The following is a 57,671-nucleotide window of genomic DNA, read 5'->3' as shown; positions in this document are numbered from 1 at the left end:
CGGAGATGCTAGAAAACTATTGAATGTGTTTGAGCTAATTGTAGAATCGGAAGACGAAGGATTGGTAATTACGAACGATTTAGTACTAAAAAAAGTACAAAGAAACGTTGTTAGGTACGATAAAACAGGAGAACAGCATTACGATATTATTTCGGCATTTATAAAATCCATTCGTGGTTCCGACCCTAACGGAGCAGTTTACTGGTTGGCTAGAATGATTGAAGGTGGAGAAGATGTTAAATTTATAGCACGAAGAATGCTAATTTCTGCATCGGAAGATATTGGAAATGCCAATCCTACAGCATTGATTATGGCAAACAATACGTTTCAGGCAGTAACTACCATTGGTTACCCAGAAGCACGAATTTTACTAAGCCAGTGTGCTATTTACCTGGCAAATTCTGCCAAAAGTAATGCTAGTTACGAAGCTATAAATCAGGCAATCAGAACAGTAAAACAAACGGGAGATTTATCAGTCCCTTTGCATTTAAGAAATGCTCCTACCAAACTGATGAAAGATTTAAACTACGGAAAAGAATACAAATACGCTCATGCCTATCAAGGCAATTTTGTAGAGCAAGAGTTTTTACCAGACTCTTTGGTAGGAACATCTTTTTATCAACCAGGAGTAAATGCAAGAGAGAATGAGTTTAGAAAAATAATGAAAGACCGTTGGGGAGATAAGTATGATTAACTTAGAGCACATACAAGTTGTAGCCTATACAGCAGATAAAAAACAGGAGTGGAATGCGTTTGTAGCAGCCTCTAAAAATGGTACGTTTTTGTTTGATAGAAATTTTATGGACTACCACTCTCACCGATTTACAGATGCATCGGTACTAATTTATCATCAACAAAAATTGGTTGCTTTGTTTCCTGCAAATTGCTGCGATCAAAAAATATACTCTCATCAAGGGCTGAGTTATGGAGGGATGATTTTGTCAAAAAAAGAAAAATACTCATTGGGAATGCAAATTTTTCAAGCTTTACTAAAACACTATTGGCAAGCAGGTTTTCAACATTTAGAACTAAAAGAAATTCCGAGTATTTATCACAAATATCCTAGTGATGAGGTTTTGCATTGGCTATTTTTATGCAAAGCAAAATTGTTTAGAAGAGACAGTCTTTCTGTAATCAATTTACAGCATCCTTTGTTTTTTTCTAGAGATAGAAAAGCAGGAGTAAAAAGAGGAGTCAAGCATAAATTAGAGGTAAAAGAAGTGACTGCTTTTGATGCTTTTTGGAATCAAATCTTAATTCCAAACTTGCAACAAAAACATCAAGCAAAGCCAGTTCATACTTTAGAAGAAATCAACTTGTTAAAAAGTAGATTTCCACACACAATAAGACAGTTTAATGTGTATTACAAAGGGCAAATTGTGGCAGGAACAACAATTTTTGAAACCCATAAAGTAGCACATTCTCAATACATTTCAGGAAATGCTGACAAGAATGAATTAGGAAGCTTAGATTTTTTACACGATTATTTGGTAAAAAAAGTGTTTAAAAACAAAGACTATTTTGATTTTGGTATTAGCAACGAAGCACATGGAACTAAAGTAAATACAGGATTAATGTACTGGAAAGAAAGTTTTGGTGCCAGAACAGTAACACAAGATTTTTATTCCGTTGAAACAGAAAATTACCAACTATTAAATCAGGTTTTGCTATGATAAAATTTTTGGATTTACAGAAAATCAACCAACGTTTTCAGGAAGAATTCAAACAAAACTTTGATGTTTTTTTAGAGACAGGCTGGTACATTAATGGAAATCAAGTAAATCAATTTGAAAAAGAATTTGCCAAGTATTGTGGTACGGATTTTTGCGTAGGGGTAGGCAATGGCTTTGATGCACTAAAATTGATATTAAAAGCCTATATAGAATTAGGAAAACTTGAGCTAGGAGACGAGATTATTGTACCTGCCAATACGTATATTGCTACAGTATTGGCTATTAGCGAGGTAGGATTGGTTCCTGTTTTGATAGAACCTACAATACAGTGTTTTACAATAGACCCAAAACAAATAGCAGTTAAAATTACCCACAAAACCAAAGCAATATTAGTGGTACATTTGTACGGGCAGGTGGCAAACATGAAGGAAATTGCTAAACTAGCAAAACAATACAATTTATGGGTTTTTGAAGATGCTGCACAAGCACATGGAGCGGAATATTCTCGTCAACAAAAAGTAGGGAGTTTATCCGATGCTGCTGCGTTTAGTTTTTATCCTGGAAAAAATTTGGGAGCTTTAGGAGATGGAGGATCAGTAACGACAAACAATGCCCAAGTAGCCACACTAATTAGAACTTTAGCAAATTACGGAGCTAGAGAAAAATACCATCATCACTACAAAGGTATTAACAGTCGTTTGGACGAACTGCAAGCGGGAATGTTACGTATCAAACTTAACTATTTGGATGCAGACAACGCTTACAGAAGGTACGTTGCCAATCGATATTTAACGGAAATAAGCAATCCAAAAATAAAATTGCCTTTTTACGACGGAAGCACCAATCATGTTTTTCATTTGTTTGTGGTTTTATGTCAGCAAAGAGATCAATTGCAAGCGGAATTGCAAAATCATCAAATTCAAACACTAATTCATTATCCTGTTCCAATCCATCAACAAAAGGCTTATAAAGAATGGAAAGAGCAAAAGTACCCTATCACCGAAAAAATACATCAACAAGCGTTAAGCTTACCTATAAGCCCTGTATTAACGGATGAAGAAATTACTAAAATTATCAATGTTTTAAATCAGTTTTAATTGAGACTTACGGACTTTAGACAGTTTACTTTTTTTAAAGTAATGAGCTTTAACTCGCTTGCAGTGTTTGTAAAAATGCTAGCAGGATTGGTCTCTATAAAAGTAATTTCTGTATGGTTAGGGCCATCGGCATTGGCTTTGCTGGGGAACTTTAAAAATGTAAAAAATGCAGTAAAGTCTTTTGCTACTTTGGGGGTACAAAGTGGTGTAGTTACCTATACGGCTGCTACAAAAAACAATAGCAAGCAAAGAGCAATTGTACTAAGCACTGCTTTTTATATGATTTTGTTTTCTAGTCTTTTTTTAGGAATTTTTTCCATACTGTTTTCTAAATCTATAGGTTGGTATTTGTTTAAAACCAATGATTATCAAATATGTATTTTGGCGTTTGGTTTGTTGCTGCCCTTGTATGCTTTTCAAGTATTTTCTATAGCGGTCATCAATGGTTTGCAAAAGTTTAAAGCACTGGTGCTGTTGTCTATAATAGCTTCGGTTTTTGCCTTGTTGCTAACAGTTGTGTTTATTGTGTATTACAAAACGTTGGGTGCACTTATGGCATTGGCAGTGGTAGAGTCTCTAATTGTATTTGTTTACCTTATTTATTTTGTGAAAAATAGGCTGCTTTTACCAGAATTAAAATGGTCTTTGGTTTCTAAAAGCTATGCTAAAAAATTAACTTCTTATTCGTTAATGACTTTTACAACGGCCTTAATTATTCCTTTCTCTATGTTGTTTTTGCGTAACAACCTCATCAACCATTATGGTTTAGTGCAGGCAGGTTTATGGGAAGCTGTAAATAGAATTTCAGATTATTATTTACTTATTTTAATTTCTGGAATAGGAATGTATTATCTGCCCAAGCTATCTAAAATTGATAACGATAGAGCATTCCGAAAAGAAATAGTAGGATACTTTAAAACATTTATGCCATTGTGTTTGCTTATGTTTTTAGTGATTTACGGTTGTAGAAGTTTGATTGTTGATATCGCCTTAAGCACAAGTTTTGCTAGCGTAAAAAACTTATTGATTTACCAATTGATAGGTGATTTTTTTAAAATTGCTTCCTACGCTTTTGCACAGCAGTTTTTGGCAAAAAGGCTAACGATTCCTTACATTGTTACCGAAGTTTTGTTTTTTGCGGTGTATTTGTTGTTTGCACAGCTATTTATAGTAGAATATGGTGTACAAGGAGTACTTTACGGCTATTGTCTGGCTTATGTAGCTTATTTTCTAATGATGTTATTTTGTTTTAGGAAAGCATTAAACATTAGCTTTTAGTGAACTGAAATTTTATACAAAACCTGAATCAACAAAAGCTTGTATCTAATCAAATAGGTTATGTTAAACGATTTTATAGCCCACCTACTTTCTTTGTAAATTCGTGGTAATAAGGCTATATACTCAGACTTTTTTGTGTTTAGTTTGTACGCTTTTTTAAAAATTAAATACAGAGTAATATGTAGTTGTTTTGTATGGTGATTGTTGTAAAAAAAAGCGTTTTCTAAGGAGTTTTCTAAATGTCGTTTTTGTACCAAAACTTTGTTAACAAAGGCAATGGGATGCTTTTTACTAACCCTTAGCCAATAGTCTAAATCCTCAAAGTACAAATCTTCATCGTAGCCTTTCAGTTGGTTAAAAATGGTTTTGTTGTACAAGGCACTTACACTACAAATCACATCCGATTTTTTTAAGAGGTGTTGGTAAAAATGATCCGAAATAGCGTTTTCTATTTTTTCAACTCTTTGTGAATTAAAGTAAGTGTTCAGTTTTTCTCCTGTGGCATTAATAATGTCTGCGTTTCCAAATACAAAACCGTAATTAGGGTTTGTTTGGTATTTTTCTACTAAACTCTCAATACAATTAGGAAGCAGTACATCGTCTGCAGCAAAATCCATAAAATAAGTCCCTTTTGCTTTTTTTAGAGCATGATTTACCGAGGCATTCAATCCTAAATTGATGGGGTTTTCTATGTAAACAATTTCAGGGTGATTGGCAATCCATGTTTTGATGATTTTTCTAGAATCATCATTGCTAAAATCATCTACCACAATTAGCTCTACCCGAGCGTAAGTTTGAGCTTTTACAGACTCTAAAGCAGTAATTACATAGTCTTGATGATTGTAGCAAGAACAGATTACGGTAACCCAAGGAAAAAAATGCATCAAAAATATTTTTGTATAAAATAAAGCATTTTATTTTACTTGTGGCAAAGATGCAATCCATGTATCTTTATTTTTTTTAACAATTTTTGTGTGATGAAAAACATAGAACTTATAGAAATTCCTAAGATATCAGATCCTAGAGGGAACTTAGCGGTAATAGAAAAAGACATTCTTCCTTTTAAGATTCAGAGAGTTTATTATTTGTTTGATGTGCCTTCGGATTCCTATCGTGGAGGTCATGCACACAAAGAGCTGTATCAATTTTTAATTCCGTTAGCTGGCAGTTTTGATGTGGTATTAAAAGACGGAATTACAGAAGAGAAAATAATGCTAAACAAACCCACCAAAGGATTGTTAATAAAACCAGGTGTTTGGAGAGAGTTGGCAAACTTTTCTAGTGGAAGTGTCTGTTTGGTATTGGCATCCGAGGTTTATTTTGAGGCAGATTATATCAGAGACTATCAAGAGTTTTTAAGCTATGTTAAAAACAATTAGGGCTTTACAATTTTTAATACATCTTCGTAAAAATTTCCCCAATATTTCCACTTTTCATAGTTAGACAAACTTTCGTTGTGAAATACAGATACCAACGTGCCGTTCACTTGTTTTACCATATTGGTCAGGTGGTTTACACGCATCAATGCTTGTTTGGGACTTAACTGTAATTCAAAACGAAATGTTTTATCGGTAAAAGCATAAGGAATTACTTTTAGAGGAGTCTGAATCTCGAAATTTAAATCGTAAAAGTAAAAAGGGGTACATGTACTGGCTTTAAACCCTAAATGTTTAGGGTATCCCATGGTGTAGTCCTCCTCTATATTTAAATCAATTAGCTTGTGATAGGTTTCAGGTAGTTGATTTCTGCTGTAATGCTGACGACTTAGTTTGGTGGGTGTATTGATTATTTTTTCTAGACGGTTGGTCTCTTTCTTTAACAAATCGTCGTCTTCCATAGTAAAGTAAGAGTTTAGTAAACCTACTTTGGCATAATCTGCTATAGATTTTATCAACAAACTGTATTTTCTTTTGGTGAAAGAAATATTGTTGTCGTAAGTGGTATAGTTAGAAAGTAAAAAAAAGAAAATGGTTTGGATGTTGTATTTTTTTTGCAATCCTATAATCTTATCATATGTATCGTAAGGATCTTCTTTAAAACCAAGTAAGGTGATGGCTCGGGTCCAAAAAGGGAACAATTTCAACGTAAAAAAATCGTAAAAACTACCAAAAACAGTTCTGATAATTCCTTTTCGTTTATAAAGATAAGTCTGGCTGATATTAAAAGTAGAAATATATTGATATTGATTGGGTTGATGTTGGTAGTCGGGGTGGTCTTCTTTTAGCTTTTTTAACATTTTATAAGCCCAAACATCAATTAAAGGTTTGTCTAAAAAATTATGTTGATAAGCCAAGCTTTGTTCAGCAGGAAAACAGTCGTTTTCGTCTAAAACAGAAGGTAAATATTCCTCATATCTACTTAGTAAATAAAAGCTAGCAGCAAAAATATCAAAAGGCAATTTTGATTTTTTTCCAGTTCCAAAAAAACAGGGAGTACTTTCCCATTGCGAAATAGCTATTTCAGGATCGTGAATACCCTGTTCAGATAATAAACCATGGCTTTGAATAAAAAATTCATTTCCCAAAGGAGCTTTGGCATAACTCATTTTTAAGTTTTCAAAAGCAACAAATTCCTCTATTGTAGAAGTGAACTTGATGGGTATATTAAGAATACGAACAAAAATATGCTTAAAAATATAGCTTATTCTTGGTGTAATTTTGGGCGTATATATAAGTAATTCGTCTGACATGCGTTATAGAATTCCCTCGTCTGCAAAGCTAAAATACGTTTTTTGGGTGACTATTAAGTGATCTAAAACTTTAATATCTAAGGTAAGAGCTGCGGTTTTAATTTTTTGTGTGATATGCTTGTCTGCACTACTAGGCTGTAGTTTTTCGGAAGGATGATTGTGCCCTAAAATCATAGCTGTTGCCAACAATTCTAGGCTTTTTTTAAAAATAATGCGCAAATCAACTAAAGTGCCTGTAAGTCCTCCTTTGCTAATCAATTGTTTTTCTATTACCTTATTGCTGTTATTTAGGTGTAATACCCAAAACTCTTCGTGAGGCAAATCTCCTAATAAAGGTTGTAAAATTTCGTAAGCATCTTTGCTACAGCCTATTTTTGGAACAGCCAATGCTTTTTCTAACCGTCTGCGTTTTCCTAGCTCTAAGGCAGTAATAATGCTAATGGCTTTGGCTTCTCCAATTCCGTTAAACTGTTGCAAGTCGTTAAGACTAGCTTTGGCAAGTTGGTTTAAGTTATTGTTAAAATGCACTAGTATTTTTTTAGAAAGTTCTACGGCAGTTTCTTTTCTGTTTCCAGAACCAATTAAAATGGCAATCAACTCGGCATCAGACAGCGAGTTGCTTCCTTTTAAAGTCAATTTTTCTCTAGGACGGTCTTCTTCATTCCATTGTTTAATGGTCAGCATTTTTGCCTCCGATTTCATAGCGTTTTTATTTTGAGGTGAGTACAACTAAATATAATATATTTGTACCAAATATTTCAACATGAAAATCATCATTGCAGGAGCAGGAGAAATTGGTTATCACCTAGCTAAGTTGTTGTCCATGGAGGCACACGATATTTATGTGATTGATTTAAACTCTCAACGACTAAACCACATGAACACACATTTGGATGTGTTTACAAAAAAAGGAGATGCTGCCTCTATAGAAGTGCTAAAAGAAGTAGGAATTGGTGAAGCAGACTTGCTGGTGGCGGTAACAGAATTCCAGAATACCAACTTGACCATAGCAGGAATTGGAAAAAAATTAGGAGTCAAAAAAACCATTGCTCGTATAGCCAATACAGAATATCTAAAAACCAAAGAAATCAATTTTTCAGATGTAGGAATAGACTATATGATTTCTCCAGAAGAATTGGCTGCTAACGAGATTGAAATTCTAATTAAAGAAACAGCTTTTAACGATAAGTTTGAGTTTGAAAAAGGAGCTTTAAGTGTATTGGGGGCTAAACTCTCTCAAGATTCGCCAATATTAGGTTTAACGGTTCAAGAAATTAAAGAAAAGTATAAGTTTGAGTTTATTGTAATTGCCGTAAAACACGAAAACTCTAATGATATTGTAATTCCAAGAGGAAATACTGTTTTTGAAGAAAACGATCAGGTCTATTTTTCTATTCCAAGAGAAAGTATTGGTAAGATTAACTTGCTGGTAGACAAAACTATTGTAGGAGTAAAAGATGTAATGATTATTGGAGGAGGAAGAATAGGACAAAAAATAGCCAATCGATTTTGTAGTAAGAATTTAAGAGTAAAAATGATTGAACAAGACAGAGAAAAATGTTTTGACCTATCAGACTCTCTTAAAAACACGTTGGTTGTAAATGGTGATGGTAGAGATATTGAGCTATTAGAAGAAGAGTCTTTAGATACGATGGATGCTTTTGTAGCTGTCTCAGGGAGTTCGGAAACGAATATTATGACAAGTTTGGTAGCCAAATCAAAAGGAGTTAAAAAAACCATTGCTTTGGTAGAAAATATGAACTACATGGATATTTCTCAGAATATTGGAGTAGATACATTAATCAACAAAAAAGTATTGGCAGCTAGTGCTATTTTTAGGCATGTTCGTAAAGGAAAAGTATTGGCTTTGGCAAATTTGCACAATGTAGAAGCAGAGGTGTTAGAGTTCTTTGTACGAAGACATTCTGCTATTACAGAAAACAAAATTAAAGACCTAGAGTTGCCAGAAAACATTGTTCTTGGAGGTGTTGTAAGGCAAGGTGTTGCACATATGACCACAGGAGATTTTACCATTCAACCCGGAGATAGAGCTATTGTGTTGTGTTTACCAGAAGCAATTCCACAAGTAGAAAAACTATTCAATAGCTAGTATATGAAGGGAATAAACTTTAAAATTATTGCTAGCTTTTTGGGGTTAACATCCATGATGAATGGTTTTTTTATGTTAATTACAGAACCTATTTCTTGGTTTTATTCCAAAGAAGCCTGTTCAGGAATTTTATACGCTGGTTTAATTACCATTTCTATCGGTTTTTTGTTATGGTACAATAATAGGAATGCCGAAAAAAGAATACACAAAAGAGACGGATATTTGATTGTAACACTAGGTTGGTTAATGCTAACCTTAACAGGTACGCTGCCTTATTTGTTAACAGGTTCTATTCAATCTTTTCCTGATGCTATTTTCGAAACCATTTCGGGTTATTCTACTACAGGAGCCTCAATTTTAACCGATATAGAGTCTGTTTCCAAAGGCGTGTTGTTTTGGAGAAGTGCAACCCATTGGATTGGAGGAATGGGGATTATTGTACTTACGGTGGCTATTTTGCCACTTTTAGGAATTGGAGGGATGCAGTTGTTTGTAGCCGAAGCTCCAGGACCGTCAACAGATAAGTTGCATCCAAGAATTACACAAACTGCAAAACGTCTTTGGTTGATTTATTTCGGATATACCGTTTTAGAATTTTTACTGTTAAAAATGGCTGGAATGACCTGGTTTGATGCTATTAATCATGCGATGGCAACCTTAAGTACAGGAGGATTCTCTACAAAAAATGCCAGTATTGCCTACTGGAATAACAATCCTTTAATTCAGTACATTATTATAGTATTTATGTTTATTGCTGGAGCAAATTTTGTACTGAGTTACTTTGCTTTAAAAGGAAAAACTTCTAGAATTTATAAAGATGATGAGTTTAAATGGTACTTTATTATTGTAGCTTTAGTTACAGTTACAATTACAGTGTTAATCAACTGGTATCAAGATCCTAACTTACAAACTACAATAGATCATCCAAAACCTTACGGAAGTTTAGAAAGTGCTTTTAGGCACTCTGCTTTTCAAGTGCTAAGTGTTATTACAACAACAGGTTTTGTATCGGCAGATTTTACCATGTGGAACCACCTAGCAACTGCACTAATGTTCTCTTTGTTTTTTATAGGAGGTTCTGCTGGTTCAACAAGTGGGGGAGTAAAAATAGTTCGTCATGTTATTATGATTAAAAACTCTTTGCTAGAACTTAAAAAACAATTGCATCCTAAAGCGATTATTTCGGTACGATACAACGGAAGTAGGGTCTCTAGAGTGATTATTTTTAACATTCTTTCGTTTTTTGTAATCTATATGTTGATTTTTATTCTAAGTACCATTATTCTAGCGTTTTTAGGGTTAGATTTTCTTTCGGCTTTAGGAGCTGCTGCTTCTTGTTTAGGGAATATTGGTCCTGCATTAGGAACGTTAAGTCCTGTAGATAATTTTGCACATTTAAACGATGCAGCCAAGTTGTTCTGCTCCTTTTTAATGCTATTAGGAAGATTAGAACTTTTTACCGTATTGATTGTAATTACTCCGTATTTCTGGAAAACAAATTAGGGGGGGTCGTGCTTAATTTGTAACTTTTTAACAACAAATTAAGTAGTATGGAGCAGGAATTTACGTGTCCCTATTGTTGGGAAACAATTAGCATGTTTTTAGAGTTTTCTATTAGTGAAACCTATATACAAGATTGTGAAGTTTGTTGCAATCCAATAGAGGTAAAAACACAGTGGGATAAAGACGTTTTGATTTTTTTTGAAGCAAATCCCATAGGTCAATAAATTGCAAGTAAGTAGTTTTTTTACGACTTATTGTATACTCTAACAAAATACAAATCCAATGAAAAAAACAATACACAGAGCAGGTACAAGAGGGCATGCCAATCATGGATGGTTAGATAGCCATCACACTTTTAGTTTTGCTGGGTATCATGAACCTACAAGAATGAATTTTGGGGTATTGCGTGTTTTAAATGATGATAAAGTTGCAGGAGGAAAGGGGTTTGGAACCCATCCGCATGATAACATGGAAATTATTTCAATTCCTTTATCAGGTGATTTGGAACATAAAGACTCTATGGGAACTCATGGGGTGATTAAGGAAGGAGATATTCAGGTAATGAGTGCGGGTACGGGAGTATATCATAGCGAGTTTAATAAAAATGCTGATATTCCTGTGGAATTTCTTCAGATTTGGTTGTTCCCAAATAAAAAAGACGTAACACCAAGATACGATCAGCAGTCTATTAAAGAACTGGAAAAGCAAAACGAATTTTACCAAATTTTATCACCCAATGCAGAAGATGAGGGAGTGTGGATTCATCAAGATGCTTATTTCTCTATGGGAAAGTTTGATGGGACTACAACAGCTACATATCAGCTACAAAACAAAGAAAACGGACTGTATGTTTTTGTTCTGTATGGTGATTTAAGAGTGGATGATACAGAGTTAATAAGTAGAGATGGTTTGGGAATACAAGAGGCTGATGAGGTACATTTTGAATTTAAAACTAGTTCACATATTTTATTGATGGAAGTTCCTATGGTTTAATGAAAACAAAGGCTATTCCCTATAAAAGTAGAATAGCCTTTTGAACATAAAAAACTAAAATAATAAAATGATTACTTTTTCTCAATAATACTAATAGCGTATCCACCACCAACAGCAGAAGTAAGTTTTAAACTACTTTTATAGTTAACGGTTTTTTGAGTAATTTTATAAGATTGAGAATTGGTGTTGTAATGAGCATCTTTACCATCGGCATAAATGGTTGCGATGTATTTTTTTTCTTTGTCTAAAAAGTCTAATTTAATTTTAGAAGTTCTTTTTTCCATTCCGTTCACATTACCAACAAACCAATTGTTACTGTTTTTGTCTTTACGAGCAATGGTAACATAGCTTCCTGGTTCTGCTTCCAAATATTTGCTAGTACTCCAATCTACAGGCACTTCTTTTATAAACTGAAAAGCATCTAAAAAACGGTCGTAATTTTCGGGCAAGTCTGCGGCCATTTGTAAAGGGCTATACATGGTAACGTATAACGCTAATTGATTGGCAATAGTTGCGTTTACATGGCTATTGTTGTTAGGGTTTAGGTTGGCAATATTCATTTCAAAAATTCCTGGAGTGTAATCCATAGGACCACCAATTAAACGCGTAAATGGCAAAATAGTTACATGATTTGCATTGTTTCCTCCAAAAGATTGGTATTCAGTTCCTCTAGCAGATTCGTTCCCAATTAAATTAGGATATGTTCTACAAATCCCTGTAGGTCTTACAGCTTCATGAGCATTGATCATAATTTTATAATCAGCAGCTTTTTCTAAAGCATATTGATAGTGGTTTACCGTCCATTGGCTGTAATGATAATCACCTCTAGGTAAAATGTTTCCTACATATCCGCTTTTTACAGCATTGTATCCGTTGTCTTTCATAAATTGGTAGGCTTTGTCCATGTGTCGTTCGTAATTACGTGTAGACCCTGAAGTTTCGTGATGCATGATCATTTCCACTCCTTTAGATTTTGCATATTTGTGAATTTCTTGAACATCAAAGTCAGGATAAGGAGTTACAAAATCAAACACATAGTCTTTAGAGTTTCCAAACCAATCTTCCCAACCTTCATTCCAACCTTCGACTAAAACAGCATCAAAACCATGTTTGGCAGCGTAGTCTATGTATTTTTTTACATGAGGGGTGTTTGCAGCGTGTGTGCCATTTGGTTTTACTTTAGAGTAATCTGTTTTACCTAATTGAACTGAAGGAACATCGTTGGTATAAGACCAAGAACTTTTTCCAGTAATCATTTCCCACCAAACACCAATGTATTTTACAGGCTTAATCCATGATGTGTCTTCTATTTTGCAAGGTTCATTAAGATTTAGCGTTATGTTAGAGGCTAAAATATCTCTTGCATCATCGCTAGCAATAATTGTTCTCCACGGAGTGTTACACGGGGCTTGCAAATAACCTTTGTCACCATTCGCTCCAGGGGTTAACCAAGATTGAAATACCATATTTTTATCGTCCAAATTTAGGTGCATGCATGCATAATTTATCAATGCGGCTTCATGTAAATTGATGTATAATCCTTTGTCTGACTTCATCATTAAAGAAGTTTGCACTCCTGTTTTAGAAAAAGCTGTTTGTGACGTGTTTGCTGTGTAAGCTTTGTCAAATAAGCTTCTAATTTCGGATAACTTAGAGGTTGTATAATCATATTCTTGTGTGTCGTAATCTCCAGGAATCCAAAAGGCTGTATGGTCTCCTGTCATGGCAAACTCAGTTCGTTCTTCTTTAAGAGTGAAGTAGGTTAAGTTTTTTTGCTTAGGAAATTCGTAACGGAAGCCTAGTCCGTCATTAAACAATCTAAAACGAATAACTACAATTCTGTTAGAAAGGTTTTGAGTTAAGGTCACCTCAAGTTCATTGTAATGGTTTTTTATTTCCGAAGTTTCTCCCCAAACAGGTTTCCATGTTTCGTTAAAGGTAGATGTGGCTGTCTTGGTAATTTTAAAGTTGTCTAATAAAGATTGTTGGTCGTTCTTTAGCTCTAAACCAAGTTTGCTCTGTTTTACTACGTCTTGTTTCTTGTAGCTTAGTTGATAGGTAGGCGTTCCGTCTGATAGCAAACTAAAATTTAGACTAAATTCTCCGTTGGGAGATGAAATGCTTTGGGCTTGAGTTACCGAGGTAATACAAAGCCACATACTGATAATTAAAATAAGTTTTTTCATGATGTGATGTTTTAATGTATTGCTTTTGCAATGGTTTGTTTTCCGTTTACTAGAATGGTTAAATCTTGAGTGCCATCTACGGTAAATTGGTTGTTTTCTTGAGTGATATTTACGTGTACTATTTGGTTTCTAAAATTAATTTTAAAAGAATATCCTTTCCATTCTTTAGGGATTCTGGGTTCAAAAGAAAGCTGATTGTTTTTTATTCTCATTCCTCCAAAACCTTCTACAATGCTCATCCAGGTTCCTGCCATAGAGGTAATGTGTAATCCTTCGTGCACCTCTTTGTTGTAGTCGTCTAAATCCAAACGAGAAGTTCTTAAGTAAAACTGATAAGCTTGTTCTATTTGATTGAGTTTAGCTGCTAGAATGCTGTGGATGCATGGAGATAATGAACTTTCGTGAACTGTAAAAGGCTCGTAAAAATCGAAATGCTTTTTAATTTCTTCTAGAGAAAAATGATCTTCAAACACGTAAAATCCTTGAAGAACGTCCGCTTGTTTTATAAACGGAGATCTCAAAATTTTATCCCAAGACCAATGTTGATTAATAGGACGAATGTCAGGATCTAACTCATCAGCATACATAAATTCTTTGTCCAAAAAACCATCTTGTTGCAGGTATATTCCGTATTGTTGGCTAAAAGGAAAATACATATTGTCTGCTACTTTTTTCCAGTTGTTGAGTTCTTGCGTAGTAATTCCTGTAATTTTTTGAATTTTGTTGTACGCTTCAGTGTACTTTTCTTTTACAGTTTGAATGTTTTCCAAGGTGTAATAAATACACCATTGAGCCAAATAGTTTGTATACCAATTGTTGTTAATATTATTTTCGTATTCGTTAGGGCCTGTAACCCCTAACATAACATATTGATTTTTGTCTTTAGAAAAACTTACTCTTTGGTGCCAGTAACGGGCAATTCCAATTAACACCTCTAAGCCTTTTTCTGGAATGTAAGAATAATCTCCTGTGTAGCGTATGTAGTTTTTAATAGCAAAAGCAATGGCACCGTTTCTATGAATCTCTTCGAATGTAATTTCCCATTCGTTGTGACATTCTTCACCATTCATAGTTACCATGGGGTACAATGCTGCTCCGTTAGTAAATCCTAAGTTTTTTGCATTTTCTATCGCTTTTTGTAAATGATTGTACCTGTAGGTTAATAAATTTCTAGCAACCGTTTGGTTTTTTGTGGCCATATAAAAAGGCAAGCAATAAGCTTCGGTATCCCAATAAGTGCTTCCTCCATATTTTTCACCCGTAAAACCTTTTGGACCAATGTTTAACCTAGAATCTGCTCCTGAATAGGTTTGGTTTAATTGAAAAATATTAAAACGAATTCCTTGTTGCGCTTTTACATCTCCATCAATAGTAATGTCTGCAGATTTCCAAATTTCTTTCCAAGCGTTTTTTTGTAAGCTTAGTAATTTTGTAAAACCAATTTCAATTACTTGTGTTAGGGTTTCTTTTGCTGCGTGTATCAAATCATTTTTGTCATGATATAGATCTACCGTATAACCAGCAAATTTATGGATGCTAAATTCCAATCCCTCTCTTACTTGCTGGGTGTAAGTAGAAGAAGCTGAAGTGTTGTCTTTTCTGTTTTTTGGTTTGATTTCAATTTCTTGCTGGTCAATAAACAATCGAGACTCCATATAAGTGCATACATGAAACTCTGTTTTTAAAGTATGACTAGTGATAAAAGATTGTTTGTTGTTTTGGGTAATTTGAGTAATTTGCCAAAACTGATCATCCCAGTTAGAATCTTGATTGCTTATTCCTGCATCTAAATAAGGTTCGTAAGTTACGGTCATGTCCTTATCTAATGGAGTAACTGCATACGAAATCATTCCAGCTTCGTTGTGACTTAGGCTTAAAAAACGTTTTGTTGCTACCTTAATTTTGCAATCATTTTGTAAGATAACGGTAAATTCTCTAGAAAACCATCCTTCTTTCATATTAAGCTCTCTTCTAAACGAAAGAATTTCTCTACAAGTGTTTAAGTCTAAGGCCAAACCGTTAATAAATACTCTAATTCCAATCCAGTTGGGTGCGTTTAATACTTTTGCAAAATATTCAGGGTAACCGTTTTTCCACCAACCAACTTTAGTTTTGTCTGGGTAATAAACACCTGCTATGTAACTTCCCTGAAAACTTTGTCCACTGTAATCTTCTTCAAAATTGGCTCTTTGTCCCATCACTCCATTTCCTAGGCTACAAATACTTTCAAAAGCTTCTTGAGTTTTTGGATTAAAACCATTTTCTATAATGGACCATTCGTTTGCTATGTGATTGATTTGATTCATTTCTTTTCTATTTATAGATTAGGTTTTTTAAGTAAACATTTGGGATTTGTGTAAAATCACTAAAAATTTTGTTGGCTTTACTTAAAATTTTTGGGTCTCCAATGCCAATAGTTTTCATATGGGCAGCATTAGCGGCTTCTATTCCAGCTTCAGCATCTTCAAATACAAAACAATCAATCGGAGACACGTGCAATTTTTCTGCGGCTGTTAAAAATACTTCAGGATTAGGTTTGGGATTCGTAACCGATGCACCATCAATAATTACATGAAATTCATCAAAAAGATCTAGTTTTTTTAAAATGTATTTAGCATTCTTACTCGCAGAACCCAGGGCAATTAATTGTTTATGTGTTTTTAAAAAGTTTAAAACTCTTGGTACATCGGGCAAAATATCTGTTTCATCCATCTTGTTTATATAGTCTATATATATTTTGTTTTTATCGCTCATCATACGGTTAAATTTCGTTTCTGATAATTCTACATTTCCCCAGTTTAAAATTCTTTGCAGCGATTCTGCTCTACTAACTCCCTTTAATTGTTCGTTTTCAGTTTCCGTAAAGTCGATATTAATGGAATTGGCAAGCTCTTTCCATGCTAAATAATGGTACTTAGCGGTGTCTACAATGACTCCATCCAAATCGAATATAAATCCTTTGATCATCTTGTTGTTTTTTTAAACCAAACACAGATATACTGTCTTAGTTAAATGTTTTGTTGATTATGTATTTGTGGAGTTCTTGTTATTTTACAAACGATACGTCTTTAATACGTAGGGCTAAAATAGCTGCAATAACAAAAGACACACCTGCAGTTATAAGAGCATAAATTGCTTGATTTCCATACAGGTATTTTACGATAGGTCCACCAATAAGTGCATTGATGATTTGAGGAATGACAATAAAAAAGTTAAAAATCCCCATGTATACTCCCATTTTTTTTGGGTTGATAGCACCAGCAAGCATTGCATAAGGCATGCTAAGGATACTAGCCCAAGCAATTCCTACGGCAATCATACTGCCTATTAAAAAATATTTATCGGTAGCAAAAAAAATAGAGATCAAACCTAGTCCTCCTATAAATAACGAGATGGCATGTGTTTCTTTACGCCCTATTTTTTTAGAAAGGGAGGTTAAGAAAAAAGCAACTATAGCAGAGGTTAGGTTGTAAATACCAAAAATGATTCCTACCCAATCTCCAGCTTCGTTATATAGTGTTGAGTGTGTGTCGTTTGTGTTAAATATATGTTGTGCGATGGCAGGCGTAGTAAATACCCACATACCAAAGAGACCAAACCATGAAAAAAACTGAACTCCTGATAGTTGTTTCATGGTTTTGGGCATGTTTTTAAAATCTGTAGCAATAGATTGTAGTCCAAAAGCTTTGTGCTTGTTTTCTTTTAATTCGTTTTTATTAACAGTAAAAGAAGCTAACTCTTTTGGAGTATATTCTTTTGTAGTAAATACTGTAACGAGTACAGAAGCGATTAAGATGATAGCTCCTATAATAAAAGAAACAATAAGATTTTGAGGTATACCGCTACTGGTTACAGCAGTAAGTCCTAATCCTTTTGCCAAAACATAAGGTAACCACGAACCTATTACTGCACCAATACCTATTAATACAGTCTGAATACTAAATCCTAAAGTCTTTTGATGATCTCCCAAATTATCACCTACCAATGCTCTAAAAGGTTCCATGGCAACGTTAAACGATGCATCCATTATCATAAGCATACCTGCTCCTATCCAGAGTGGTGGTAAAAAAGCAATAAATAAATGGGCTTGTGGCATTAAGATTAGCCCAATTGAGGCTAGTAATGCACCTGCTAAAAAGTAAGGTCTTCTTCTTCCTAGTTTTGTCCAGGTTTTGTCGCTGTAGTACCCTACAATGGGTTGTACAATAAGCCCCATTAGCGGAGCAATAATCCAAAACCAAGATAATTGATGAATGTCTGCACCAAACGTTTGTAGAATTCTGCTAGCATTGGCATTTTGCAAAGCAAAACCCATTTGGATGCCCAAGAACCCAAAACTCATGTTCCATATTTCTGTAAAACGAAGTGTGCGTTTTTTCATTATCGCAATAGTATTTTATTGCCGATAAGTACGAAGACTCATCAAGACTTATTATTAATTTAGTTGAGAGATGTAAAAAAATAAGTCTCGATATTTCTACAAAAGTAGAGTTTTTTTTCAAAATTTCAAAAAAAGTTTATTTAGTTGTCTGTCTTTCAATCAAAGTTGCTTCCATGGTTTGTGTAACAAAGAATTCTGAGTTGGTGTTTTCTTCTATTTTGTCTATCAGTAATTTAGCAGATGCAACTCCCATTTCAAACGCATGTTGGCTAACAGTAGTCATGGCTGGAATAGAGTATTTTGATAAAACACCGTCTGTAAAAGCAATGATTGAAATGTCATCAGGAATTTTGTAATCCATGTTCATGGCTGTTTTCATTACAGTAATGGCAGAAAGTTCGTTTACAGCAAAAAAGGCATCAATATTTGGATGCTGATAAAGTAGTTTAATTATGTCTTGTTCCAATATTCTAACAACTTCATCTTTATCACCTCCTTGGTCTTGAATGCGGATTAACAAATTTGGGTCAAAAGGAATTTCATGATCTTCTAAGGCTTCTTTATAGCCATCCGTTCTAAGTTTTCCTACGGTAATATAGTCTTCTGTGGTTACAAGGGCTATTTTTTTACATCCGCTACCAACCAATTTGTTTACTGCTTTTTTTGCACCGGCTTTGTCATCAATAATTACTTTGTCGCAACCAACTTCATTGGTAACCCTATCGAACATAACAATAGGCATTCCTTGGTTAATGGTTTCTTTAAAGTGATGAAAGTCTTTGTTTAGTAGGGTTTCTTTGGCTACGGAGATGATAAAGCCATCTACACTTCCATTGGCTAAAGTTTCCATATTAATTACCTCGGTATCAAAAGTTTCATTAGAAAGACTTACCACAACACGGTATCCTTTTTTATTTGCTTCACTATCTATACCAGCAATTACATTAGAAAAGAAATAATGTGTTATTTCTGGAATGATAATTCCTATGGTTTTAGATTTGTTGTTTCTTAAATTAAGAGCAATGCTATTGGGTTTGTAATTGTAGAACTTGGCAAAAGCTTGGACTAAATTTTTAGTTTCCTCACTAATTTCATGGCTGTTTCTTAGCGATTTTGACACTGTAGAAATCGATAAATTAAGCTCTTTTGCAATTTGTTTAAGAGTGATTCTTTTTGACATATTTTTAGTTTTGAGGTGCTAAAATAAACATAATCATAAAAAAGCAATATCTGAATTATGAAATGGTTAAAAAACTTACTTTTATGTACTTTTTTATAAAACTTATTAACACGAAAACGTGATAGTTGATTTCCCAATTTGACATCACTTTTATTTTTAGCTACGTTTACGTCGAGATGTAAAAAAATAAGTTAATTACTAAACTTAAAAGTATGAAAAAAACGTTAATTATATTGTTTGTTACTATTCTAATTCCGATGGGAATGATGGCACAAAAAAGTGTTTCTGGAATGGTAAAAGATAAGGCAATGGATTTGCCTTTAGCAGGTGTTTCGGTTTTGGTACAAGGAACAACCAACGGAACCGTAACAGATTTTGAAGGAATGTTTACTTTAAAATTAGCAGAAAATAGCCCTAAGACAATTGAAGTCTCTTTTATAGGCTACAAAACACAAGTGCTAACAATTCCATCAAACGGAAAATTAGAAATTTTGTTAGAAGAAGATGTAACAAGTCTAGATGCTGTTACTTTAAGTGTAGGATATGGTTCTTCTAAAAAAGAAGATTTAACAGGTTCTGCAGATTTAATCACATCTAAATCTTTTAACCCAGGTCCACAACAATCTCCTCAGCAGTTAATTACTGGTAAAGTAGCTGGAGTTACGGTTACTTCGGCAAGTGGAGCACCAGGAGACAAACAAAATATTGTAATTAGAGGTACAGGATCTTTAGTGTTGTCTAGCTCACCATTAATTGTGTTAGATGGATTGCCTTTAAGTGATGAGACTTTAGGAGGAGCAAGAGATGTGCTAAATACCATCAATCCAGATGATATAGATAGTATGGTGGTACTAAAAGATGCATCGGCAACTTCTATATACGGATCTAGAGGGGCAAACGGAGTGATTTTAATTACCACCAAAAAAGGAAAAAAGGGAGGATTTAAATTTTCGTACAATGCAGCTACATCTGTATATACGCCTGCCGAAAAATCTGATGTGTATACTGCGGATGCGTTTAGAGAGTTGATAAACACCATAGGAGATGCAGATGACATTGCCAAGTTAGGAGATGCTAACACCAACTGGCAAGATGAGATTTATCAGACAGCAATTGGTCATCAACATAATTTTAGTGCAAGGGGAAGTGTTTTAAACATGCCACTAAGAGTTTCTTTAGGTTACAGCGATCAGGATGGAATTTTAAAAACAGACAATTTTAAAAGAACAACGGCTTCTGTAAACGTAATGCCTTCTTTTTTAGATGATCACTTAAAAGTAGAGTTGAATACCAGAGGAAGTTTTACAGAGAATACCTTTGCTAACAGAGATGCTATTGGGGCTGCTGTAGGTTTTGATCCTACACAAGCTGTTCGTGATGAAAACTCTATTTTTGATGGATATTATGCGTGGACAGGAGACAATGGTTATCAATTAAACTTGGTGCCAACAAACCCTGTAGCTTTGTTAAACTTGGTAGATGATAGCTCCGAGGTAAGAAGTTTTATAGGAAATGCAAAAGTTGATTACAAATTACATTTTTTACCAGAGCTAACAGCAACCATCAATACAGGGGTAGACTTAACAAATACTCATGGAAGAAAGGTAACTTCAGAAAGCATTCCGACCTCAGATGCAACGTTTAATGGTTCTAGAACCTCTTACAGAAACAATACACAAAACACCTTGTTTGACTTTTATCTAACCTATAAAAAAGATTTTGGAAAACATGGGTTAAATGTTATGGGAGGATATTCTTATCAAAAATTTGAAACAGATAAGTACGACTACGATAGTGAAGCTGAAGAGCAAGGAAATGATTTTGAATATGTAGATAAATACAGAAGTACCCTGTTGTCTTACTTTGGTAGAGCTAACTATAATTTTGATGGAAAATATTTGTTAACTGCAACCGTTAGAGCGGATGCTTCTTCTAAATTAAGTCCAGATGATCGTTGGGGAATCTTCTCTTCTTTTGCTGCAGCATGGAACCTACACAAAGAAAGTTTTTTAGAAGATGTTGATTTTATAAACGATTTAAAATTAAGATTGGGTTATGGAGAAGTCGGGAACGTAAACGGATTAAATGATTATATGTTCTTAACTCGCTATACGGCAAGTACATCTGCAGCAAACTATCAATTTGGAAATCAATATTATCAAACATACAGACCCGATCCTGTTAACAAAGAGTTAAAGTGGGAGGTAGGAAGAACTTACAATGCGGGTATCGATTATGCATTCTTAAATCATAAATTATCAGGTTCATTAAATGTGTATAGAAAAGAAACCAGAGATGTTATTGCCAATACTGTAGTAGATCCTTTTACCAATTTTGGAAATAGAATTGCTGCAAACTTAGGAGATATGGTAAACAAAGGGATTGAGTTTAATGTAAATTGGAAAGCCATCTCTACGAGTGATATAACCGTAGCCTTTGGATACAATATTTCTTATAATGATAATGAAATCACTAGACTACCAGATCAACAATTTACAGGAGATATTAGCGGAGGAACAGGAAACAAAATCCAAACACATGTACAAGGATATGCACCTTTTAACTACTTAGTTTTTGAGCAACTTTACGATACCAACGGAAGACCTATCGAAGGAGCTTATGTAGACAGAGATGGAAACGGAGTGCTAAATGACAAAGACATGTACATGCACAAAGACCCTTATGCAGATGTTACTATGGGATTCAATACCAATATTACCTATAAAAACTTTGATTTTAATATGGTTACCAGAGCTAGCATAGGAAACTATGTGTATAACAACGTGGCTTCTAGCATTGGATTTTCAGATATGCTAACAGACAATGCTATTTTAAATAACATACACAAGAGCTACGAGCAAACTGGATTTCAAAAAATCAACTTGTTTAGCGATCATTATATAGAAGAGGCTTCTTTTTTTAAAATAGACAATGTAGTACTAGGTTATACGTTGCCAGATTTTTATAAAGAAACAAGTGTTAGGGTTTATGGTTCAGTACAAAATGTGCTTACTATAACAGATTATAGTGGTTTAGATCCAGAAGTAAATTTAGGAATAGATAACAATGTGTATCCTAGACCAAGAACATTTGTACTTGGATTAAATGTTAACTTTTAAAATGTAGAAAAATGAAATACAATAAATATTTAGGGATTGTATCAATAATAGCTGTTATGGCTCTTTCTAGTTGTACAGACGAATTAGATCAAAATCCAATAGATCCAGACAGCTTTACAGAGCAAAATGTATTTGCAAATGAAGAAAGCGTAAAAAGTGCTTTGGCCAAAGTATATGCTAGTTTAGTGCTAACAGGGCAAAAAGGACCTGATGGTTTGGCTGATATAGATGGAATTGATGAAGGGACTTCTCAGTTTTCAAGAATGCTGTTTTATATGAACGAGCTAACCACAGATGCTGCAGTTGTAGGTTGGGGAGACCCAGGACTACCAGATTTACACGAAATGTCTTGGTCTGCTAACAATACATTAATAGAAGCTTTGTATTACAGATTGGCTCAGGTAGTATCTTTTAGCAATTCGTTTATTGCTAATGCTGCTCAATTTAGTGGAACGAATGAAGTGCAGTACTTTATTGCTGAAGCAAGATTTATTCGTGCCTATGCATACTACAATTTAATGGATTTGTATGGGGGGGTACCTATTACCACAGAGATTTCAACAGAATTGCCTTTGCAAAATAGCAGAAAAGAGGTGTTTGATTTTGTGGAGGCAGAATTGCTAGAGATTCAAGATTTGTTAAAAGAGTCTGGAACGAATGAGTATGGAAGGGTAGACAGGGTAGCAGCTTGGGCATTATTATCTCGCTTGTATCTAAATGCAGAGGTATATACAGGAGAAGCAAAATACAACGAAAGTGTTTCTTTTTCAGAAAAAGTGATCAACTCATCTTACATCATCAATACAAACGATGCCAATGGAAATGGATCTGCGTACGACGAATTGTTTTTGGCAGACAACCATACCAACGGAGCACAAAATGAGTTTATCTATGCCTTAAACTTTGATGGATTGAATAGCAAAACTTGGGCAGGGACTACCTTTTTAATACACGCTGCTATTGGGGGGTCTATGAATGCTGCTGAATTTGGAGTAAACGGTGGTTGGTCTGGGTTAAGAACTACTAAAGCTTTGGTTGATAAGTTTTCTGATGCAGTAACAGGAACAAGAACGGGTGGTGAACCTATTACTTGGGCGGATGCAAGAGCCATGTTTTACACAGACGGACAGAATTATGAAATTGCAACCATTGCAAATGAATTTACGGATGGTTATGCTGTAACAAAATTTAAAAACGTAGATGTTAACGGAGTGGCAGGTAGCGATCCTACAGGAAATCATACGGATACAGATTTACCGATTATCCGCTTAGCAGAAATTTACCTAAACTATGCAGAAGCAACGGTAAGAGGAGGAGGAGGTAGCCCAGCCACAGCGGTAAACCTAATCAACCAATTAAGAGAAAGAGCTTACGGAGATGCATCAGGAAATATTACAGCAGGAGATTTAACCATTGCCTTTGTAATGGATGAAAGAGCTAGAGAGTTGTATTGGGAAGGACTAAGAAGAACGGATTTAATTAGAAACAATCAGTTTACGGAAAACAGCTATTTATGGCCTTTTAAAGGAGGAGCAGCTCAGGGTGCCAGCGTAGGGAAGTATAGAGCATTATTTCCGTTCCCTAACAATATTATCAGTACCAATCCAAACATCAAACAAAATGATCAATACTAAAAAGCAAATAGGATGAAAAATACATATATAAAAATAGCAAAAGCAATTGCAATGATGGCTTTGGTCCTAACAGCTTCGTGTAGCGAAGACGCTAACTTGGTGTTAGATACAAGTCAGGTGGTAGGGCCGCAGTTGCTAAATCCAACGAGCAGTGTAGATTTAGAACTTAAAATTCAAGACGAGACCAAAACAGCAACCACGCTTGTATGGAAAGCAAGTGATTTCGGTTATGATACAGAAGTAACTTATACCATAGAACTCGCTTTGGCAGGAACTAATTTCGAATCTCCTGTGGTTGCAGGTCAAACAACAAACCAAACATTTTATACGTGGACAGTAGATCAGTTGAACACGCTAGCCATTGGTGTTGGATTGCCTGCTTTTCAAAAAGGAAATTTAGAACTTAGAATTGTTTCTTCAATTGGTTCTCAAAATTCGGTACAATCAGTTTCTGATGTGCTGACCATAGCAATTACACCATATACAGCTCAATTACCTGCGTTGTCGGTGCCTGGAAATCATCAAGGTTGGGATCCGGGAACAGCTCCGTTAATTGCCTCTTCGGCTTTTGGAGAAACAGATTACGAAGGGTATGTATGGTTAGACGGAGAATTTAAATTTGTAGAACCAGATGCCAATGGTGTGTATGCTTGGGGGAATATAGATTATGGAGATGATGGTAGTTTTTCAGGAATATTAACTGCCGATGGGGAATCAAATGCACAAGCAGCAACAGGTCATTATTTTGTGCAAGTCAACACAACAACTCTAGTGTACGCTATTGCCAAATACGATTGGGGAATTATTGGTAGTGCAACTGCAGGAGGTTGGGATGCCGACCAAGATATGATGTACAATGCATCCACGGGTGTTTGGGAACTGACTACAGATTTGGTAGCAGGAGAGCTAAAATTTAGAGCCAACGATGGATGGGATTGGAACTACGGTGATGAAGATGCAGATGGAATTTTAGATTTTAATGCAGGAACAAACATTGCTATTGCCGAAGCAGGAAACTATACCATTGTTTTAGATTTAACTACTCCTAGATCCTATACTTATACAATTACTAAAAATTAATTGAGGTATAAATATGCCTGTTTGACTTTGGTTAAACAGGCTTTTTATTATTACTTGAGAACTATAAAACAATATAAAAATGTCACTAAACACACTAGTTTCTATTTTGTTTATCACCTTTTTTGGGGCTGTACAGGCACAAGTTTCATTGCCCAAAGTGGTACATGGAAGGGTAGAACGTATAGAAAATTTTGAATCTAAGTATGTAACAGCAAGAAATATTGATGTTTGGTTGCCTCAAGGATATTCGGACACTTCAAAATATGCTGTACTGTATATGCACGATGGGCAAATGATATATGATTCAGAAGCAGAAGCAGCTTGGAACAAACAATCTTGGGATGTAGATGATGCGATTGCAGAACTTTTAAAAAAGGACAAGATTAAAAAGGTGATTGTTGTTGGAATTTGGAATGGAGGTGCAACCCGTCACTTTGATTACTTTCCGCAAAAGCCTTTTGAAAACTTATCGCAAGTAAAAAAAGATACAGTGCGTGCTCAATTAAGAAAAGTAGGAATTGCTAACAAAGATTTTCAACCTACATCAGATAACTACTTGCAATTTTTAGTAAAGGAATTAAAACCCATGATTGATAAAAAGTACGCAGTTTTAACTGATAGAGAAAACACCTTTATTATGGGTAGTAGCATGGGCGGACTCATATCATTTTATGCAATTTCTGAATATCCAAAAGTGTTTGGAGGAGCAGCGTGTTTGTCTACTCACTGGCCTGGTGCGTTTACTTTAGCTAACAACCCTATTCCTTTTGCATTTCAAAACTATTTATTAAAACAATTGCCTTGTCCTGAAAATCATAAGATTTATTTTGATTGTGGTGATGTAACTTTAGATGCTTTATACCCAAAAATTCAACAAAAGGTAGATAAGATTATGACTCAAAAAGGATACAGTGCAAGCAATTGGCAAACTAGATATTTTCCAGGAGAAAACCACAGCGAAAATGCTTGGAAAAAACGCGTACATATTCCCTTAGAGTTTTTGCTAAAAAAAACACAAAAAAACTAAAAACCAAATGAAAAAGTTAACCTTGTTTGTTGCTGTAATTTTAATGGTTGTTTCATGTCAACAATCAACCTCAAATTCTTCAAAAAAAGCAACCAAAGAAACCGCTTTTAACGAGCCTCCTAAATGGGCAAAAGAAGTGGTTTGGTACGAAATTGCAGTAGAACGATTTAGAAACGGAGACCCTTCTAACGATCCTACTCCCGAAGATATTCAAGGTGCCTACCCAGGTTTTGTTCCAAAGGGATGGAAAATAACCCCATGGACACAAGATTGGTACAAAGAAGATGGCTATTTTAAAAACACAGACAATCACAAAGACTTCTTTGGAAACACGCTAAACAAGTTTGTAGAAAAGGTTCAGTTAAGACGTTATGGAGGTGATTTGCAAGGAGTGTTAGATAAGATAGATTATCTAGATTCTTTAGGGGTTACAGCTGTTTATTTTCGTCCGCTAAATGATGCTCCTTCTTTGCATAAATACGATGCAAGAAACTGGAGGCATATAGACAGAAACTTTGGTCCAAACCCTAAAAAAGATGCAGAGATTATAAATAGTGAAATTCCCGAAGATCCAACAACTTGGAAGTTTACAGAGGCCGATAAAATGTTCTTGAAAGTCATTCAAGAATTTCATCAAAAAGGAATAAAAGTAATTTTAGATTATTCATGGAACCACACAGGGCATACCTTTTGGGCTTGGCAAGATGTGCTAAAAAATCAAGAGAAATCCAAATACAAAGACTGGTATTGGATAGAGGAATTTGATGATCCAGAAACAGAAAAAAACGAATTTCGTTATCATGGATGGGCTGGAGTTTTTAGTCTGCCAGAAATAAAAGAAACACAAAAACAAGATTTATCAACCAAGGTTAGATCTTTTGAAGGAAACGTGTACAGTTCACAGGCAAAGCAACATATTTTTAACATAACCAAAAGATGGCTAGATCCTAATAATGATGGAGACCCAAGTGATGGAGTAGATGGTTATCGATTAGATGTTGCAGGAGAAATGCCTTTAGATTTTTGGAGAGATTTTAGAAAAACCGTTAGAACTGTTAACCCGAATGCTTATTTGTTAGGAGAAATTTGGTGGGAAGAGTTTCCTGATAAATTATTAAATCCGGCACCTTTTTTACAGGGAGATGTGTTTGATGGTGTAATGAATTACCGATGGTACAGAGCTTCTAGACACTATTTTGCAGCAGCACCCAATAAAATCAGTACTACAGAATTTATAGATAGTTTAACTAGTTTTGATAAAGGACTAAGAAAAAACACTCGTTATGCTATGATGAATTACACTTGCGGATTTGATACTCCTAGATTGTTAACTTCTATGTATAACAAAAATAAATACAAACTAGGCGGAAAAGTACACGAAAATCCTATCTATAAAATCAATAAACCCAACGCTGCTACTTATCAAGAAGTAAAACTTTTGTTAGCACAACAGTATACCTATTTTGGAGCTCCACATATTTATGCAGGTGATGAGATGGGAATGTGGGGGGCAGACGATCCCTCGTGTAGAAAGCCTTTAATTTGGTCGGACTATATTTTTGAAGATGAAGTAGCACATCCATTAGAAGCAGAAAGACCTGTAGATAAAGTAGCTTTTAATCATCAGTTATATAATTATTACCAAAAACTTATCAGAATAAGAAAAGAATATCCTGTTTTAATTCATGGAGATATAACATTTTTAAAAGGAGATGATGAGGTTTTGATCTACAAAAGATTTGATGAATCTAATGAGGTTTTTGCTGTTTTTAACACATCAGAGCATGCCAAAACCATCACTTTAGATCTATCAAGAAAAAAGTATATAGATGTTTTGGGAGGAGCTACAATTCAACAAAAAGAAATAACCATTCCAGCAAAATCATCCTCTTTGTTAGTTGCTGGTTACTAAAAAAATACAATATATGATTCAACAATACTTAAAAGTCATCCTGTTTTTAGTAGGATGTGTATCGTCTTACGCACAGGTTACGATTCGTCCTTTTCCTTTTGATATAAATCAAGAAGCCGCAATAACTATTACCTTAGATGCTAATAGCAATGCAACAGATAGTAATGGGTTTAATAATCCTAATAAAGTGTATCTGCATTCTGGTGTGGGCTCGGACAGCAATGCATGGCAACATGTAGTTGGAAATTGGGGGCAAGATGATGGAGTGGGAGAAATGACTCTAATTGATGGTTTATGGTCTATTACTTTTGTTCCTAAAGATTATTATGGTTTAACCAGTTCAGATTTTTCTAGTATTACCCAAATGGGAATGGTGTTTAGAAACGAAAATGGGAGTCAGCAACTAAAAGCCAATGGAAACGCAGATTTCTTTTTTAGCATAGGCTCTTTTCAGGTGAATTTAACAAGTCCGTTATCGGGGAGTACCACAATTGTAAATTCTGGAGAAAGTTTAACAATAAATGCCAGTCATACCAATGGAAATGCTATCTATACCTTAAAGACTTCTAAAGGAGTTGTTTTAAATACGCAACAAAGCAGTGTTTCTTACTCCTACGAACTTGGCGAAATTAGTAATAATGAAACCTATGTTTTAGAAGTAGAGAAATCAGGGAAAATAATTACGAGAACTTTTAACGTTTTGTTGGCACCTACAACAACAAATCAAACAATGCCAGCGGGGATGAAAAACGGAGCGAATAGAGTTTCTGCTACCGAAGCTATTTTAGTTTTAGATGCACCGTATAAAGATTTTGTTTATGTTGCGGGAAGTTTTAATAAGTACCATCCTGATGTAAATTATGCCATGAAAAAGGATCCTGCCACAGGTAAATTTTGGCTATCATTGTCTGGGTTGTCTTCTATAGAAACCTATCAATATTGGGTGGTAGACAAAACACCAATTGCCAACTCACCAAGTGTGGTAAAAACTGCCGATCCTTTTTCAACATTGGTATTGTCTCCTTTTGATGATTCTTATATTTCTTCACAAATGGATCCTAATCTACCAGAATATCCTCAGGGACAAGAAAGAGAAGTATCGGTATTAAAAACACAAAAAGACGGTTATGTTTGGCAAGTTTCAGATTTTACCAAACCTAAGAAAGAAGATTTGGTGGTGTATGAGGTTTTGGTAAGAGATTTTGATGCGGATAGGAATTACCAAGATTTAATTGATAAAATAGACTATTTTAAAGGGTTAAACATCAATGCGATAGAGTTGATGCCTGTGATGGAGTTTGAAGGGAACGAAAGTTGGGGGTACAATACTTCTTTTCATATGGCTTTGGATAAAGCTTATGGGACTTCGGCTAAATTTAAAGAGTTGGTAGATGTTTGTCATCAAAATGGAATTGCGGTGATTTTAGACATCGCTTTGAATCACGCTTTTGGAAGAAATCCGTTGGTTAGAATGTGGATGAAAGATGCAGATGGAGATGGATGGGGAGAGCCCAATTCTGAAAATCCCTATTTTAATGAAACTCCTAAGCATAGTTATAATGTAGGGGCGGATTTTAATCACCAACAAACCAGAACGCAGGAATATGTAAAACAGGTAGTTGAATATTGGATAGAAGAATATCATATTGATGGATACCGTTGGGATTTAACCAAAGGATTTACACAAAACTGTACAGAGTCAGGAGAATCTTGTACCAATGCTTATCAGCAAGATAGGGTAGCTATTTTAAAGCAGTATGCAGATTATCAATGGCAAATAGATCCAACACAATACGTTATTTTTGAGCATTTGGGAACAAGTACTGAAGAGCAAGAGTGGGCTAATTACAGAGTTACAGGAGAGGCAGATGGAATTTCTAAGGGAATTATGATGTGGGGTAAAGTAACAGATGCCTACAATCAACTAACCATGGGATATTCTCAGAATGCAAATATTTCTGCGATGGATTACAGAACAAAAGGCTTTCTTAAGCCAATGTTGATGGGGTACGCAGAAAGCCATGACGAAGAAAGGTTGATGTATAAAAATTTAATGCATGGAAATTCAGCCATGTCCAATCATAATGTAAAAGATTTAACAGTTGCTTTGTCAAGAATGTCTGCTCACGGAGCATCTTTGTTTACAATTCCAGGACCTAAAATGATTTGGCATTTTGCTGAACTGGGAATGGAAAATTCAATTTTTACCTGTAATAGCGGAACCGTAAATACACCTAATGATCCTATTTCTGGCGATTGTAAATTAGAGACCAAACCGCAGCCTCAATGGGTAAATAATTGGACATTTGATGTAGCAAGACAGAAAATTTATCAAGATTGGGCAAGGTTGATTGAATTGAAAATAAATGAGCCTGTTTTTGAAGGGGATTTTTCTATACTTCCTGATGGTAACACTGTAAAACAAAGAATATATGTTTGGGATGATGCTATAGAAAGCACCAAACTGAAAAACGTAGTGGTACTTTGTAACTTTTCTGTAGCGAGTCAGACAATAGTGCCTAATTTCCCTTTTTCAGGTACATGGTACGATTTAATGGATAAAAGCGGAACTTCTTTTATTGAGGTAACCAATACCCAATCAGGGATTGTTATTGAGCCAGGTCAATTTAAAATATATGGAAATCAGCCGTCTATTAGTACATTAAGTACAGATGTGTTTAGCAAAGACAACCGCGTATTAGTAGTTCCAAATCCTGTAAAGGAAGAGTTTGTGTTAACTACGGCAGCAGACAGTGTTGTTTTGTATGATGTTGCCGGTAATGAATTGGTGAAATGGAATGGAGGGAATCCGTCAAATCAATCGTATAATATAGCTTTTTTAAGTAAGGGAGTGTATTTTTTAAAAATACAAAAAGGAACTACGTCTGTGGTAAAAAAAATCATCAAAGATTAGTTTAAGGTTGTTTATAAATCTTTGTTTTTGATATTTTGTTGGGGCTACTATGCCACAAAATAGTGGCCTTTTTTATAAAAAAGCCTTTTGTAATAATTACAAAAGGCTTTTTAATTTACAATTAAATTAGACTTCTAATAAGCTGTTAGTTTTCTTAACGGCATCGGCAGAAGAGGCAAATTTTGCTTTTTCTTCTTCATTTAGTTCTATTTCTACAATCTCTTCTAGTCCGTTTTTTCCTAAGATACAAGGTACACCAATGCACAGCCCTTCTTGTCCGTATTCTCCTTCTAAATAAACAGAACAAGGGAATAGTTTTTTAGAGTCTGTTGCAATAGCTTGCACCATGGCAGATACTGCTGCTCCTGGTGCATACCAAGCAGATGTTCCTAGCATTTTGGTTAAGGTTGCTCCTCCAACTTTAGTCGCTTCGGCAATTTCATTCAATTTTTCATCGCTTAAAAATCTAGAAACACGCATAGAGTTTCTAGTGGCCAAACGAGTTAGGGGAAGCATTCCGGTATCAGAGTGTCCACCAATTACCATTCCGTCTACATCAGATAATGGAGCGTTTAAAGCTTCGGCAAGTCTGTATTTAAATCTACCAGAGTCTAAAGCACCACCCATACCAATAATTCTGTGTTTAGGAATGTTTAACTGCGTTTTCACCAAATATGTCATCGTGTCCATCGGGTTCGATACTACAATGATAATGGCTTCAGGCGAATGTTCTAAAATGCTAGTGGCAACAGATTTTACAATTCCAGCATTAATACCAATCAATTCTTCGCGAGTCATTCCCGGTTTTCTTGGAATCCCAGAGGTAATGACTGCTACATCAGAGCCTGCTGTTTTGGTGTAATCGTTGGTAGATCCTGTAATTTTGGTGTCAAAATTGTTTAAAGAAGCGGTTTGCATCAGGTCCATTGCTTTTCCTTCGGCATAATTTTCTTTGATGTCTACAATTACTACTTCAGAAGCAAAGTCTTTAATTGCTATGTATTCTGCACAAGAAGCTCCAACCGCTCCTGCACCAACTACGGTTACTTTCATAGAAGTTTGTTTTTAGTGATTAATTTCTTTTTTGATGTATTAAAATTAGCAAATCGTATTGTGTTGTACCTATGATATTGGTCAGTATCCTAAAAAAATATTTAGGAGTTTGTAGATTTTAACGCTTTGATTCTTTTTTTAATTCTGCTTTGCAGTTCCGGAATTTCTTTTTGCATAATAGTCTGCATCAATTCAGCACTGATAACAGGTGTTAGTTTGATAAGCTTTTTTCCTGTTTCTGTTTTGTAAAAAGCAATAAGGCTGTCGATATCCTGACTGGTAAAATGTTTAGAGTAGATTGCAACCATTGGACCTTTTACAATATTTTGACCGTAAGTTTTTAGTTCTTCGTTTAAAATGACTTTTGCTTGTTTCATTTTAGATTTTTCTTCTTCGGTTTTTAGGCTAGCTTCTACTTGTTGTAGCATTACAGGTAGCATTTGATCCATAGTTTGTTTAATCATTTGGTCTGCTTGCATTGCCTCAATTAGCTCTAATACTTTTTCTCTAGAAGTTTGTGCTTGTGTTGCTAGTGATACAATGCAAAACAATAGGCTGAATAGAATTTTTTTCATTAGGTTGATTTTTTATCTTTCCCTAAATATACTAATTGAAAACAAAAAAGCCTATTGTAAACTTATTTACAATAGGCTTTATTTTTACAGTGTTGATTTGTTATCTAAAGCTAAATGCAATTCCTGCATTAATACTATTGTATTCTTGAAGTGTATAACTACCATAAATTTTAAAGAAAGCTAAATTAATACTCATTCCAGCAGTAGTCATAAAACTGTTGATATCGTTTTCTAAATTTGGTAATGTATCTGGATCAATAGTTCTCGTTTGTGTTGTGGTAATTCCTCCGATAGTAACATCGTAATCAAAACTATAGTCACCACTTACTACCAAAGACGAAGTTCCTTTAGAATAACCTAGCCCAACAAAAAAGTTAACCAACTTTAAATCTATGGAACCTAAGAGTTGACCTGTGTAGGTTTGTACTTCCATGTCTATGCTTTGTCCTTCTCCTCCTGGTAGGTATTGTGAGTTTAGCTTTGTATAACCACCAAATAAAGAAATATCAACTAGCGGAATTCTATTTGCAATGGGGAAATATTGTAAGATGTTGTGTTTTATTCCAATACCAAATAGGTCTGTTTTAAAATCATCACTTCCAACTTCTGGTACAAACCTTACGGTAAGGTCTGTTTTAAAAGGAAGTCCGATACCTGCTTGTACCATAGCAAGAGGAACCTGATCAAAGCCGATATCATCTGTTAGGCCGTTAAGTGCATCAAACTCAAATTTTCTAGTTTCGCTTACTCCTAAATAACTTACTTCTTCTTCGTAAATTAACACTTGGTTGGTGCTTTTTCCAAAAGCAGTAGGTAGGCTTACACTAGCTTCAGTATTGGATTTTTGAGTTCCTTGGATGTACAAGTTCTCGTAGTCTCCGTTTTTGAACGTAAAGTTTTTTTGTCCGTTAGGAACCGCAGATAAAGTTGCGTTTAAAGTAATATCAAAACCTAATAATTTATGTGGCTTGGCAGTTCTATACCAACCGCTGTTTAGGTTGTACATACTTCCTTTAAAAGCTGGGTCTAAGTAGGATTGTAGCATGGTGCCTGCATCTTTTCCTAATACCAAAAACTCTTCAATGTCTTGTGCTTTTGCAGAATTAATAGAAGCTACAAAAGCAAAAATCAACAGTATTTTTTTCATAATAGCATATGTTTATAAGTTGTGAACCAATTTACGAAAAATAACGTGTTTTGGTTTTATTTGCATATTAAGTAATTAAAAAAAGGAGATAAGTCATCACTTATCTCCTTTAATTTTTTGTTATACCTATCTTTAGTTAGGCATCAATATTAGCGTATTTTGCATTCTTCTCTATAAACTCTCTACGTGGTGGTACTTCATCACCCATTAGCATAGAAAAGACTCTGTCGGCTTCTACATCACTATCTATACTTACTTGTCTTAAAGTTCTGAATTCTGGATTCATAGTTGTATCCCACAACTGTTCTGCGTTCATCTCTCCTAGACCTTTGTATCGTTGTATAGATGCAGAGCCTCCAAATTTCATGTTAATCATATCACGTTGGTTGTCGTCCCAAGCGTATTCCTTTTTGTTTCCTTTTTTTACCAAATATAATGGTGGCGTAGCAATGTATACATATCCTTGTTCAACCATTTCTCTCATGTATCTAAAAAAGAAGGTTAAGATTAGTGTTGCAATGTGAGAACCGTCTACATCGGCATCACACATAATGACAACTTTGTGATAACGTAGCTTGGATAAATTTAAAGCCTTGCTGTCTTCTTCTGTTCCGATGGTAACTCCTAATGCGGTAAACATGTTTTTGATTTCTTCATTTTCAAAAACTTTGTGTTGCATGGCTTTTTCTACGTTTAAGATTTTTCCTCTTAAAGGTAAAATGGCTTGAAATTCACGATCACGTCCTTGTTTTGCGGTTCCTCCTGCCGAATCTCCCTCGACTAAGAAAATTTCACATTTTTCAGGATCTGTTTCCGAACAATCTGATAATTTACCAGGCAAGCCACCAATAGACATCACGGTTTTACGCTGTACCATTTCACGGGCTTTGGTTGCTGCATGGCGTGCTTGTGCGGCCAAGATAACTTTTTGTACTATGGTTTTGGCATCGTCTGGGTGTTCTTCTAAATAGTCTGTTAACATTTCTGACACGGCCTGACTAACAGCAGCAGAAACTTCGCGGTTTCCTAGTTTTGTTTTGGTTTGTCCTTCAAATTGTGGTTCTGCAACTTTAACAGACACGATAGCGGTTAAACCTTCGCGAAAATCATCTCCAGAAACATCAAATTTTAATTTAGATAACATTCCGGATGCATCTGCATATTTTTTTAAAGTGGTAGTCAAACCTCTTCGGAAACCAGATAAGTGGGTTCCTCCTTCGTGTGTGTTGATGTTGTTTACGTAAGAGTGTAAGTTTTCTGCGTAAGAGGTATTGTAAACCATTGCAACTTCTACAGGAATTCCGTTTTTTTCTCCTTCCATAGAAATCACATCAGCAGTTAATTGCTCACGTGTACCATCCAAGTACTTTACAAATTCAGCCAATCCGTCTTCAGAGTGGAATGTTTCAGAAATAAAATTTCCTTCATCATCTTTGTGGCGTTTGTCGGTAAGCGTAACGGTAATTCCTTTGTTTAGGTATGCTAATTCTCGCATACGATTGGCTAAGGTTTCGTAATTGTACTCTGTAGTTTGTTGAAAAATAGATTTGTCTGGAATAAAGGTAACTTCGGTTCCTGTTTTGTTAGAGTCTCCAACAGTTTTTACAGGGTACAAAGCTTTTCCTCTTTCGTATTCTTGTTCCCAAATTTTTCCCTCTCTATGTACGGTTGCTTTTACATGATCAGACAGGGCATTTACACACGAAACTCCAACCCCGTGCAAACCTCCAGATACTTTATAAGAGTCTTTGTCAAATTTACCTCCTGCACCAATTTTGGTCATTACTACTTCTAACGCAGAGACTCCTTCTTTTTTGTGAATCCCAACAGGAATTCCACGTCCGTTATCTTGTACGGTAATAGAGTTGTTTTCGTTAATAAATACTGAAATTGTATCACAATGTCCTGCCAAGGCTTCATCTATAGAGTTGTCTACAACTTCGTATACCAAATGGTGCAATCCTCTTACTCCTACATCTCCAATGTACATGGATGGTCGCATACGAACGTGCTCCATTCCTTCTAGTGCCTGAATACTATCTGCCGAGTATTGTGGCTTCATTTCTTCACTCATCTTATTTTTGTGTTAATTTATTTTTTGATTCAAAACCTATCAAATATAAGTAAATAAGCAGTTTTACCATAAAATTGTAAGTGAAATTTGTAAAAACTACAAAATTAAAAAAAGGGCTTAGAATGGCTAAAAAGGGCTTAGGATTAAAAATTGCTTTTTTGAGCTCTATTTAAAAATTAAGATAAAGAGAAAAATCGCTTAGATTTAAAAAAACAGTTCGTAAAAATGCTTAATTTCTTTGCGATTGCTAAGAATTAATGCTGATAAGAGTTCGTTTCTGTTTCAAAAGCATTCATGTATGTCCTGAAATTCCTTTTTATTTGCAGGTATAGATATGTTATGAGTTTTTTAGTGAGTTTATTTTCCGGATATATTATTGCTGCATTAGGGAGCATAACCCCAAGTTTTTTGAACTTAACCATTGTTAAAACAAGTTTAAAAAACGGAAAACGTTCTGCCATATATTTGGTAGTTGGTTTCATTACGGTATTGTTCTTTCAAGCGAATATTGGAGCCTACTTGGCTAATGTTTTAATGAAAAATTCCGAATATTTAACCACCATACAAAAAATAGCAACAGGTATTGTATTGCTGCTTTCTGTCAACTTTTTTAGATTGCATTTTAAATCATCAAAAAAAGTAAAAAAGAAACGCATTCCTAAGTCTAAAGCTTACTTGCATGGAGTAGGAATGGCACTACTAAATATGTTTGCCATACCATTTTATTTTACAATTATTTCGTTTCTTATTAGTATGGATTATTTTAGTTATTCTATACAAAATAGTCTAATTTTTTCTGTTGGATCAAGTCTAGGTTCCTTCACAACATATGTTTTGTATGCTGTTATTGCTAGTAATGTTAAAGATAAGTTAACCTATGTAGCAACTAAGATGGATTTGATTTTAGGATTCTTAACAGGTGTTGTTGGCTTGATAAACATAATTACCTTGCTCCGTTAAATTATGTTTTTTAGATAACACTTTATTTAAGACTTAAGAAAGAATTAAAGTTGTTTGTTTTGAGAAAAGCAGTAAATATTGCTTATTGTTTTAAAAAAAAATAGATAGAAATCGTTATCGATTAAAAAAAGCAATACTTTGTTTAGCTGTTTTTAATAATATGTTAAAACTAATTCTTTATGAGTATTATCATATAATTAGGATGTGTTTCTGTCGAATTTTACAGTATCAAACTAAAACAACAAAAACAATGGCAGATTCTAGACTAGATTCCCTAAGAAAATTTAAACAAGTCCAGACTATGGTCGATTTTCAAGGGAGAATCATCAACTTTTTAATCAGTATTATTTTAGCTTTTGGAGGGACTTACTTTTTGCAATCTCCTGAGCTCGATACTCCCCAAATCTATGTGTTATTTTTACTAATCTTATCAGTTTGTTTGTGGGTAACCGAAGCCATTCCTCCTTTTACGGTAGGACTACTCATTTTTGGATTTTTGGTCTTCGCCCTCGGAAAACATTATCACGATATAGATCCTACCACCTCTAACAAAGTTGTTCAAAAATACGTGCAAACTTGGTCTAACTCTGTAATATGGTTAATGCTAGGTGGTTTTTTTATGGCCGAAGCGATGCAAAAAGTAGGTCTAGACAGAACGATTTTTAAAATGACCATTAAAAGGTTTGGTACCAAGCCAAGATTTGTTTTGTTAGGAATTATGTTGGTAACTGCTATTTTTTCTATGATTATGAGCAACACTGCAACCACAGCCATGATGATTGCTTCGGTTTTGCCATTTTTAAAAACACTACCCAAAGATGCAAAAATCACCAAAGCCTTATTAATAGGTATTCCAGCAGCGGCTTCTTTAGGTGGAATGGGAACCATTATCGGTTCGCCACCAAACGCAGTTGCGGTAGATGGTTTGTTACAAAATGGTATTAAGTTTGGGTTTTTAGAATGGATGATGATTGGGTTTCCGGTAGCAATTGTATTGGTTCTAATTTTTTGGTTGATTTTGATTAGCAAATTCATTCCAAGAGTATCTACAATAGATTTAGGCTTTTTAAGCGAAGGTGAGCCCGAAGAAGGATCTACAGAAAAAATGTTCTTATTAAAAAAGAAATTTGTTTTGGGCGTGTTGGTAGTAACGATGTTGCTTTGGCTTACAGGAAAGTTGCATGGTATCTCTGCATCAACCGTTTCTATGTTGCCAATTATGATGCTTACCATGTTCCGTATTGTAAATTCGGAAGATGTACGAAAATTGCCTTGGGATACGTTGATGTTAGTAGCAGGAGGTTTGTCTTTAGGGTTGGCGATTAAAGAAACAGGATTAGCTGCATATTACGTGGGATTAATTCAGGAATACAACTTAAATTTTGGAGTAATGATTGGGGTTTTTGCGCTTATCACCGTAGTGTTGTCTAATTTTATGAGCAATACGGCTACTACGACTATTTTAATTCCTATTGCCATTATTTTGGCAACAGACAACCCTTTAATTCTACCTTTAGTTATTGGGTTTAGTGCATCAACAGCTTTGTTTTTTCCAATTTCTACACCTCCCAATGCAATTGCATTTAGTACGGGGTTAATAGAACAAAAAGACTTTCGATTTGGTGGAATTATAGCAGGGTTGTTAGGGCCACTAATCGTGGTGTTAGTGATTCTTGGATTCCAAATGGTAGGATTGATTTAAGAGTGATTGAAAGTGTAGAGCAATTCGTAAAATGAAAAGAAAAATAATGATGAGGTACAGAATTTTAACAATCGTTTTATTGTCTGTTATAGGGTTGCAGGCACAAGATAAACCAAAAGTAAAATGGAATATCACAACTCAGTTTTGGGCAAGATATTCGGAGTTGAATGAGGGAACTACCATCAATGGAGAGGAAACAAATTATTATACAGATGTTTCTATTCGTAGACTAAGAATTCCGGTAACATCTCAGATTACAGATAAAATATATGGGTACGCCTTGTTTGGTGGGAATAATTTTAATCACAAGTCTAAAAACTTTCCATTGCAAGTGTTGGATTTATACTTTGAATATGCATTTAGCAAAAAGTTTGAAGTAGGTATGGGGAAATCTGGTTGGCAGGGGTTGGACAGATGGAATGTGCGTTCCTCCAAATCGCTAATGGGGTTAGATTCTCCATTGTTTTCACTTTCTACGGTAAACAAAGACGATGATTTGGGAAGAAATTTAAGTGTATGGTTCAAAGGGCAAGTAGCTAAATTCGATTACCGTTTAGTAATTTCTAATCCTATTTCGGTAGACAAAGCTCCAAGCACAGGAAAAGTAGACTTTGCTAACAATCGACCTAGAAAACGTTATTCTACCTATGTTAAATATCAGTTTTTTGAAGAAGAATCAAATAAGTCTGCTTATCAAACAGGAACATATATTAATAAAAAGAAGGTGTGGAATATTGGAGTAGGAGGACAGTATCAACAAAAAGCCTTTGCCGATGGAGATGCTTTAGCTCCTGACACCCATTTGTACGATATGAAAAACTGGGCTATAGATTCTTTTCTAAGTTGGCCTTTGGCTAATGAGCAAGGAATTACTGCTTACCTAGGGTATTACCAATTAGATATGGGGCAAAATTATGTCCGCAATGTAGATGCTAACGGATCTATGTTTGATAGTAGTTCTGGAACTTCTTTTAATGGTGATGGAAATGGATATCCGATGATGGGGACAGGGGCAACTTGGTATTTACAATTTGGATACGCTTTTCCTATTCATAAAAAAGCTATTGTGCAACCTAATGTTGCGATTCAACATTCCGATTACGATGCCTTAGCAGGTATGATGTCTGTATACGATTTTACGGTAAACTTTTTTCTAAACGGAATGGGGCATGGAAATAAAATTAGTTTGGGTTATCAGTATCGTCCTATTTTTGATACCATCACTTTAAAAGAAAAAGAGCGTAAAGGGATGGCGGTTATACAATATCAAATTACCATACATTAAGGTTAGGTTAAAAGCAAAAGATATCTTTTGAATCTTTGTTTTTAGTAAAAAATATAGTTGTTTTTTTTATTAGTTGTTCGTGAAAACAGCCAGGTTTCAATAAGAGATTTGGCTGTTTTCTTATTTAAAACAACTCGTTTCAATAAACCTTTTAACTCCACTAAAACTTTTGTAATTTCGCACACTTGAAGTCTGAACCTAAATATTTAAAGGAATGAGTAAAATAATGCCTATAGACATCTTGTCTAGCATCAAAGGAGCTAAGTCTTCTGAGGCGGTGGATAAGTTGTTTGATGTAATTAAAAAAGCTGAAATCAATCAAAATTCATCAAATCAAAATGCAAAGAATGCCGTGTCTATAGACAGTTTACGTGCAGATGTTGTGGAACATAGTTCAGAGATTACCAAACAAATCATTAAAGAGAATTTTCCAAAAGAAAAGGACGGATATTTAGTGGTTTCTAAAGTTATAGAGGGGTAAAACGTAAAAAGACAAAATGTAAAAGGAACTTACTTTACATCTTTTTACTAAAATCTTTTTATCCAAAACGAATACAATGAGTTTGATAAAAAAAATACATCAAGATTTAGTTGCTAAAAAATACACTTGTACCGCTTTGGTTCAAGAAAAATTAGCGTTACTAAAAGAGAATAAATATAATTCTGTAAACACTGTTTTAGAAGATTTGGCTTTGGAAGCTGCTGCAAAAGTAGATGCTAAAATTGCCAATGGAGAAGAAATAGGTTTGTTAGAGGGAATTCCGTTTGGAATTAAAGATGTATACATGGTGCAAGGAACCTATACATCTGCAAGTTCCGATTTGTTAAAACAATACAAGTCTGCATATACGGCAACTGCTATTCAAAAATTGTTAGATGCTGGAGCCATTCCTATGGCCAAAGAAAATTGTGACAGTTTTGGTCACGGTTCTTCTTCTGAAAATACCGTTTTTGGAAGTGTTAAAAATGCCATTGATACAAGTTTAGTAGCAGGAGGTTCTTCTGGAGGTTCTGCAGTAAATGTTGCTGCAGATTATACCGTGTTTTCTATTGGTGGAGATACAGGAGGTTCTATCCGTCAGCCAGCAGGATATAATAAAATTTATGGTTTAAAACCAACTTACGGTCGAGTGTCTCGTTATGGGTTAATGGCTTATGCATCGTCTACAGACACCGTTGGACCTTTGGCTAAGTCTATAGAAGATGTTGCGATTGTGATGAATGTGATGAGTGGGAAAGATCCAAAAGATCAAACAACCATTGCATCAGAAGAGATCAATGCTGAGGTAATTGAATCAAAACCAGCAGGAATTAAAATTGGATATTTTAAGAACTTTATTGAGAATGATGCCATCGACCCAAAAGTAAAAGCAGACTTTTTAGCAACGATTGAAAAAATAAAAGCATCAGGGTACGAAGTTCAAGAATTGGACTTTTTTAATGCAGATACTTTAGTTTCTACCTACTATACCTTAGCGATGGCAGAAACAGCATCGAACTTATCTCGTTTGGATGGAACCAATTATGGAGATAGAATAGAAGGAAAAAATTTGAAGGATACCTACATGATTACGCGTTCAGAAAAATTTACCGAAGAAACCCAACGTAGAATTGTAGGAGGAAATCAAGTATTGTCTCAAGGGTTTTCTGATGCGATTTACTTAAAAGGTCAGGAATTAAGAAAAGAAATAGAAGCTGCTTTTGAAGCTGATTTTAATAAAGTTGATATTATTTTATCACCTGTAACACCAGGACCAGTTCCAAAAATTGGAGAAGTACTAAGCAACCCGCATGCCATGTATTTGTCAGATGCTTATACGGTAGGGTTCAGTTTAGGGCAATTACCAACTTTAACTTGTCCTTTTGGAACAGAAACAGGAATACAGGTTACAGGAGCCAAAAATAAAGAACAAACAATTTTACAGTTTGCTAACTTTTTAAACCAAGTGCAATAATGGAATTAGAAAGATTAAATTCTCTAATAGAAGAAAACGGAATAGAATTAGTAATTGGTTTAGAAACTCACGTTCGTTTAAACACAAAATCTAAGTTGTTTTGTGGATGTGCGAATGAGGAAAGCGAAGAAGCAAATGTAAATATTTGTCCGGTTTGTACAGGGCAAATGGGAGTGTTGCCAGCCATCAACAAAGAGGCTATAACCAAAGCTATTTATTTTGGAAAGGCCATCAATTCAACTTTTTCTAACGAAATTACGTCATGGGATCGTAAACATTACGAATACCCAGATAATCCAAAGAATATTCAGATAACCCAGTTTCACAATCCTATCATTCCAGATGGAGAGGTGGCTTGTTATAGAAACGATGGTTCTCAATTTTCTGTACAAATTGAGCAAGTGCATGTAGAAGAAGATGCTGCAAAATTGGTGCACGAGAAAACTATTTCTTTGGTTGATTTTAACAAAGCGGGAGTTCCGTTAATTGAAATTGTAACCAAACCTTGTATCAGAAATATAGAAGATGCCTCTACTTATGCTCAATATGTGCAACGTATTGTACAGAACTTAGGAGTTTCAGAAGCAAACTTAGAAAAAGGACAGTTCAAATCGGATGTTTCTGTATCGTTAAGGTTAAAAGGAACTGATGTGTTAAATCCTCGTACCGAAATTAAAAACTTAAACTCGTTTAAGTTTATGGTAGAGGCTTTAAAAGAAGAAATAGAAAAACAATTAAACTATTACATAGAGCACAAAGAGTTTAGACCAGATCAAACAACAGTTTTGTGGGATGAAGCTTTAAAGCAAACCAAAACCATGCGTAAGAAAGAATACGATGCTGATTATCGTTATATTTCTGAACCAGATTTGCCGTTTGTAGCTATTAAAGATGTAGTAGATAGTATAAAAGTAGACAACAGTATTTTACCACATGCGGTAGAAACTATTTTAATTGATGGAAAGGTAAAACCTCAAGATGCCAAGTTCTTTACTGCGGATGCTTTACGTTCTAGCACGGTAATGGCATTGATTGATGCTATTGGTGATGTAGCTTTTGTAGCCAAAACATTAACCAATAACATTAAAGCAGAGGATTACGATAAGATTGAGAATATAGATGATTTAATCTCTATTTTTAAATCTTTTAAAGATGGAAAAGTAACCAATGTATTGGTTCAAAAAGCAATTGAAGAATTGTTGACGAACCCTAAGTTTGATTACAAAAAATATTTTGCTGATAATACCATTTCTGAAGCACAAATTCAAGAAGCTGTAAATGCTGCTATTGCAGAAAACGAAGCGATTGCGAATGATATAAAAGGAGGAAACAAAGGAAAAGCAGGAGTTTTAGTTGGTAAAGTAATTGCAAAAATTGGTAAAGGAGCACCAGGGAATGTAATTCGTGAGATGATTATAGCTACGCTGAGTTCTAGTACTTCAGAAGTTAAGAATGAAGGAGTTAAAGAAGGGATTCAAGGAGCTAAGAACCAGGAACCAACAACCAACAACGAAAAAGAAGTATTACCAGAAATTCCTTTAGTAATAAAAGAAGATTACAGAACACATGTTGTTACAGATATTACCGAAGAAACGATTGATACTACTGTAGGTTTAGCAGGATGGGTAGCAAGTGTGCGAGATCATGGAGAATTAATTTTTATTGATTTGCGTGATGCCTCTTACGAAATTATTCAAGTTCGTTTAAGTAGAGAATCCTTCCCTAACTTAGATGAGTTGATGAAATTGAAACCAGAATCTGTTATTACTGTTACAGGAAAAATAGTACAACGTAGAGAAGATGATTACAATGCTGGATTAAGAACAGGGAAAATTGAATTAGAAGCTACGGATTTAGATATTTTAAACTTGTCTAGAACCTTACCTTTTGAAATTAAAAAAGCAACACGTTCTAACGAAGCCGTTCGTTTTGAATATAAGTTTTTAGATCACAGAAATCAAGATGTACGTAAAGCTATAGTTAATCGACATAAAGTGATTAAGTTGTTACGTGATATGTTGGATGAGGATGGTTTCTTAGAAGTAGAAACACCAATTTTAACAGCAGGTACAGACGAAGGAGCAAGAGAGTTTATTGTGCCTTCTCGTAAAGAACCAGGAGCGTTTTATACCTTACCACAAGCTCCACAACAGTTCAAGCAAATGTTGATGGTGGGGGGGGTTGATAAGTATTTCCAAATTGCACGTTGTTTCCGTGATGAAGATTCACGTGGAGACCGTCAGCCAGAGTTTACACAATTGGATATTGAGATGGCTTATGCTTCTATGCAAGACATCATCAACTTAAACACTGAAATGTTTAACACCATTGTAAAGAAAATTTATGGTAACAAGTGGCTTTTACGTCCTTTTGAAGTGATTACTTACAAAGAAGCAATGGATAAATATGGTTGTGATAGACCAGATTTACGTTTTGGTTTGCAAATGCAAGACATTACAGAAATTGTAAAAGGGACTACTTTCCAAGTATTTTCTAAACCTATTGATGAAGGAGGAATCGTTAAGTGTATTAAGGTTTCTGCTGAGGAGCAAGGAAGCAAACGTATGTCTAAAGGACAAATAGAAAAGTTAACTTCTATTGCACAACAACATGGTTTAGGTGGATTGGCTTACATTTTTGTGAATGAAAACGATTTACAATCGCCAATTATCAAGTTCTTAGGAGAAGAGATTGCTGAGAGTATCATTAAAGCTGCTGATGCGCAAGTAGGAGATGTTGTATTCTTCTCAGCTGCGGATTATGCTACTGCAAACAAAGCGTTAGATGCAGTTCGTCAAGAATTAGGAGCGATGTTAAAACTCATCAACCCTAAGGAATTAAGACCTGCGTGGGTAGTAGATTTCCCGATGTTTGAAAAAACTGACGAAGGACGTTGGACTTTTACACACAACCCATTTTCTATGCCAGCTATATATGATTTAGAAAAGCATATGAATGGTAAAGAAGAGGAAATAGGAACTATTATTGCCCAACAATACGATTTAATTTTAAATGGTTATGAAATTGGAGGAGGATCTGTTCGTGCTCACAAACCTGAAATCTTAGAAGCAACCTATAAAAATATGGGTTACAATAAAGAAGAAATGTTAAAAAGTGTTGGCACGATGTATGAAGCATTCCATTACGGAGCACCACCACACGGAGGTATTGCATGGGGAGTAGATAGATTGATGATGATTTTAGAAAAGAAAGCATCTATTAGAGAAGTAATGGCTTTCCCTAAAACAGGTTCGTCTGAAGATTTATTGTTTAAATCACCATCTAAATTGTCTACTAAAAAAGTAGAGGAGATGAATGTGAGAGTAATCGCTAAAAAATAAATAATAATATAAGAAAAGAGTACAATTACTCAATTGTAGGATAGCGTAATTGCAGCTAAGAATACATATATTTGCCATATGAAAAAGTTACTAGCAAAATTAGGAGTAAAAAGTTTCCTAAACTTTAATCAAAACGGAATAGAAGTCGTAAATACGGATTCTGAGAGGTTTTTTGTCGATTGGGATAAGATTGAAAAAGTCGTTTTTGTTGGTTACTTTGAGGAATATAGTGGTTATTTTCTAACCAATGATTACAAGTCTAAAGAGTTGTACAACGATATTTTTATTGATTGTGCGCAAAATCAAGTAAAGATAAGAACAGGAAGTACCCCTGTGGTAAAGAGAAATACCAGTGATTCCTTTACCACCAAACACGGAACTACTTGTATATATGATGCTGTTTTTGTAGAGTACAGAACAAAAGATGGCAAGCTAGATTTGTATGCACAACATTATAATAAAAATAAAGTTAAAGAAGTAAAAACGGAATTAGAAAAACACCTTGCAAACAAAGTTTATCAGTTTACACGATTGGATGGATTCAATCATATAAGCTCTGTAAAATAAGTAAAAGCATCACTTTTGTGATGCTTTTTTTATACCTCCTTTTAAAGATTGAATGTTTAAGTCTAAATCCTGAATGAGTTGTTTGCTCCTGTTTCCTGTTTGACAATACAGTACTATTTTTTTATCTGATTTTAGTAAAAGAGGGTTGTTGCGGAGTTTTTCTTCAGCAATATGTATGCCTCCAATATGGTCTATTTCTCTCTCTAAATCAGATCTAATATCTACCAGTTGATGATTTTCGGTAAGACTTTTAAATTCGATTTCATTTTCAAAGAATTCAAATCCACAAAAAACATTGTAGTCAATCAATTCTTTGATCTGAATGGTGTCGTTTTTAGCAAAAGACAACACATAACTCTGATTGTTTAAGGTGTTGATGGTTAGTAATTTTCCAGACAAAACATTTCCCAAATTGCAAATTATCTTTAAGACTTCATTGGCTTGGTAGCTACCTACAATTCCTGGCAACACTCCTAATACACCAATTTCTGAACAGTTGGGAACCGATCCTGATTTTGGTGGTTCTGGATACAAACAGCGATAGGTAGGCCCATCTTGATAGTTAAAAACGGACACTTGCCCTTCGAACTTAAAAATAGAACCGAACACTAAAGGTTTATTGGTCAATACTGCGGCATCGTTGCACAAATAGCGAGTCTGAAAATTATCAGAACCATCTATAATAATATCATATTGTTCAAAAATGGCTAAAGCATTTTTAGAGCTGATAAAAAACTCATGAACAACAAACTTCACATAGGGGTTTAGCTGCTTTAATCGCTTTGCCGCACTACGCGCTTTGGATTTTCCTATATCATCTACCCCGTACAAAATTTGACGTTGTAAATTGGTAACATCAACTTTGTCTCCGTCTACAATTCCAATAGTTCCTACACCAGCAGCCGTTAAATACTGTAATATAGGACAACCCAAACCACCAGCACCAATTACCAACACCTTAGCTGCTTTTATTTTTTCTTGTCCCTCTTTGCCAATTTCATTTAACAATAAATGTCGGCTGTATAATATTTTTTCGTTTTGATTTAATTTCATGGTATCAGGTATCAGGTATCAGGTATGAAGAACTATCCGTTGTGAAAAAGTCTTGATACTCAGTACTTAGTACTAATTAAACGTTTCCCAATCTTTCCACACGGGTTCTAATCCTTGACTTGTTAACATTTCTGCAATGCTTTCGGTAGGTCTTTCGTCGGATATTTCAAACTGTTCTAAGGTTTGCGGATCAACGACATAACCTCCTGGATTGGTTTTAGACTCTGCGCTTAATGAAGTAATTCCCAAATGCACAATGTTGTTTCTAAATGTTTCACTTTCTCTGGTACTCATAGAGAGTTCTACATCTTCATCTAACAAACGAAAAGCACAAATGGTCTGTACCAAATCTTTATCCGTCATTTCTACCTTAGGATCAAGTCCTCTACTATGGGGTCTCAGTCTAGGAAAAGAGATGGAATATTTTGTTTTCCAATAAGTTTTTTGCAAATATTTTAAGTGCAATGCTGTAAAAAAGCTATCTGCTCGCCAATCTTCCAAACCAAACAAAGCACCTAGACCAATTTTATGTACACCTGCTTTTCCCAAACGGTCTGGAGTTTCCAATCGATAATTAAAGTTTGATTTTTTTCCTTTGGGATGGTGTTTCTTGTACTCATCTCGATGATAGGTTTCTTGGTACACTAACACAGCATATAAATTGGCTTCAATCAAGCTTTCGTATTCATCCTGATCTAAGGGTTGGACTTCGATGGTAATGTTAGCAAATTGGTTTTTAATCAACTCCATTGCGTGCTTGATATAATCCACACCAACGGTTTTATTTGCTTCTCCTGTTACCAGTAAAATATGGTCATATCCTTTAGATTTGATAAAATCTACTTCTTTTAAAATTTCCGCATCGGTAAGAGTTCTGCGAGGAATTTTATTGGTCATGCTAAATCCGCAGTAAGTACAAATGTTCTGACACTCGTTAGATAAATACATGGGCACATACATTTGTATGGTATTTCCAAATCGTTTTTTTGTGATTTGTTGACTTAGCTGAGCCATTTGCTCTAAATATGGTGCAGCCGAAGGAGAAATTAAGGCCTTAAAATCTTCTAGATCTCTTTTTGATTTGTTTAGAGCATATTCTACATCTTGTGCTGTTTTTGCGTTGATGCTTGCTAAGGTTTCATCCCAATTATAAGTGTCGAATATATTTTGAAATGTTTTGTTCATGTTTTTAGAATTTGAGGAGTTAAGAATTTGAGGAGTTAAAGCTCGCAAACGAGCGGGAGTTAAGAAGAGAATGTTTGTGCCTTCTTAACTTCTGTTCCCAAAGGGAACTATAACTCCTTAAATTCTTAACTTCTATATACATTGCTACTGTAAAAAACTCGTTAACGGACTACTTGCCTCTGCATGTTGCTTAATGGTAGCTAATTTTGCATTATAAGCCATTCTACCAGCTTCTACAGCCATCTTAAAGGCTTTGGCCATCTCTACGGGGTTTTGTGAAACGGCAATGGCTGTATTTACCAACACAGCATCGGCTCCTAATTCCATTGCATAAGCTGCGTGTGATGGTGCTCCAATTCCAGCATCCACAATCACGGGGATGTTGCTTTGCTCAATAATGATCTCCAAGAAATCCATGGTTTTTAATCCTTTATTGGTTCCAATAGGTGCTCCTAAAGGCATCACGCATTGTGTTCCTACTTCTTCAAGTCTTTTACATAAAACTGGATCCGCGTGGATGTATGGCATCACCACAAAACCAAGTTTCACCAGCTCTTCGGCAGCTTTTAATGTCTCAATAGGATCTGGTAATAAATATTTTGGGTCTGGATGAATTTCTAATTTGATCCAATTCGTTTCCAAAGCTTCTCTAGCTAATTGAGCTGCAAACACAGCTTCCTTAGCATCTCTTACCCCTGAGGTATTAGGTAACAGGTTTACATGAGATTGATTGATGCTTTGTAACATCTTATCCTGTTCGTTGTCAACATCAACACGTTTTAACGCTACGGTTACCAATTCGCTTTCCGATGCTAAAATGGCTTGTGCCATCAAATCATTAGAACTGAATTTTCCTGTTCCTGTAAATAATCTAGAGTTGAACTCTTTATCTGCTATTTTTAGTGTGCCCATATTTTATTGAGTGGTTAGGGAGTTAAGAATTCTAGGAGTTAAGGAGTTTGGATGTGTTAGAATCCTTAACTCCTGCTCGTTTACGAGCCATACTACTTTACTTCTTAACTTTTAAAATTGTTCTTTGTATAATCTCTTTTAAAACGTCTGTATCCACATCTGCTAATTTGTTGATGTATAAACATCCTACACCAGTTTTATGTTTTCCTAATTTATCTAATAAGTCTTGACTTTGTTTGATGTCACAGCCCATTAAATACATAGAAATATTGGCTTTTCTAGGAGAGAATCCACAGATGAACCAATTGTCTTCACAACCTGATTTTGTTCTATATCTATATTGACCAAATCCAACAATACTCTCTCCCCACATTACAGGTTTTTCACCTGTCAAAGATTCCATCATGGCTAAAATCTCAAAAGAATCCTTCCTCTTTTGTTCTTTTTCAACGTTGTTTAAAAAATCAACAACGCTAGCTTGTGTAGGTTGGGTCTTGTTGGCCATTTTTCTTGGTTTTAGTCAAATTTATAATGTTGCTCTTGTGAGCTTCCTGTTTTTAATAGTTGATGAATCTGATTGATTTTATTAAAATCTCTAGTGATTTCACCAGAAATAGCAATTCCATGAATTCCAGTCGTCAATAATTCAGGTATATCTTCTAAAGTAATCCCCCCAATAGCGATGATTGGAGTATTATTTTTTAACTCTTCTAAAATGGTCAAATAACCTTCTTTTCCCAATACAGGACTTAAATTGTCTTTGGTATTGGTAAATCTAAAAGGCCCTAAACCGATATAATCTACCTTTTCTTCAATTCTTTGTTGACAGTTTTGAAGTGTATTTGCAGTTCCGCCAATGATTTGCCATGAGTACAATTCTTTTCTAGCGATGATTGGATTTGTATCTGTCAAACCTAAATGAATACCATCTGCTTTGATGGCTTTACCAATCTTATAATGATCGTTAATAATCAGTCTTGTTTGGTAATGGTTGGTGATTTCTCTGGCTTCTTCTGCTGCTTTTAAAATCTTTTTGTCTGATAAGTTCTTCAAACGCAATTGTACCAACTCAGCTCCAGATTGACATGCTTGCTGTATGTTCTCTAGATGCTCTTTTGGATTTGCTCCTTGTGATATGTAGTGTAGTTTGTTGATCATTGTTATGGATAGGTGGTTCAGTAGTTAAGAATTTAAGGAGTTAAGAATGCTCTTGCAGTATCCGTTTAAAAGTTTACTGACTTCCTCAATTAGTTTTATTTGTTGTGTATTTGAATTCATATAGTTTAGATCGTTAGAAAGAATTAGGGAATATCTACATTCTTCCAATGATGCTTGTGCTATATTATAAAAACGTAATTTCTCTTTATTGCTAGTTCTTTTATAACCTTCAGAAATATTTGCAGTGATTGAAATAGCTGCTCTCCTAAACTGAGAAGTTAAACCATATATTTCTTCTTTTGGAAATTGTTTCGTTAACTTGTATACCTCAAGAACAAATTCATGTCCCTTTTGCCAAACAATTAAATCTTGAAATGTGTTTGTCTTTTCCATAGCTATAAATTTTTATCAAATTCTGATTCCTTAACTCCTACATTCTGAATTCCTTTGTGTGTTCCTAATAACGATTCATTAGAATTCAAAAATTCTTCAGTGTAAAGTTTAGCTTCTCGGCATGCATCCTCTAATTCCATTTCTAAAGCAATATTACAAGCTAAGGATGATGATAACACACAACCGCTCCCATGCTTATCAAAAACTTTATCCGCATTTGGAAGAATATTGACCATTACAATTCCGCTATGGTACAATTCATCCGTTCCCTTTTTATCTGTTCTGTGTCCGCCTTTTAAATAAATATTGGTTTTACCAGCAATGTGTTCAATGGTATCTTCAATATCTTTTTCGGGGTATAAAAGCTGAATCTCATCGTAATTAGGAGTGATAAGAAAACATTTTTCCCATATTTTATCTAATAAATCTTGGTTTTCGGTTGAATGAAAATCAAAACCTGCTGTTGCTTTGATAATTGGGTCTAAAATGATTTTTATATCTGAATTTAAACGGTGCAATAGTGATAAAATATCAAGCAATGCTTGCCAGGATTTGATGATGCCAATTTTGACGACAGAAATTTCAAAACGGTCGAACAAGGTTTCTACTTGAGCTATAATCAAATCTTTTTCAACCCAAATACATTCTTTAAAATCAATATCGTTCTGAACAGTAACAGCAGTGCAAACTGAAAGTCCATACAAACCATGTGCTTCAAACGTTTTGATATCTGAAGTGAGTCCAGCACCACCAGACGGGTCATGTCCTGCGATAGTCAGTATACAATTAGCAGTTGGCAATGTGCAATTATCAATCTTATCTATCTCCATTTTCTTTTGATTTTTTGATAATTGTGAATAGTATTTTCAAAATTTGTTCAAGTTCATCAAATAACTTTTCAAATTCTTCATTTTCAATATACCCTGTGTCTTTAAGGATTCTTAACCAGTATTTTGTTTCTCTGGCTTCTTTGTATGCTATGTTTAATTTATAGATGAAATCTTTTTTTGAAAATCCACCTATTGCTTCTTCTGTATTAGCTCCAATGGAAGTTCCCGAACGTAATATTTGTTTTGATAAAACGTACTCTTTTCTCTCATCAACTAAATATTGTGAGAGTTTTACAGCTTGAACTGCAAATTGATACGTCTTATTTAAAATTATATTGTCGGACACGTTATTTGAATTGTTAATTGTTCTCTGTTAATTGTGCATTGAAAAATGCTTGCATTTTAACAAAATCTTCAATAGGCGATTTGCTTTTCCAAATACCTCCCAAAACTCCAACTCCTTTGAAACCTAATTTGTCAAATTCAGATAAATTGTCGGTTGTTACTCCTCCCATTCCTATAATCAGTTTGTTGATATGATTTACATCAAAACCTCGACCTTCATATCCTTGTTTGGAAATAGATGAAAATACCGGGCTCAGCAAATGGTAATCGAATTCAAAATCACATTGTTCTACTTCTTCAGGTTCGTGAAAAGAGCTACTGATAGTTTTGCCATACATATTATTAAATTTTACAAAATAATCGCTTGGTGTATTTAAACAGTCTCTACGTTTTTGTTCCTGAAAATGAATTCCTTTTAAATCAAATTCATTTATCAATTCATGAAAATAATGCGTTACGATTCTATTGTGATATTTTGCATCGATTTGATGTAGATATGCACAATGTTCCTTGTAATTCTTATTCGGTTTTCGCAAATGAAAAAACTGCAATCCTTCTTGAAATAACTGGTTGAGTATTTCAAGTTCGTTAGGAATGTCTGTTTCGGGTGCGATTAAAACAATCATTTTTACAATTAGTAGTTAACAATGAACAATTGTCAATTAGCAATGCACACCAATAAAATTGTTAATTGTACATTGCTAATTGTATATTGATTAAAGGTAAATCTCAGATCCTTTTTCTTTAAACTCTTCTGACTTTTCGTTCATTCCTTTTTGGAAAATCTCATTATTTTCGTCAATCTCGTTTTCAGCAGCAAAGTCACGAACCTCTTGAGAAATTTTCATAGAACAGAATTTAGGTCCACACATAGAACAGAAATGTGCAATTTTAGCTCCTTCAGCAGGTAACGTTTCATCGTGGAATTCACGTGCTTTTTCTGGATCTAATCCTAAGTTGAACTGATCTTCCCAACGGAATTCGAAACGAGCTTTACTCAATGCATTGTCTCTGTGTTGTGCTCCTGGGTGTCCTTTGGCTAAATCGGCAGCATGTGCGGCTAATTTATAAGTCACAACCCCTTCGCGAACGTCTTCACGATTTGGTAATCCTAAGTGTTCTTTTGGAGTTACGTAACACAATACAGCACATCCGTACCAAGCAATCATAGCCGCTCCAATTCCAGATGTAATGTGATCATATCCTGGTGCAATATCAGTTGTTAAAGGTCCTAAGGTGTAGAAAGGAGCTTCGTCACAAGCTTCTAGTTGCTTGTCCATGTTTTCTTTGATCATATGCATTGGCACGTGTCCTGGCCCTTCGATGAAACACTGAACTTCGTGCTTACGAGCTAATTTTGTCAACTCTCCTAAGGTTTCTAATTCAGCGAATTGAGCCTCATCATTAGCATCTGCAATAGATCCTGGTCGTAAACCATCTCCTAAAGAGAAAGCAACATCGTATTTCTTTAAGATTTCACAAATCTCCTCGAAGTGTGTGTATAAGAAGTTTTCTTTGTGGTGAGCCAAACACCATTTTGCCATGATAGATCCTCCACGAGATACAATTCCCGTTACACGTTTAGCAGTCATTGGAACGTAACGTAACAAGACTCCTGCATGGATAGTAAAGTAATCTACTCCTTGTTCAGCTTGTTCGATTAAAGTATCCTTAAAGATTTCCCAAGTTAAGTCCTCTGCAACTCCGTTTACTTTTTCTAAAGCTTGGTAAATAGGTACAGTTCCAATCGGTACTGGAGAGTTACGGATGATCCACTCACGAGTTTCGTGAATGTTTTTACCTGTAGATAAATCCATAATGGTATCTGCTCCCCAACGACAAGACCATACTGCCTTTTCTACTTCTTCTTCGATAGATGAAGTTGTTGCAGAGTTGCCAATGTTTGCGTTGATTTTTACCAAGAAGTTACGTCCTAAAATCATTGGTTCAGACTCTGGGTGGTTGATGTTGTTTGGAATTACCGCACGACCTCTAGCTACTTCTGAACGTACAAATTCTGGTGTGATTTTCTTTGGAATAGAAGCTCCAAAATCTTCACCTGGGTGTTGCTTTGCCAATTCGGTCATTTCATCAATCTTTTGATTCTCACGAATGGCGATGTATTCCATCTCAGGAGTAATGATTCCTTTTTTAGCATAATGTAACTGTGTTACGTTTTGTCCTTCTTTGGCTCTTAATGGCTTTTTTAAGTGAGAAAAACGCATGTGGTCTAAACTTGTATCGTTTAAACGCTCGTTACAGTATTCAGAAGTAAAAGCATTTAATTGCTCTACATCACCTCTGTCTAAAATCCACTGCTCACGAATTCTTTCGATTCCGTTGTGTACGTTGATTTCTTTTTCAGGATCTGTATAAGGTCCAGAAGTGTCATAAACCGTAACAGGTTCGTTAGGTGTAACTTTTCCTGTCATTGAATCTTTCGTATCGCTTAACGTGATTTCACGCATGGCTACTTTGATTTCTGGGTGAATTTCACCTTGTACATAAATCTTTTTTGAATTCGGAAATGGCTTTCTCGTAATCAGTTGCTCTGTTGGTGCAGTGTCTTGTTTTTTCATTTCTTTTGAAAGTATTTAGTACTTAGTACAGAGTACTGAGTACATTGGTGTTCGTATTTTTATTTTTATGAGAGTTTCTCAGTACTTTGTACTAACTGCTTTGTACTATTATCCTCCTTGTGTAGCTTGTATAATCAAAATATCATCTCCATCAGAAATTTCTTTGGTTTCCCAATCTGTTTTAGTGATGATTTGTTGATTGATGGCTACAGCAATTCCATTTTCAGGCTGATTTAATTCGGATAGCAAATTGGCCACAGAACTATTTTCTGAAATTTCTTTGGATTGATTGTTTATTTTAATTGTTATCACTGTTGAATGATTAAAAGATTCAATAATTTAAACATTTATGTTGATAACCTTTGCAAGAGAAACTTGCTTGAATTTTGAACTATGTAATACGCTCAGTTTTTGCGTTACAGTTGTCATAAAAGAAAAGGTCTGCGACCTTGCTTTTTCCTACGTAAGTGCTAACTTATTCAGGTTCAAAGGGTAATTCTCAGTCGGTTATTATTCAAGATTTTTCAATCTTTAAGTATTGAATCTTTAAATTCAAAATCGACACCCCTAAAGCTTATCGAATGCTAAGTTATAAAAAAAATGTTAAGTCTGTGATTTTAGGAGGTTTTAGTTCTGTTTAGAACTGATTGAAATAGTTTATGAAAACTATAATGTTTAGCTTTTATTCGCCAATTGCCCACAAGCAGCATCAATATCTTTTCCGCGAGAACGGCGAACGTTAACCACAATTCCATTTTTTTCAAGAGTATGCATATAAGCATCGGTAGCTTTGGAACTGGCTTGTTGGTATTCGCCATCGTCAATAGGGTTGTATTCAATTAAGTTGACTTTACATGGAATGTAAGAACAGAATTTAACCAATGCATTGATGTCTTCTTGCTTGTCATTGATGTCTTTCCAAATAACATATTCGTAAGTAACCCTGCTGTTGGTTTTGTTGTACCAGTATTCTAAAGATTCGCGTAAATCTGTCAGTGGGAAATTTTTAGAAAAAGGCATAATTTTGTTTCGAGTCTCCTCTATAGCTGAGTGTAAAGAAACAGCTAAGTTGAATTTTACTTCGTCATCTGCTAATTTCTTAATCATCTTCGGAAGCCCAGAAGTAGAGACTGTAATTCTTTTTGGAGACATTCCTAAACCTTCTTCGCTAGTAATTTTTTCAATGGATTTGATAACGTTATTGTAATTCATCAAAGGTTCTCCCATACCCATGTATACAATATTGGAAAGCTTGTGGTTGTAGTACAATAAACTTTCTTGGTTGATGGCAGAAACCTGATCGAAAATTTCATCAGCATTAAGGTTACGCATGCGCTTTAATCTAGCAGTTGCACAAAACTCGCAGTCCAAACTACAACCTACTTGACTAGATACACAAGCGGTGGTTCTAGATTCGGTTGGAATTAATACAGATTCTACAATCAAACCATCGTGAAGTTTTACTGCGTTTTTAACGGTACCATCGCTACTACGTTGCATGTTGTCTACCTCAATATGATTAATCACAAAATTCTCTTCCAGAATTTCTCTTGTTTTTTTAGAAATGTTGGTCATGTCTTCAAACTTGTGAGCGGATTTAGACCACAGCCATTCGTAAACTTGATTCCCTCTAAAAGCTTTGTCTCCTTGCGAAACAAAAAAATCGCGTAGTTGGTCTTTGGTAAGCGCTCTAATATCTTTTTTGGACATGGGTTTGGTTCTGTGTATTGTGTGCAAAGTTATCAAAAATTACCATTCATCTAAAGATTGATGCGTTTCGTCTAAAAACAAAAAAGACAAAAACGGCTTATAGTTACCTTTGTGTAGATTTAAGTAGATCTGTTTGTTGATTTGTGTCAACTTTTAAATAAACATCTGTTTAGATATGTCAATAAAATGAGTATTAAAAGCTTTGTTTTTAAACTAATGTTATGCTAAGTGCTATATTTGCAAGCTCGAACTATTAGGTAGAAACAAACTAAACTAGTTTTACTATGAACAAAATTACTAAAGTATTAATGCTTTTATGGATAGGAATGGGAACCTGTCTATTAAACGCACAGCAAATCAACCCAACAGAACCTGCTTTGGGTTTTGATTTGGTTGTAAAAAAAGACGCAAAGTTAAATGGAGGGCATTCCGAGGGGTCGGGTGCCATTGGAGGTAATGTTACTTTTAATTCCAATTACAGCTTTGCACACAGAACAGGAAATGGTTTTGTCGATTCTGGAAACGGAGAATCTACAGAGGTAGGTTTGTATGTAGACGGAAAAATTATTTTTGGAAACGTTGGAGGAGATATCAACATCAACAGCAATACGTTTTTAAAATTAGGAGACGATTCAGGAGTTTACATTCACGATGTAATGCCCAACAATCCTTCTCAAAGAATCAATACAAGAGTGAACAAAAGTGCTACTAGTATTGATCAAAATCCAAAAATTATCTTAAATGTAAAACAGTCTAAGTCTTCTGTTAACAGGAGTGATTTGTTAGATTTTGATGATGCATTTGATAAATTTGAGGAATATGCTAAGGAGATGAGCGAAATGTCAGCTACAACTTCTATCAATGTTGCCTACGGTACAGGTAAAATTACGCTTCAAAATGGAGTCAATGTCATCAATACCACAGGGAATGTGTTAAATAGTTTGAATGCATTGCAGTTTGAAAACGGAAAACCTTCTAGTAGCAAACCAGTCATCATTAACGTAGATGCTTCTGGTTCTTTTAGTACACAGATGTTTAATTTTAACGGAATTGGAGATCAAGAAGGGAAATATATTTTATTCAATTTTTACAACACTAGAGATTTAGAGTTTACCAGTAACGGACGTACTGTAAAAGGAACTGTTTTTGCTCCTAAAGCTCACTTTAATAAAAAATCTTCAGGGAATATAGATGGACAAGTAATTGTTGAATCTTTTGAAATGTCTAATGGAGAGTTACATGATTATCCTTTTGCGAACAACGTAATTAGTGAAAATAACAATGGAGGAAATGAGTCTTGTGAAACTGATTACAAAGAAAATGGTGGAGGTTTTTCTACTAGGGTAAATTCTGTTGTAGAAAATGTTGATGGTACTTATACAATACAAATTGAAGTTAAACATGACGGTTGCAGTGGTAGAGATTGTAAGGAGTTAAGTCACTTTTCGGTTGAGGTTAATGACGGAAATTCATTTTCAGACGTAAGTTGGCGTGTTGTGTCTGGAAATGCTAACGGTAATATAGCTCTGTCTCTAGGAAACAATGATAAAAGAAATGCTGGTTTTGAAGGAGGGTTTAAATTAGATAATGTAAGTGGTATTGGTAATGGCAAAGCAGGATCATTTACGATGACTTACACTATCGAGAATTTACAAGAACAATCTTTCTTGGCAAAAGCGGGGAACAATTATACTCAGATTGCAACTTTTTCTGTAGCTGACTTTACCTCTGTGCTAGATTGTGGTGATGTTGATCAAGATCAAGATAATGATGGTGTCAACGACGACGTAGATAACTGTCCTACAGTAGCGAACGCGGATCAAGCTGACTTAGACAACGATGGTCAAGGAGATGTTTGTGATAATGATGATGATGGTGATGGTGTGAATGACGATGTTGATAATTGTCCTACGGTGGCAAACCCTTCTCAGAATGACCTAGACAACGACGGACAAGGTGATGCATGTGATGAGGACGATGACAACGATGGTATCAACGATGACGTAGACAACTGTCCTACAGTAGCTAACGCAGATCAAGCTGACTTAGACAATGATGGTCAAGGAGATGC

47 protein-coding genes and 1 riboswitch (1 of these 48 running past the window's edge) are annotated in these 57,671 nt (G+C 35.0%); of the genes, 23 read left to right on the top strand and 24 right to left on the bottom strand.

The window, feature by feature from the left end:
* The 4 genes in view from FS85_RS0113785 to FS85_RS0113770 are tightly spaced (each overlapping or abutting the next) and all read left to right on the top strand, a layout consistent with a single transcriptional unit that may run on beyond the window.
* A protein-coding gene (locus FS85_RS0113785; protein ID WP_010136951.1) for a replication-associated recombination protein A crosses the window boundary here: on the top strand, positions 1-694 show its 3' portion. It extends 578 nt beyond the left edge of the window; the window shows 694 of its 1,272 coding nt (coding positions 579-1,272); its start codon lies beyond the left edge, outside the window; the stop codon is at positions 692-694.
* Positions 687-1,673: a GNAT family N-acetyltransferase gene (locus FS85_RS0113780; RefSeq protein ID WP_010136949.1), complete on the top strand. Its 987-nt coding sequence runs from the start codon at positions 687-689 to the stop codon at positions 1,671-1,673. The genes FS85_RS0113785 and FS85_RS0113780 overlap by 8 nt, the downstream gene beginning before the upstream one ends.
* On the top strand, positions 1,670-2,770 hold the full coding sequence (locus FS85_RS0113775; RefSeq protein WP_010136948.1) for a DegT/DnrJ/EryC1/StrS family aminotransferase: 1,101 nt from the start codon (positions 1,670-1,672) through the stop codon (positions 2,768-2,770). Before FS85_RS0113780 ends, FS85_RS0113775 begins: the two co-directional genes overlap by 4 nt.
* Positions 2,771-4,048, top strand: a complete 1,278-nt coding sequence (locus FS85_RS0113770) for an O-antigen translocase (protein WP_010136947.1) — start codon at positions 2,771-2,773, stop codon at positions 4,046-4,048.
* Here FS85_RS0113770 and FS85_RS0113765 read toward each other — a convergent pair.
* Positions 4,045-4,932, bottom strand: a complete 888-nt coding sequence (locus FS85_RS0113765; protein WP_010136946.1) for a glycosyltransferase family 2 protein — start codon at positions 4,930-4,932, stop codon at positions 4,045-4,047. The two genes, FS85_RS0113770 and FS85_RS0113765, sit on opposite strands and share 4 nt — an antisense overlap.
* A 93-nt stretch (positions 4,933-5,025) precedes the next feature.
* On the opposite strand from FS85_RS0113765, the gene FS85_RS0113760 reads away from it, so the two are divergent.
* Positions 5,026-5,427, top strand: coding sequence for a sugar 3,4-ketoisomerase (locus FS85_RS0113760; protein WP_010136945.1), 402 nt, complete (start codon positions 5,026-5,028; stop codon positions 5,425-5,427).
* Here the strand turns inward: FS85_RS0113760 and FS85_RS0113755 are convergent.
* Both FS85_RS0113755 and radC read right to left on the bottom strand, forming a co-directional pair.
* Positions 5,424-6,737, bottom strand: coding sequence for a polysaccharide deacetylase family protein (locus FS85_RS0113755; protein WP_029489496.1), 1,314 nt, complete (start codon positions 6,735-6,737; stop codon positions 5,424-5,426). The genes FS85_RS0113760 and FS85_RS0113755 overlap by 4 nt on opposite strands.
* A 3-nt stretch (positions 6,738-6,740) precedes the next feature.
* The gene (radC, locus tag FS85_RS0113750; protein ID WP_010136943.1) at positions 6,741-7,439 is read right to left on the bottom strand and encodes a RadC family protein; all 699 of its coding nucleotides are present in this window, start codon (positions 7,437-7,439) and stop codon (positions 6,741-6,743) included.
* A 61-nt stretch (positions 7,440-7,500) separates the two neighbouring features.
* Between radC and trkA the strand changes: the two genes are divergently transcribed.
* The 4 genes from trkA to FS85_RS0113730 are packed head-to-tail and all read left to right on the top strand — an operon-like array spanning position 7,501 to position 11,343.
* The gene (gene trkA / locus FS85_RS0113745; protein ID WP_010136942.1) at positions 7,501-8,847 is read left to right on the top strand and encodes a Trk system potassium transporter TrkA; all 1,347 of its coding nucleotides are present in this window, start codon (positions 7,501-7,503) and stop codon (positions 8,845-8,847) included.
* Between the two features lie 3 nt (positions 8,848-8,850).
* The gene (locus FS85_RS0113740; protein ID WP_010136941.1) at positions 8,851-10,350 is read left to right on the top strand and encodes a TrkH family potassium uptake protein; all 1,500 of its coding nucleotides are present in this window, start codon (positions 8,851-8,853) and stop codon (positions 10,348-10,350) included.
* 47 nt (positions 10,351-10,397) lie between these two features.
* Positions 10,398-10,574: a CPXCG motif-containing cysteine-rich protein gene (locus FS85_RS15820; protein WP_010136940.1), complete on the top strand. Its 177-nt coding sequence runs from the start codon at positions 10,398-10,400 to the stop codon at positions 10,572-10,574.
* Positions 10,575-10,632: 58 nt separating this feature from the next.
* Positions 10,633-11,343 (top strand): pirin family protein, encoded by a 711-nt coding sequence (locus FS85_RS0113730; RefSeq protein WP_010136938.1) that lies wholly within the window; start codon positions 10,633-10,635, stop codon positions 11,341-11,343.
* 71 nt (positions 11,344-11,414) lie between these two features.
* Here the strand turns inward: FS85_RS0113730 and FS85_RS0113725 are convergent, their stop codons facing one another.
* The 5 genes from FS85_RS0113725 to FS85_RS0113705 all read right to left on the bottom strand — a co-directional run bounded on the left by FS85_RS0113725 (position 11,415) and on the right by FS85_RS0113705 (position 19,090).
* On the bottom strand, positions 11,415-13,529 hold the full coding sequence (locus tag FS85_RS0113725) for a glycoside hydrolase family 97 protein (protein WP_010136935.1): 2,115 nt from the start codon (positions 13,527-13,529) through the stop codon (positions 11,415-11,417).
* A gap of 11 nt (positions 13,530-13,540) precedes the next feature.
* Positions 13,541-15,835, bottom strand: coding sequence for a family 65 glycosyl hydrolase domain-containing protein (locus FS85_RS0113720; protein ID WP_010136933.1), 2,295 nt, complete (start codon positions 15,833-15,835; stop codon positions 13,541-13,543).
* Positions 15,836-15,842: 7 nt separating this feature from the next.
* Positions 15,843-16,496: a beta-phosphoglucomutase gene (gene pgmB / locus FS85_RS0113715; RefSeq protein ID WP_010136932.1), complete on the bottom strand. Its 654-nt coding sequence runs from the start codon at positions 16,494-16,496 to the stop codon at positions 15,843-15,845.
* 79 nt (positions 16,497-16,575) lie between these two features.
* A complete protein-coding gene (locus tag FS85_RS0113710) occupies positions 16,576-17,910 on the bottom strand; it encodes an MFS transporter (RefSeq protein WP_010136930.1) in 1,335 nt (444 codons plus the stop codon).
* 136 nt (positions 17,911-18,046) lie between these two features.
* On the bottom strand, positions 18,047-19,090 hold the full coding sequence (locus tag FS85_RS0113705) for a LacI family DNA-binding transcriptional regulator (RefSeq protein ID WP_010136929.1): 1,044 nt from the start codon (positions 19,088-19,090) through the stop codon (positions 18,047-18,049).
* Positions 19,091-19,302: 212 nt separating this feature from the next.
* Here FS85_RS0113705 and FS85_RS0113700 point away from each other — a divergent pair, with 212 nt between their 5' ends.
* The 6 genes from FS85_RS0113700 to FS85_RS0113675 all read left to right on the top strand — a co-directional run bounded on the left by FS85_RS0113700 (position 19,303) and on the right by FS85_RS0113675 (position 30,776).
* Positions 19,303-22,209 carry a SusC/RagA family TonB-linked outer membrane protein gene (locus tag FS85_RS0113700; RefSeq protein WP_010136928.1) on the top strand — a complete coding sequence of 969 codons (2,907 nt, stop codon included), beginning with the start codon at positions 19,303-19,305 and terminating at the stop codon, positions 22,207-22,209.
* 11 nt (positions 22,210-22,220) lie between these two features.
* Positions 22,221-23,843: a RagB/SusD family nutrient uptake outer membrane protein gene (locus FS85_RS0113695; protein ID WP_010136927.1), complete on the top strand. Its 1,623-nt coding sequence runs from the start codon at positions 22,221-22,223 to the stop codon at positions 23,841-23,843.
* A gap of 12 nt (positions 23,844-23,855) precedes the next feature.
* Positions 23,856-24,923 carry a SusE domain-containing protein gene (locus FS85_RS0113690; RefSeq protein WP_010136926.1) on the top strand — a complete coding sequence of 356 codons (1,068 nt, stop codon included), beginning with the start codon at positions 23,856-23,858 and terminating at the stop codon, positions 24,921-24,923.
* Between the two features lie 79 nt (positions 24,924-25,002).
* Positions 25,003-25,950, top strand: coding sequence for an alpha/beta hydrolase (locus FS85_RS0113685; RefSeq protein WP_010136925.1), 948 nt, complete (start codon positions 25,003-25,005; stop codon positions 25,948-25,950).
* 7 nt (positions 25,951-25,957) lie between these two features.
* Entirely contained in the window at positions 25,958-27,862 is a 1,905-nt protein-coding gene (locus tag FS85_RS15815; protein WP_010136924.1) for a glycoside hydrolase family 13 protein, read from the top strand.
* 13 nt (positions 27,863-27,875) lie between these two features.
* Complete coding sequence (locus tag FS85_RS0113675) at positions 27,876-30,776, top strand: alpha-amylase family glycosyl hydrolase (RefSeq protein ID WP_010136923.1); 2,901 nt, start codon at positions 27,876-27,878, stop codon at positions 30,774-30,776.
* A gap of 126 nt (positions 30,777-30,902) precedes the next feature.
* Here the strand turns inward: FS85_RS0113675 and FS85_RS0113670 are convergent, their stop codons facing one another.
* From FS85_RS0113670 to gyrB, 4 genes are all read right to left on the bottom strand, one after another.
* Positions 30,903-31,829, bottom strand: a complete 927-nt coding sequence (locus FS85_RS0113670; protein WP_010136922.1) for a malate dehydrogenase — start codon at positions 31,827-31,829, stop codon at positions 30,903-30,905.
* Between the two features lie 101 nt (positions 31,830-31,930).
* Positions 31,931-32,404 (bottom strand): DUF2059 domain-containing protein, encoded by a 474-nt coding sequence (locus FS85_RS16265; RefSeq protein WP_010136921.1) that lies wholly within the window; start codon positions 32,402-32,404, stop codon positions 31,931-31,933.
* A gap of 100 nt (positions 32,405-32,504) precedes the next feature.
* Positions 32,505-33,551, bottom strand: a complete 1,047-nt coding sequence (locus FS85_RS0113660) for a DUF6588 family protein (protein WP_010136920.1) — start codon at positions 33,549-33,551, stop codon at positions 32,505-32,507.
* Positions 33,552-33,687: 136 nt separating this feature from the next.
* Positions 33,688-35,625 carry a DNA topoisomerase (ATP-hydrolyzing) subunit B gene (gene gyrB / locus FS85_RS0113655; protein WP_010136918.1) on the bottom strand — a complete coding sequence of 646 codons (1,938 nt, stop codon included), beginning with the start codon at positions 35,623-35,625 and terminating at the stop codon, positions 33,688-33,690.
* A 294-nt stretch (positions 35,626-35,919) separates the two neighbouring features.
* On the opposite strand from gyrB, the gene FS85_RS0113645 reads away from it, so the two are divergent.
* The 7 genes from FS85_RS0113645 to FS85_RS0113615 all read left to right on the top strand — a co-directional run bounded on the left by FS85_RS0113645 (position 35,920) and on the right by FS85_RS0113615 (position 45,435).
* A complete protein-coding gene (locus FS85_RS0113645) occupies positions 35,920-36,585 on the top strand; it encodes a LysE family translocator (RefSeq protein WP_394329956.1) in 666 nt (221 codons plus the stop codon).
* Between the two features lie 250 nt (positions 36,586-36,835).
* The gene (locus FS85_RS0113640; protein ID WP_010136916.1) at positions 36,836-38,287 is read left to right on the top strand and encodes an SLC13 family permease; all 1,452 of its coding nucleotides are present in this window, start codon (positions 36,836-36,838) and stop codon (positions 38,285-38,287) included.
* 31 nt (positions 38,288-38,318) lie between these two features.
* The gene (locus FS85_RS15805) at positions 38,319-39,572 is read left to right on the top strand and encodes a hypothetical protein (RefSeq protein WP_050809660.1); all 1,254 of its coding nucleotides are present in this window, start codon (positions 38,319-38,321) and stop codon (positions 39,570-39,572) included.
* A gap of 214 nt (positions 39,573-39,786) precedes the next feature.
* A complete protein-coding gene (locus tag FS85_RS0113630; RefSeq protein WP_029489495.1) occupies positions 39,787-40,053 on the top strand; it encodes a hypothetical protein in 267 nt (88 codons plus the stop codon).
* 76 nt (positions 40,054-40,129) lie between these two features.
* Positions 40,130-41,527, top strand: coding sequence for an amidase (locus tag FS85_RS0113625; RefSeq protein WP_010136913.1), 1,398 nt, complete (start codon positions 40,130-40,132; stop codon positions 41,525-41,527).
* Entirely contained in the window at positions 41,527-44,868 is a 3,342-nt protein-coding gene (gatB/aspS, locus tag FS85_RS0113620) for a bifunctional amidotransferase subunit GatB/aspartate--tRNA ligase AspS (RefSeq protein WP_010136912.1), read from the top strand. Before FS85_RS0113625 ends, gatB/aspS begins: the two co-directional genes overlap by 1 nt.
* Before the next feature lie 78 nt (positions 44,869-44,946).
* The gene (locus FS85_RS0113615; protein ID WP_010136911.1) at positions 44,947-45,435 is read left to right on the top strand and encodes a hypothetical protein; all 489 of its coding nucleotides are present in this window, start codon (positions 44,947-44,949) and stop codon (positions 45,433-45,435) included.
* 9 nt (positions 45,436-45,444) lie between these two features.
* On the opposite strand, the gene moeB is transcribed toward FS85_RS0113615, so the two are convergent.
* The 12 genes from moeB to rlmN all read right to left on the bottom strand — a co-directional run bounded on the left by moeB (position 45,445) and on the right by rlmN (position 55,600).
* Entirely contained in the window at positions 45,445-46,488 is a 1,044-nt protein-coding gene (gene moeB, locus FS85_RS0113610; RefSeq protein ID WP_010136910.1) for a molybdopterin-synthase adenylyltransferase MoeB, read from the bottom strand.
* 72 nt (positions 46,489-46,560) lie between these two features.
* Positions 46,561-47,673, bottom strand: coding sequence for a 2-iminoacetate synthase ThiH (gene thiH, locus FS85_RS0113605; protein ID WP_010136908.1), 1,113 nt, complete (start codon positions 47,671-47,673; stop codon positions 46,561-46,563).
* A 144-nt stretch (positions 47,674-47,817) separates the two neighbouring features.
* Positions 47,818-48,585, bottom strand: a complete 768-nt coding sequence (locus FS85_RS0113600; protein WP_010136907.1) for a thiazole synthase — start codon at positions 48,583-48,585, stop codon at positions 47,818-47,820.
* Between the two features lie 97 nt (positions 48,586-48,682).
* A complete protein-coding gene (locus FS85_RS0113595; protein WP_010136905.1) occupies positions 48,683-49,090 on the bottom strand; it encodes a DUF1801 domain-containing protein in 408 nt (135 codons plus the stop codon).
* A gap of 11 nt (positions 49,091-49,101) precedes the next feature.
* A complete protein-coding gene (gene thiE, locus FS85_RS0113590; RefSeq protein ID WP_010136904.1) occupies positions 49,102-49,743 on the bottom strand; it encodes a thiamine phosphate synthase in 642 nt (213 codons plus the stop codon).
* 24 nt (positions 49,744-49,767) lie between these two features.
* Complete coding sequence (locus FS85_RS0113585) at positions 49,768-50,136, bottom strand: four helix bundle protein (RefSeq protein ID WP_010136903.1); 369 nt, start codon at positions 50,134-50,136, stop codon at positions 49,768-49,770.
* Positions 50,137-50,138: 2 nt separating this feature from the next.
* On the bottom strand, positions 50,139-50,936 hold the full coding sequence (locus FS85_RS0113580; RefSeq protein ID WP_050809661.1) for a hydroxymethylpyrimidine/phosphomethylpyrimidine kinase: 798 nt from the start codon (positions 50,934-50,936) through the stop codon (positions 50,139-50,141).
* A 16-nt stretch (positions 50,937-50,952) separates the two neighbouring features.
* Positions 50,953-51,312 carry a four helix bundle protein gene (locus FS85_RS0113575; protein WP_010136901.1) on the bottom strand — a complete coding sequence of 120 codons (360 nt, stop codon included), beginning with the start codon at positions 51,310-51,312 and terminating at the stop codon, positions 50,953-50,955.
* A gap of 13 nt (positions 51,313-51,325) precedes the next feature.
* Positions 51,326-51,937, bottom strand: coding sequence for a thiamine phosphate synthase (locus FS85_RS0113570; RefSeq protein WP_010136900.1), 612 nt, complete (start codon positions 51,935-51,937; stop codon positions 51,326-51,328).
* 90 nt (positions 51,938-52,027) lie between these two features.
* A complete protein-coding gene (gene thiC / locus FS85_RS0113565; RefSeq protein ID WP_010136899.1) occupies positions 52,028-53,890 on the bottom strand; it encodes a phosphomethylpyrimidine synthase ThiC in 1,863 nt (620 codons plus the stop codon).
* Between the two features lie 108 nt (positions 53,891-53,998).
* Positions 53,999-54,202 carry a sulfur carrier protein ThiS gene (gene thiS / locus FS85_RS0113560; RefSeq protein ID WP_010136898.1) on the bottom strand — a complete coding sequence of 68 codons (204 nt, stop codon included), beginning with the start codon at positions 54,200-54,202 and terminating at the stop codon, positions 53,999-54,001.
* Between the two features lie 127 nt (positions 54,203-54,329).
* Positions 54,330-54,469: riboswitch (TPP riboswitch) on the bottom strand.
* Between the two features lie 96 nt (positions 54,470-54,565).
* On the bottom strand, positions 54,566-55,600 hold the full coding sequence (gene rlmN / locus FS85_RS0113555) for a 23S rRNA (adenine(2503)-C(2))-methyltransferase RlmN (protein ID WP_010136897.1): 1,035 nt from the start codon (positions 55,598-55,600) through the stop codon (positions 54,566-54,568).
* Positions 55,601-55,884: 284 nt separating this feature from the next.
* Between rlmN and FS85_RS16770 the strand changes: the two genes are divergently transcribed.
* The coding region (locus FS85_RS16770) for a collagen-binding domain-containing protein (RefSeq protein ID WP_010136896.1) at positions 55,885-57,671 on the top strand (1,787 nt) is incomplete at its 3' end.

The organism is Ochrovirga pacifica (assembly GCF_000220525.1).
GTDB lineage: Bacteria > Bacteroidota > Bacteroidia > Flavobacteriales > Flavobacteriaceae > Ochrovirga > Ochrovirga pacifica.
Note: the sequence above shows the minus strand (reverse complement) of the source record. Positions and strands in the feature narration are given on the sequence as shown.

Bases quoted from the DNA above. Each gene is read 5' to 3' on its own strand.
- FS85_RS0113780 (WP_010136949.1), top strand. From the start codon at position 687: ATGATTAACTTAGAGCACATACAAGTTGTAGCCTATACAGCAGATAAA.
- FS85_RS0113690 (WP_010136926.1), top strand. From the start codon at position 23,856: ATGAAAAATACATATATAAAAATAGCAAAAGCAATTGCAATGATGGCT.
- gyrB (WP_010136918.1), bottom strand. From the start codon at position 35,625: ATGAGTGAAGAAATGAAGCCACAATACTCGGCAGATAGTATTCAGGCA.
- trkA (WP_010136942.1), top strand. From the start codon at position 7,501: ATGAAAATCATCATTGCAGGAGCAGGAGAAATTGGTTATCACCTAGCT.
- FS85_RS0113710 (WP_010136930.1), bottom strand. From the start codon at position 17,910: ATGAAAAAACGCACACTTCGTTTTACAGAAATATGGAACATGAGTTTT.
- FS85_RS16265 (WP_010136921.1), bottom strand. From the start codon at position 32,404: ATGAAAAAAATTCTATTCAGCCTATTGTTTTGCATTGTATCACTAGCA.
- FS85_RS0113760 (WP_010136945.1), top strand. From the start codon at position 5,026: ATGAAAAACATAGAACTTATAGAAATTCCTAAGATATCAGATCCTAGA.
- FS85_RS0113570 (WP_010136900.1), bottom strand. From the start codon at position 51,937: ATGATTGTTTTAATCGCACCCGAAACAGACATTCCTAACGAACTTGAA.
- FS85_RS0113675 (WP_010136923.1), top strand. From the start codon at position 27,876: ATGATTCAACAATACTTAAAAGTCATCCTGTTTTTAGTAGGATGTGTA.
- thiC (WP_010136899.1), bottom strand. From the start codon at position 53,890: ATGAAAAAACAAGACACTGCACCAACAGAGCAACTGATTACGAGAAAG.
- FS85_RS0113695 (WP_010136927.1), top strand. From the start codon at position 22,221: ATGAAATACAATAAATATTTAGGGATTGTATCAATAATAGCTGTTATG.
- FS85_RS0113740 (WP_010136941.1), top strand. From the start codon at position 8,851: ATGAAGGGAATAAACTTTAAAATTATTGCTAGCTTTTTGGGGTTAACA.
- FS85_RS0113615 (WP_010136911.1), top strand. From the start codon at position 44,947: ATGAAAAAGTTACTAGCAAAATTAGGAGTAAAAAGTTTCCTAAACTTT.
- thiE (WP_010136904.1), bottom strand. From the start codon at position 49,743: ATGATCAACAAACTACACTACATATCACAAGGAGCAAATCCAAAAGAG.
- rlmN (WP_010136897.1), bottom strand. From the start codon at position 55,600: ATGTCCAAAAAAGATATTAGAGCGCTTACCAAAGACCAACTACGCGAT.
- FS85_RS0113670 (WP_010136922.1), bottom strand. From the start codon at position 31,829: ATGAAAGTAACCGTAGTTGGTGCAGGAGCGGTTGGAGCTTCTTGTGCA.
- FS85_RS0113705 (WP_010136929.1), bottom strand. From the start codon at position 19,090: ATGTCAAAAAGAATCACTCTTAAACAAATTGCAAAAGAGCTTAATTTA.
- FS85_RS0113755 (WP_029489496.1), bottom strand. From the start codon at position 6,737: ATGTCAGACGAATTACTTATATATACGCCCAAAATTACACCAAGAATA.
- radC (WP_010136943.1), bottom strand. From the start codon at position 7,439: ATGAAATCGGAGGCAAAAATGCTGACCATTAAACAATGGAATGAAGAA.
- moeB (WP_010136910.1), bottom strand. From the start codon at position 46,488: ATGAAATTAAATCAAAACGAAAAAATATTATACAGCCGACATTTATTG.
- FS85_RS0113720 (WP_010136933.1), bottom strand. From the start codon at position 15,835: ATGAATCAAATCAATCACATAGCAAACGAATGGTCCATTATAGAAAAT.
- FS85_RS0113775 (WP_010136948.1), top strand. From the start codon at position 1,670: ATGATAAAATTTTTGGATTTACAGAAAATCAACCAACGTTTTCAGGAA.
- FS85_RS15820 (WP_010136940.1), top strand. From the start codon at position 10,398: ATGGAGCAGGAATTTACGTGTCCCTATTGTTGGGAAACAATTAGCATG.
- gatB/aspS (WP_010136912.1), top strand. From the start codon at position 41,527: ATGGAATTAGAAAGATTAAATTCTCTAATAGAAGAAAACGGAATAGAA.
- FS85_RS15815 (WP_010136924.1), top strand. From the start codon at position 25,958: ATGAAAAAGTTAACCTTGTTTGTTGCTGTAATTTTAATGGTTGTTTCA.
- FS85_RS0113630 (WP_029489495.1), top strand. From the start codon at position 39,787: ATGAGTAAAATAATGCCTATAGACATCTTGTCTAGCATCAAAGGAGCT.
- FS85_RS15805 (WP_050809660.1), top strand. From the start codon at position 38,319: ATGAAAAGAAAAATAATGATGAGGTACAGAATTTTAACAATCGTTTTA.
- FS85_RS0113585 (WP_010136903.1), bottom strand. From the start codon at position 50,136: ATGGAAAAGACAAACACATTTCAAGATTTAATTGTTTGGCAAAAGGGA.
- FS85_RS0113700 (WP_010136928.1), top strand. From the start codon at position 19,303: ATGAAAAAAACGTTAATTATATTGTTTGTTACTATTCTAATTCCGATG.
- FS85_RS0113730 (WP_010136938.1), top strand. From the start codon at position 10,633: ATGAAAAAAACAATACACAGAGCAGGTACAAGAGGGCATGCCAATCAT.
- pgmB (WP_010136932.1), bottom strand. From the start codon at position 16,496: ATGATCAAAGGATTTATATTCGATTTGGATGGAGTCATTGTAGACACC.
- FS85_RS0113595 (WP_010136905.1), bottom strand. From the start codon at position 49,090: ATGGCCAACAAGACCCAACCTACACAAGCTAGCGTTGTTGATTTTTTA.
- FS85_RS0113660 (WP_010136920.1), bottom strand. From the start codon at position 33,551: ATGAAAAAAATACTGTTGATTTTTGCTTTTGTAGCTTCTATTAATTCT.
- FS85_RS0113640 (WP_010136916.1), top strand. From the start codon at position 36,836: ATGGCAGATTCTAGACTAGATTCCCTAAGAAAATTTAAACAAGTCCAG.
- FS85_RS0113685 (WP_010136925.1), top strand. From the start codon at position 25,003: ATGTCACTAAACACACTAGTTTCTATTTTGTTTATCACCTTTTTTGGG.
- FS85_RS0113600 (WP_010136907.1), bottom strand. From the start codon at position 48,585: ATGGGCACACTAAAAATAGCAGATAAAGAGTTCAACTCTAGATTATTT.
- thiH (WP_010136908.1), bottom strand. From the start codon at position 47,673: ATGAACAAAACATTTCAAAATATATTCGACACTTATAATTGGGATGAA.
- FS85_RS0113725 (WP_010136935.1), bottom strand. From the start codon at position 13,529: ATGAAAAAACTTATTTTAATTATCAGTATGTGGCTTTGTATTACCTCG.
- FS85_RS0113645 (WP_394329956.1), top strand. From the start codon at position 35,920: ATGTATGTCCTGAAATTCCTTTTTATTTGCAGGTATAGATATGTTATG.
- FS85_RS0113765 (WP_010136946.1), bottom strand. From the start codon at position 4,932: ATGCATTTTTTTCCTTGGGTTACCGTAATCTGTTCTTGCTACAATCAT.
- FS85_RS0113625 (WP_010136913.1), top strand. From the start codon at position 40,130: ATGAGTTTGATAAAAAAAATACATCAAGATTTAGTTGCTAAAAAATAC.